At 44.4% G+C, this 57,671-nt stretch carries 54 protein-coding genes (2 of these 54 cut by a window edge); 34 read left to right on the top strand and 20 right to left on the bottom strand.

All coding sequences use genetic code 11. The annotated features are described in order from the left end of the window. The 4 genes in view from hisD to HF888_RS03860 are tightly spaced (at most 31 nt apart) and all read right to left on the bottom strand, a layout consistent with a single transcriptional unit that may run on beyond the window. Positions 1-1,235: the 5' portion of a histidinol dehydrogenase gene (gene hisD / locus HF888_RS03875; RefSeq protein WP_007018950.1), read on the bottom strand. Its footprint begins 70 nt before the window's first position; the window shows 1,235 of its 1,305 coding nt (coding positions 1-1,235); it begins with the start codon at positions 1,233-1,235; its stop codon lies off the left edge, out of view. Between the two features lie 31 nt (positions 1,236-1,266). Continuing rightward, a complete protein-coding gene (gene hisG / locus HF888_RS03870) occupies positions 1,267-1,920 on the bottom strand; it encodes an ATP phosphoribosyltransferase (protein WP_007018951.1) in 654 nt (217 codons plus the stop codon). An 8-nt stretch (positions 1,921-1,928) separates the two neighbouring features. Beyond that, entirely contained in the window at positions 1,929-3,191 is a 1,263-nt protein-coding gene (gene murA, locus HF888_RS03865; protein WP_040298199.1) for a UDP-N-acetylglucosamine 1-carboxyvinyltransferase, read from the bottom strand. 24 nt (positions 3,192-3,215) lie between these two features. Next, on the bottom strand, positions 3,216-3,458 hold the full coding sequence (locus HF888_RS03860; protein ID WP_007018953.1) for a BolA family protein: 243 nt from the start codon (positions 3,456-3,458) through the stop codon (positions 3,216-3,218). 212 nt (positions 3,459-3,670) lie between these two features. Here HF888_RS03860 and HF888_RS03855 point away from each other — a divergent pair, with 212 nt between their 5' ends. The 12 genes from HF888_RS03855 (at position 3,671) to yjgA (ending at position 13,422) form a co-directional block, all read left to right on the top strand. After that, entirely contained in the window at positions 3,671-4,627 is a 957-nt protein-coding gene (locus HF888_RS03855) for a calcium/sodium antiporter (RefSeq protein ID WP_007018954.1), read from the top strand. 15 nt (positions 4,628-4,642) lie between these two features. Next, the gene (locus HF888_RS03850; protein ID WP_007018955.1) at positions 4,643-5,611 is read left to right on the top strand and encodes a KpsF/GutQ family sugar-phosphate isomerase; all 969 of its coding nucleotides are present in this window, start codon (positions 4,643-4,645) and stop codon (positions 5,609-5,611) included. Beyond that, the gene (lptC, locus tag HF888_RS03845) at positions 5,611-6,180 is read left to right on the top strand and encodes an LPS export ABC transporter periplasmic protein LptC (RefSeq protein ID WP_007018956.1); all 570 of its coding nucleotides are present in this window, start codon (positions 5,611-5,613) and stop codon (positions 6,178-6,180) included. Before HF888_RS03850 ends, lptC begins: the two co-directional genes overlap by 1 nt. Further along, positions 6,161-6,682 carry a lipopolysaccharide transport periplasmic protein LptA gene (gene lptA, locus HF888_RS03840; protein WP_007018957.1) on the top strand — a complete coding sequence of 174 codons (522 nt, stop codon included), beginning with the start codon at positions 6,161-6,163 and terminating at the stop codon, positions 6,680-6,682. Before lptC ends, lptA begins: the two co-directional genes overlap by 20 nt. A 1-nt stretch (position 6,683) precedes the next feature. Continuing rightward, positions 6,684-7,409: an LPS export ABC transporter ATP-binding protein gene (gene lptB / locus HF888_RS03835; RefSeq protein WP_007018958.1), complete on the top strand. Its 726-nt coding sequence runs from the start codon at positions 6,684-6,686 to the stop codon at positions 7,407-7,409. 111 nt (positions 7,410-7,520) lie between these two features. Beyond that, complete coding sequence (locus tag HF888_RS03830; protein ID WP_007018959.1) at positions 7,521-9,023, top strand: RNA polymerase factor sigma-54; 1,503 nt, start codon at positions 7,521-7,523, stop codon at positions 9,021-9,023. Positions 9,024-9,131: 108 nt separating this feature from the next. Beyond that, positions 9,132-9,437, top strand: a complete 306-nt coding sequence (gene hpf / locus HF888_RS03825; RefSeq protein ID WP_007018960.1) for a ribosome hibernation-promoting factor, HPF/YfiA family — start codon at positions 9,132-9,134, stop codon at positions 9,435-9,437. A 10-nt stretch (positions 9,438-9,447) separates the two neighbouring features. Further along, on the top strand, positions 9,448-9,900 hold the full coding sequence (ptsN, locus tag HF888_RS03820; RefSeq protein ID WP_007018961.1) for a PTS IIA-like nitrogen regulatory protein PtsN: 453 nt from the start codon (positions 9,448-9,450) through the stop codon (positions 9,898-9,900). A 42-nt stretch (positions 9,901-9,942) separates the two neighbouring features. Continuing rightward, positions 9,943-10,797, top strand: a complete 855-nt coding sequence (gene rapZ / locus HF888_RS03815) for an RNase adapter RapZ (protein ID WP_007018962.1) — start codon at positions 9,943-9,945, stop codon at positions 10,795-10,797. A 96-nt stretch (positions 10,798-10,893) separates the two neighbouring features. Beyond that, the gene (locus tag HF888_RS03810; RefSeq protein ID WP_040298200.1) at positions 10,894-11,163 is read left to right on the top strand and encodes an HPr family phosphocarrier protein; all 270 of its coding nucleotides are present in this window, start codon (positions 10,894-10,896) and stop codon (positions 11,161-11,163) included. An 87-nt stretch (positions 11,164-11,250) separates the two neighbouring features. After that, the gene (gene mgtE / locus HF888_RS03805) at positions 11,251-12,606 is read left to right on the top strand and encodes a magnesium transporter (RefSeq protein ID WP_007018964.1); all 1,356 of its coding nucleotides are present in this window, start codon (positions 11,251-11,253) and stop codon (positions 12,604-12,606) included. A 276-nt stretch (positions 12,607-12,882) separates the two neighbouring features. Further along, entirely contained in the window at positions 12,883-13,422 is a 540-nt protein-coding gene (yjgA, locus tag HF888_RS03800) for a ribosome biogenesis factor YjgA (RefSeq protein WP_007018965.1), read from the top strand. A gap of 52 nt (positions 13,423-13,474) precedes the next feature. Here the strand turns inward: yjgA and HF888_RS03795 are convergent, their stop codons facing one another. From HF888_RS03795 to HF888_RS03765, 7 genes are all read right to left on the bottom strand, one after another. Continuing rightward, a complete protein-coding gene (locus HF888_RS03795) occupies positions 13,475-14,299 on the bottom strand; it encodes a carbon-nitrogen hydrolase family protein (protein WP_007018966.1) in 825 nt (274 codons plus the stop codon). Next, on the bottom strand, positions 14,299-18,132 hold the full coding sequence (locus tag HF888_RS03790; protein ID WP_007018967.1) for a YhdP family protein: 3,834 nt from the start codon (positions 18,130-18,132) through the stop codon (positions 14,299-14,301). Before HF888_RS03790 ends, HF888_RS03795 begins: the two co-directional genes overlap by 1 nt. A gap of 3 nt (positions 18,133-18,135) precedes the next feature. Then, entirely contained in the window at positions 18,136-19,611 is a 1,476-nt protein-coding gene (gene rng / locus HF888_RS03785; RefSeq protein WP_007018968.1) for a ribonuclease G, read from the bottom strand. A 35-nt stretch (positions 19,612-19,646) separates the two neighbouring features. Further along, positions 19,647-20,216 carry a Maf family protein gene (locus HF888_RS03780; protein ID WP_007018969.1) on the bottom strand — a complete coding sequence of 190 codons (570 nt, stop codon included), beginning with the start codon at positions 20,214-20,216 and terminating at the stop codon, positions 19,647-19,649. A 2-nt stretch (positions 20,217-20,218) separates the two neighbouring features. Further along, on the bottom strand, positions 20,219-20,686 hold the full coding sequence (mreD, locus tag HF888_RS03775) for a rod shape-determining protein MreD (protein WP_007018970.1): 468 nt from the start codon (positions 20,684-20,686) through the stop codon (positions 20,219-20,221). Then, positions 20,686-21,531 (bottom strand): rod shape-determining protein MreC, encoded by an 846-nt coding sequence (mreC, locus tag HF888_RS03770; RefSeq protein ID WP_040298185.1) that lies wholly within the window; start codon positions 21,529-21,531, stop codon positions 20,686-20,688. Before mreC ends, mreD begins: the two co-directional genes overlap by 1 nt. Before the next feature lie 97 nt (positions 21,532-21,628). Beyond that, a complete protein-coding gene (locus tag HF888_RS03765; RefSeq protein ID WP_007018972.1) occupies positions 21,629-22,669 on the bottom strand; it encodes a rod shape-determining protein in 1,041 nt (346 codons plus the stop codon). Between the two features lie 130 nt (positions 22,670-22,799). Here HF888_RS03765 and gatC point away from each other — a divergent pair, with 130 nt between their 5' ends. Genes gatC through gatB form a run of 3 tightly spaced genes read left to right on the top strand, consistent with a single transcriptional unit; the run spans position 22,800 to position 26,045 of the window. Then, positions 22,800-23,087, top strand: a complete 288-nt coding sequence (gatC, locus tag HF888_RS03760; protein WP_007018973.1) for an Asp-tRNA(Asn)/Glu-tRNA(Gln) amidotransferase subunit GatC — start codon at positions 22,800-22,802, stop codon at positions 23,085-23,087. A 13-nt stretch (positions 23,088-23,100) separates the two neighbouring features. Continuing rightward, entirely contained in the window at positions 23,101-24,561 is a 1,461-nt protein-coding gene (gatA, locus tag HF888_RS03755) for an Asp-tRNA(Asn)/Glu-tRNA(Gln) amidotransferase subunit GatA (protein ID WP_168367037.1), read from the top strand. Between the two features lie 29 nt (positions 24,562-24,590). Beyond that, positions 24,591-26,045, top strand: coding sequence for an Asp-tRNA(Asn)/Glu-tRNA(Gln) amidotransferase subunit GatB (gene gatB / locus HF888_RS03750; RefSeq protein ID WP_168367036.1), 1,455 nt, complete (start codon positions 24,591-24,593; stop codon positions 26,043-26,045). Positions 26,046-26,125: 80 nt separating this feature from the next. Here the strand turns inward: gatB and HF888_RS03745 are convergent, their stop codons facing one another. Then, positions 26,126-27,028 (bottom strand): AraC family transcriptional regulator, encoded by a 903-nt coding sequence (locus HF888_RS03745; protein ID WP_007018893.1) that lies wholly within the window; start codon positions 27,026-27,028, stop codon positions 26,126-26,128. A gap of 173 nt (positions 27,029-27,201) precedes the next feature. On the opposite strand from HF888_RS03745, the gene HF888_RS03740 reads away from it, so the two are divergent. Both HF888_RS03740 and HF888_RS03735 read left to right on the top strand, forming a co-directional pair. After that, positions 27,202-27,786, top strand: a complete 585-nt coding sequence (locus HF888_RS03740; RefSeq protein WP_007018894.1) for an NAD(P)H-dependent oxidoreductase — start codon at positions 27,202-27,204, stop codon at positions 27,784-27,786. Positions 27,787-27,807: 21 nt separating this feature from the next. Continuing rightward, positions 27,808-28,338: a peroxiredoxin-like family protein gene (locus HF888_RS03735; RefSeq protein ID WP_007018895.1), complete on the top strand. Its 531-nt coding sequence runs from the start codon at positions 27,808-27,810 to the stop codon at positions 28,336-28,338. Positions 28,339-28,377: 39 nt separating this feature from the next. On the opposite strand, the gene HF888_RS03730 is transcribed toward HF888_RS03735, so the two are convergent. Then, positions 28,378-30,765 (bottom strand): 7TM-DISM domain-containing protein, encoded by a 2,388-nt coding sequence (locus HF888_RS03730; protein WP_040298186.1) that lies wholly within the window; start codon positions 30,763-30,765, stop codon positions 28,378-28,380. Between the two features lie 196 nt (positions 30,766-30,961). Here HF888_RS03730 and HF888_RS03725 point away from each other — a divergent pair, with 196 nt between their 5' ends. The 10 genes from HF888_RS03725 (at position 30,962) to HF888_RS03680 (ending at position 42,289) form a co-directional block, all read left to right on the top strand. Continuing rightward, entirely contained in the window at positions 30,962-32,932 is a 1,971-nt protein-coding gene (locus HF888_RS03725; protein WP_007018897.1) for a TonB-dependent receptor plug domain-containing protein, read from the top strand. Positions 32,933-33,099: 167 nt separating this feature from the next. After that, complete coding sequence (upp, locus tag HF888_RS03720; protein ID WP_007018898.1) at positions 33,100-33,726, top strand: uracil phosphoribosyltransferase; 627 nt, start codon at positions 33,100-33,102, stop codon at positions 33,724-33,726. Between the two features lie 10 nt (positions 33,727-33,736). Then, a complete protein-coding gene (locus HF888_RS03715; protein WP_007018899.1) occupies positions 33,737-35,017 on the top strand; it encodes a uracil-xanthine permease family protein in 1,281 nt (426 codons plus the stop codon). A 214-nt stretch (positions 35,018-35,231) separates the two neighbouring features. Beyond that, entirely contained in the window at positions 35,232-36,275 is a 1,044-nt protein-coding gene (gene astE, locus HF888_RS03710) for a succinylglutamate desuccinylase (RefSeq protein WP_207798147.1), read from the top strand. Between the two features lie 213 nt (positions 36,276-36,488). Further along, positions 36,489-39,281 (top strand): monovalent cation/H+ antiporter subunit A, encoded by a 2,793-nt coding sequence (locus HF888_RS03705; protein WP_007018901.1) that lies wholly within the window; start codon positions 36,489-36,491, stop codon positions 39,279-39,281. Beyond that, on the top strand, positions 39,281-39,652 hold the full coding sequence (locus HF888_RS03700) for a Na+/H+ antiporter subunit C (protein WP_007018902.1): 372 nt from the start codon (positions 39,281-39,283) through the stop codon (positions 39,650-39,652). Before HF888_RS03705 ends, HF888_RS03700 begins: the two co-directional genes overlap by 1 nt. A gap of 2 nt (positions 39,653-39,654) precedes the next feature. Beyond that, complete coding sequence (locus HF888_RS03695) at positions 39,655-41,166, top strand: monovalent cation/H+ antiporter subunit D (RefSeq protein WP_007018903.1); 1,512 nt, start codon at positions 39,655-39,657, stop codon at positions 41,164-41,166. After that, entirely contained in the window at positions 41,163-41,651 is a 489-nt protein-coding gene (locus HF888_RS03690; RefSeq protein WP_007018904.1) for a Na+/H+ antiporter subunit E, read from the top strand. Before HF888_RS03695 ends, HF888_RS03690 begins: the two co-directional genes overlap by 4 nt. Then, the gene (locus HF888_RS03685; protein WP_007018905.1) at positions 41,645-41,914 is read left to right on the top strand and encodes a K+/H+ antiporter subunit F; all 270 of its coding nucleotides are present in this window, start codon (positions 41,645-41,647) and stop codon (positions 41,912-41,914) included. Before HF888_RS03690 ends, HF888_RS03685 begins: the two co-directional genes overlap by 7 nt. A gap of 9 nt (positions 41,915-41,923) precedes the next feature. Next, positions 41,924-42,289 (top strand): Na+/H+ antiporter subunit G, encoded by a 366-nt coding sequence (locus tag HF888_RS03680; RefSeq protein ID WP_007018906.1) that lies wholly within the window; start codon positions 41,924-41,926, stop codon positions 42,287-42,289. A 60-nt stretch (positions 42,290-42,349) separates the two neighbouring features. On the opposite strand, the gene HF888_RS03675 is transcribed toward HF888_RS03680, so the two are convergent. From HF888_RS03675 to HF888_RS03660, 4 genes are all read right to left on the bottom strand, one after another. After that, positions 42,350-42,628, bottom strand: a complete 279-nt coding sequence (locus HF888_RS03675; protein WP_007018907.1) for a hypothetical protein — start codon at positions 42,626-42,628, stop codon at positions 42,350-42,352. A 131-nt stretch (positions 42,629-42,759) separates the two neighbouring features. Beyond that, complete coding sequence (locus HF888_RS03670; RefSeq protein WP_007018908.1) at positions 42,760-44,544, bottom strand: acyl-CoA dehydrogenase C-terminal domain-containing protein; 1,785 nt, start codon at positions 44,542-44,544, stop codon at positions 42,760-42,762. Between the two features lie 257 nt (positions 44,545-44,801). Beyond that, positions 44,802-46,607 carry an acyl-CoA dehydrogenase C-terminal domain-containing protein gene (locus HF888_RS03665; RefSeq protein WP_007018909.1) on the bottom strand — a complete coding sequence of 602 codons (1,806 nt, stop codon included), beginning with the start codon at positions 46,605-46,607 and terminating at the stop codon, positions 44,802-44,804. A gap of 327 nt (positions 46,608-46,934) precedes the next feature. Then, positions 46,935-47,777: a crotonase/enoyl-CoA hydratase family protein gene (locus HF888_RS03660; RefSeq protein ID WP_007018910.1), complete on the bottom strand. Its 843-nt coding sequence runs from the start codon at positions 47,775-47,777 to the stop codon at positions 46,935-46,937. A 153-nt stretch (positions 47,778-47,930) separates the two neighbouring features. Here HF888_RS03660 and HF888_RS03655 point away from each other — a divergent pair, with 153 nt between their 5' ends. Then, positions 47,931-50,294, top strand: coding sequence for a fatty acid cis/trans isomerase (locus HF888_RS03655; RefSeq protein ID WP_007018911.1), 2,364 nt, complete (start codon positions 47,931-47,933; stop codon positions 50,292-50,294). 93 nt (positions 50,295-50,387) lie between these two features. Here HF888_RS03655 and HF888_RS03650 read toward each other — a convergent pair whose 3' ends face one another. The 3 genes from HF888_RS03650 to HF888_RS03640 all read right to left on the bottom strand — a co-directional run bounded on the left by HF888_RS03650 (position 50,388) and on the right by HF888_RS03640 (position 51,743). Beyond that, positions 50,388-50,999 carry an HvfX family Cu-binding RiPP maturation protein gene (locus tag HF888_RS03650; protein ID WP_007018912.1) on the bottom strand — a complete coding sequence of 204 codons (612 nt, stop codon included), beginning with the start codon at positions 50,997-50,999 and terminating at the stop codon, positions 50,388-50,390. 86 nt (positions 51,000-51,085) lie between these two features. Further along, positions 51,086-51,451 carry an HvfA family oxazolone/thioamide-modified RiPP metallophore gene (locus HF888_RS03645; RefSeq protein ID WP_007018913.1) on the bottom strand — a complete coding sequence of 122 codons (366 nt, stop codon included), beginning with the start codon at positions 51,449-51,451 and terminating at the stop codon, positions 51,086-51,088. A 112-nt stretch (positions 51,452-51,563) separates the two neighbouring features. Beyond that, positions 51,564-51,743 carry a zf-HC2 domain-containing protein gene (locus HF888_RS03640; protein WP_007018914.1) on the bottom strand — a complete coding sequence of 60 codons (180 nt, stop codon included), beginning with the start codon at positions 51,741-51,743 and terminating at the stop codon, positions 51,564-51,566. 148 nt (positions 51,744-51,891) lie between these two features. Between HF888_RS03640 and HF888_RS03635 the strand changes: the two genes are divergently transcribed. The 6 genes from HF888_RS03635 to HF888_RS03610 form a co-directional block, all read left to right on the top strand. Then, entirely contained in the window at positions 51,892-52,479 is a 588-nt protein-coding gene (locus HF888_RS03635; RefSeq protein ID WP_007018915.1) for an RNA polymerase factor sigma-70, read from the top strand. 164 nt (positions 52,480-52,643) lie between these two features. Beyond that, positions 52,644-53,426, top strand: a complete 783-nt coding sequence (locus tag HF888_RS16765; RefSeq protein ID WP_007018916.1) for a metalloregulator ArsR/SmtB family transcription factor — start codon at positions 52,644-52,646, stop codon at positions 53,424-53,426. After that, the gene (gene arsB, locus HF888_RS03625; protein ID WP_007018917.1) at positions 53,426-54,448 is read left to right on the top strand and encodes an ACR3 family arsenite efflux transporter; all 1,023 of its coding nucleotides are present in this window, start codon (positions 53,426-53,428) and stop codon (positions 54,446-54,448) included. Before HF888_RS16765 ends, arsB begins: the two co-directional genes overlap by 1 nt. Positions 54,449-54,467: 19 nt before the next feature. After that, positions 54,468-55,481 carry an ArsJ-associated glyceraldehyde-3-phosphate dehydrogenase gene (locus HF888_RS03620; RefSeq protein WP_007018918.1) on the top strand — a complete coding sequence of 338 codons (1,014 nt, stop codon included), beginning with the start codon at positions 54,468-54,470 and terminating at the stop codon, positions 55,479-55,481. Between the two features lie 5 nt (positions 55,482-55,486). After that, positions 55,487-56,713, top strand: coding sequence for an organoarsenical effux MFS transporter ArsJ (gene arsJ, locus HF888_RS03615; protein WP_007018919.1), 1,227 nt, complete (start codon positions 55,487-55,489; stop codon positions 56,711-56,713). A gap of 66 nt (positions 56,714-56,779) precedes the next feature. Continuing rightward, on the top strand, positions 56,780-57,671 hold the 5' portion of the coding sequence (locus tag HF888_RS03610) for a hypothetical protein (RefSeq protein ID WP_243469394.1). The gene runs 722 nt beyond the window's last position; the window shows 892 of its 1,614 coding nt (coding positions 1-892); it begins with the start codon at positions 56,780-56,782; the stop codon falls past the right edge of the window.

Raw genomic sequence — 57,671 nt, 5'->3', positions numbered from 1 at the left:
GCTACTTTACCCAATTCGCTGGCACCGTCTGCGCTGCACATAATCAACGAGCTGCGCTTTTGAAAGTCATAAACACCCAACGGACTTGAGAAACGTGCTGTGCCTGATGTTGGCAATACGTGGTTAGGGCCAGCGCAATAATCGCCTAGCGCTTCTGCGGTATAGCGTCCCATAAAGATAGCGCCAGCATGACGAATCTCTTGGGCCATAGCTTCTGGATCTTCAACTGATAGTTCCAAATGCTCAGGGGCAATTCGGTTAGCAATTTTCACAGCGTCCGCTTGATCTTTTACTTTGATCAATGCGCCGCGTTCAGATAACGAAGCCCGAATAATATCGGCACGTTCCATAGTCGGTAATAGTTTTTCAATACTGGCTTTTACTGCATCAATGTAATCTTGATCCCAGCTTAAAAGTATCGACTGTGCATCTTCGTCGTGTTCCGCTTGGCTAAACAAATCCATAGCTATCCAGTCTGGATCGGTTTTACCATCACACACGACAAGAATTTCAGATGGGCCGGCGATCATATCGATACCTACTTCACCAAACACAAAGCGTTTGGCGGTGGCGACAAAAATGTTGCCTGGGCCTACTATCTTATCCACTTTAGGAATCGTTTCAGTACCATAAGCCAATGCGGCAACGGCTTGCGCACCACCAATGGTAAAGCAACGGGTGACACCCGCTACAGCAGCCGCGGCTAGAACCAATTGGTTTACTTCGCCATCCGGCGTGGGTACGACCATTATGATTTCATCAACACCTGCCACATGAGCCGGCAACGCATTCATTAGAACACTAGATGGATAAGCGGCTTTACCGCCTGGTACATAAATACCGACGCGATCCATTGGACGAACTTGTTGGCCTAACATGGTGCCGTCGTCCTCTGTATACTTCCAAGAATCTTGCTTTTGCTTTTCGTGATAGCGACGCACACGCGCAGCCGCTTCTTGCAAAGCCACACGTTGATCATCAGGTAGGCCATCAAGTGCGGCTTGCAGTTGCTCCTGACCGATTTCTAATTCGGTCATGGCTTTGGCCGTTAAGCGATCAAATTTATTGGTGTATTCAATCACCGCTGCATCGCCTTGAGTTTTGACATGATGCAAGATATCCAAAACCGTATGCTGAACTTGGTTGTCGCTCACTGCTTCCCAAGCCAAAAGGTTATCTAGCTCTGTTTCAAAGCCAGCATTTTGGGTATCTAAAATACGCATGTCTAATGTCATAATGACCTCAAGTGTTTACTTCACACAGTGTCTATCTTCTACGGTCAACCGCAGCAGATAGTTTTTCTATAATGGGCTGAATTTGCTGATGCTTCATTTTCATAGCTGCTTTTCCGACCACCAAACGAGAGCTAATGGGTGCAATTAAATCGCGCTCTTCTAAGCCATTAGCTTTCAAAGTATTACCGGTATCAACAATGTCCACAATCAAATCCGCCAGCCCCATGATCGGGGCTAGTTCCATGCCACCGTAAAGTTTGATGATATCCGCTTGACGACCCTGTTCTGCAAAATAGCGCTTGGTTAGACTCACAAATTTAGACGCGACTTTAATGCGGCCCTCAGGTTGCTTCGCCCCTTTCAATGCGGCTGTCATCAATCGACAAGTGGCTATGTTTAAGTCTAACGGTTCATAAAGGCTATTGGTTTGACCTGAAGCACTGGCTTCCATCAATACATCTTTACCAGCAACACCCATGTCTGCCGCTCCATATTCAACGTAAGTTGGTACATCGGTAGCACGGATGACAACCAACTTAATGTGATCATGATTGGTATCAAAAATCAGTTTACGGCTTTTTTTAATGTCTTCCGCTGGCACGATGCCCGCTTCTTCAAACAGCGGCAAGGTGTCATCTAAAATTCGGCCTTTTGATAACGCGATGGTTAAGGGCTGCTGACTCATTGCTTTTCCTATTTTGGTACTCGACGAATATTGGCGCCAAGCAATTGGAGCTTCTCTTCAATACATTCGTAACCGCGGTCAATATGATAGATACGGTCTACAACGGTTTCGCCTTCCGCTAAAATTGCCGCAATTACTAAGCTGGCAGAAGCACGTAGATCGGTAGCCATCACAGGTGCACCTTTTAACTTATCACCACCACGGGTGATACAAGTATTGCCTTGCAATTCGATATGCGCTCCCATTCGGGCCAGTTCTTGTACGTGCATAAAACGGTTTTCAAATATGGTTTCTGTAACACTGGCGGTGCCTTCGGCAACCACATTCATCACCAAGAATTGGGCTTGCATATCCGTTGGGAAAGCAGGATACGGCGCAGTTTTTAAACTCACAGCTTTTAGCTGGCGACCTGTCATATCCAAGCTGATCCAATCTTCACCAACCTCAACGGCAGCACCCGCTTCTTCTAGCTTATGAATGACGGATTCTAAAATATCAGCGCGGGTATCTTTTAATAGTACCTTGCCTCCTGTAGCGGCAGCAGCAACCAAGAACGTTCCGGTTTCAATTCGGTCTGGCATCACATCGTAACGCCCACCGTGTAGTGACTCGACACCTTCTACTTTAATTACATCCGTGCCGTGACCCGTGATTTTTGCGCCCATGCTAATCAAGCATTCAGCTAGATCTACCACTTCTGGCTCACGGGCAGCATTTTCAAGGTACGTCGTACCGTCAGCCAGTACCGCAGCCATTAACAGGTTTTCAGTACCGGTTACCGTGACGGTATCCATGAAGATGTGTGCACCTTTGAGGCGACCATCTACTGTGGCTTTTACGTAACCGTCTTCCACTTTGATGTTGGCGCCCATCGCTTCTAAACCAGATAAGTGGATGTCCACTGGACGGGAACCAATAGCACAACCACCTGGGAGCGACACTTCGGCTTCACCAAAGCGCGCCAATAGCGGGCCTAATACCAAAATGGAGGCACGCATGGTTTTTACAAGCTCATACGGCGCCACATAGGTTTCGATTTTATTGCTATCCACTTCGATAGAATATTCTTCACCCATGATCACATCCACACCCATGGTGCCAAGTAGATTGATCATGGTGGTGACATCGTGCAAATGAGGCAAATTACCAATGGTAATGGGGGTGTCCGCAAGCAACGTGGCGGCAATGATTGGCAGCGCGCTATTCTTAGCGCCGGAAATGCGAATCTCACCGTTTAGCGGATATCCGCCTTGAATAATTAGTTTGTCCATTGATGGCATAACACGACTTCTTTATTAGGATTCTTGTTCGGCCCATTGGGCTTTCGTGTACGTTTTTATGGTTACAGCGTGAACGCTTCCATCAGTGATCTTATCGTTCAACGCACCATACACATGCTGTTGACGCTTCACAGTGTTGAGTCCTTCAAACACATCACCGATCACGGTAATTTGATACTGGTAACCATCACCATCCACACTCACTTGGCAATCAGATAAACGCTCTGCTAGTAACTCTTGCAATGCTTCTGGGCTCATGATGACTCCGGGGTGAATAGTTTAAGGGGCGAGGATTATAGCGAAACAGCTAAGTGAAAACTATGATGAAGCATTTGCAAAAGGGAAATTTGTGCCTTTACACAGGATTTTGGCCATCATCTCGCCTTATCTTGGATCTTGTGAGCCGTCTAAAACGCTGTAGAATGCCCGGTTTGGACATATTTCACGATTGATCAATAGAGTTTTTTAATATGCTTTATCCTGCTTTGGCCATTTTAATCGGTCTTATTGTGCTTGTTTGGAGCGCAGACCGCTTCGTTTTAGGTGCTGCTGCCACGGCTCGTCACTTTGGTATGTCGCCGCTCTTAATAGGGATGACTATTGTATCTTTGGGTACCAGCGCTCCAGAAATATTTGTCAGTACTACCGCTGCTATTGATGGTGCTGGTGGTCTAGCAATCGGTAATGCTCTGGGTTCTAACATTGCCAATATTGGCTTAGTTTTGGGGATTACTGCATTGATCGCTCCTTTGCCTATTCAGGGTAAGATGCTGAAAAAAGAAATGCCTATCTTGCTATTGGTCAGCGTTATAGCCGGCTTAACCTTGCAAGACTTGGCCATTAGTTTCATGGACAGCGTCATTATGTTTATTTGCTTAATCATCACGCTATTCTGGCTATTTAACGAAAGCAATGATCAGGGTATCGGCGGACTAGAAGAGGAAGAAGCCGAAGCCATTGAGCAAATGAGCACTTCTCAAAGCGTTATGTGGTTAATCATTGGTATCGTAGCGTTGATTGCCAGTGCTAAGATTCTGGTTTGGGGGGCTGTTGAAGTGGCTACTGCCTTGGGCGTGAGCGAACTAGTGATTGGTCTTACTATTGTCGCCATCGGCACAAGCTTACCTGAGCTAGCCGCCAGCGTGGCTAGTGCCTTGAAGGGCCATCATGATATCGCCATTGGCAATGTTGTGGGCTCAAATATTTTTAATCTTTTAGCTGTCATGCCTATTCCCGGACTATTCGCTAAGACAGTAGTCGAGAGCGATGCGCTTTACCGAGATTACGGCGCTATGATGGGATTGACACTTTTCCTTATTGCATTTGTCTATATATTCCGTAAGCGAGGCCGAGTTGGCCGCAGTGCAGGTTCCATCATGCTGCTGGCTTACCTAAGCTATCTTGGCTTATTATTTGTTCAACATTAGTTTATTAAGTTGCCCATGAGTTTTAACTACATCGAATCAATCCAACGCACCATTGCCGATGAGCGCGACGCAGTAGATCAGCTATTAAAAAACCTGAATCACGAAGCACTCAACACTGCTTGCGACCTACTGCTTAATTGCCAAGGCCGCATTGTGGTAACCGGTATGGGTAAGTCTGGTCATATCGGTAATAAAATCGCCGCCACACTGGCCAGTACAGGTAGCCCTGCATTTTTTGTTCACCCTGGTGAAGCCGCCCACGGCGACATGGGAATGATTACCGAGCAAGACGTCGTCATTGCGCTTTCTAATTCAGGTGAATCCAGTGAAGTCACTACTCTGATTCCGCTGTTGAAGCGCTTGAACGTGCCTTTAATTTCTATGACGGGCAATGACACCTCCACGCTTGCAACAGGCGCTGATAGCCACATCAACGTGGGTGTAGAAAAAGAAGCTTGCCCGCTAGACTTGGCACCGACATCCAGCACTACCGTGGCCCTCGTCATGGGGGATGCGCTTGCTATCGCCTTGTTAGAAGCACGTGGTTTTACCGCAGAACAATTTGCCTTTTCCCACCCAGGTGGTTCTTTAGGCCGTAAATTGCTGCTGAAAGTCAAAACCATTATGCACTGTGGTAGTCAGATACCGCAGGTCAAACCGGATACCCTCGTAAAAGATGCCCTGATCGAAATGACGCAGAAAGGCCTTGGTATGACAACCGTTATTGACGAACACGGACAACTTAGCGGTATTTTTACCGACGGTGACTTACGTCGCACATTAGATAAAGACATTGATTTTCACACTACCCCTGTACAAGCTGTCATGACAACAGGCGTAACAACCATTGATCCAGAACGCTTGGCTGCCGAAGCTCTACAGGTTATGGAAGAGAAGAAAATCAATGCTTTAGTTGCCACTGAAAACGGTAAAGTTGCAGGCGTCATCAATATGCATGATTTACTGAGAGCTGGGGTTATTTAATGCGCAAGCGTTATATTGCCACTATTCTCATCGCCCTTACGGTCGTGGCCTATATGGCTCTTAATGACCGTCAGGGGGAAGAATATCACGATCAGGAACAAGCCAAGCTAGAACCTGATTTTATGGTTGAGAACCTAAACCTGCAAAATTATGGGGAAAATGGCGAGTTACGACAAACCGTGAAAGCAAAATCTGCCAAACACTTCCCTGCGACCGATGTTCAAGCCGAAATTGTAGCGTTTATTTCTCCGGACATTACACTCCATCAAGCAGATAAAAAACTTTGGCGATTGACAGCTGAAACTGGCAAATTAACAAATCAGCGCTACCTAAGCCTATCCGGTCGCGTTGCAATTAAACCTTTAGTTGACGCATCGACTCGCTTTAGTCTGAAAACCGCAACACTCAATATGGACTTAAATACACAAATCGCTAACACTGATTCTGACGTTATTATCGAAAACCCTAACACCCTGATCGAATCGACAGGACTGACACTAGATCTAAAAAAAGAAACCGTTCAGTTTATATCCAAGGTAAGAGGCTCACATGATCCATCCCATCAGTAATACCTTGATTTTAGTTTTAAGTTTTTGGGTGGCCGCTGTTCAAGCCTTACCCGAAGACACTCAACAAGAAATCCGTATCGCCAGCGACAAGGCCTTTCTCGACAAACCAAAAGGGGAATTAATCTACACTGGCAATGTGCGCTTAAACCAGGGTTCGTTGAAAATTGAAGCCGATAAGGTCACCATCATTCGTGATGAAACGGGTCTAAAGCAAGTAGTAGCGGAAGGCAAACCCGCGCGCTATGAGCAAGTGTTAAATCAAGATCAAGAAAAAACCAAAGCCTATGGTGAGACCATTATTTATCTAACAAAAAGCAAACAATTAACGTTGTTAAAAAATGCTGGCTTACAAAAACAAGGTAATGAATTCAGTGGTGAACGTATTGTTTATCTGATTGATCAGCAAAAAGTTAAGGCGGAAAGCCCACAAGAAGATCAGCGTATTCGCATGGTGATTCAGCCAGAACAACAAAAGAATTCCAGCGAAAGTACTAAGGAATAAAATGGCGATTTTAAAAGCACAAAATCTAGCCAAAAGTTACGGCCCACGCCAAGTGGTGGAAGATGTATCCATGTCCATTGAAAGTGGACAAATTGTTGGATTACTGGGCCCAAATGGCGCCGGTAAAACGACCTGTTTTTATATGATTGTAAATCTGGTTAACGCTGACAAAGGACGCATTGTCATCGATGACCAAGATATTACTGATCTACCTATGCATGGGCGCGCACAACGCGGAATCGGATATCTGCCGCAAGAAGCCTCTATCTTTCGCAAGCTAACCGTTGCCAATAATATTTTAGCAATTCTAGAAACCCGCAAAGATTTAAATAATAAGCAGCGCCAAGAAAAACTAGAAAGCCTTTTGGATGAATTTCATATTCAGCATATCCGTGATAGCTTAGGTATGGCTCTATCCGGCGGTGAGCGACGTCGTGTAGAGATCGCGCGCGCCCTAGCTGCGGAACCCTCTTTTATATTGTTAGATGAGCCTTTCGCCGGGGTAGATCCCATCAGTGTCGGCGATATAAAGAGCATCGTAAAACAGTTAAAAGAGCGAGGGTTAGGGGTACTGATCACTGACCACAATGTCAGAGAAACTCTTGATATCTGTGAAAAAGCTTATATCGTAGGTAATGGGCATATCATCGCCGAAGGTAATGCTGAGCAAGTACTCGCAAACCAGCAAGTAAAAGACATTTATTTGGGCGATGATTTTAAGCTCTGAGTATTTTACGGAGTTTAAACCTCGTCCTAATAAGTCTAGACTTGGTTCAAACTTCATGTATATTCAATAGTAGATGAATTGGTTTTTGCCACGGAATAATAAGCAGTATTTATGAAAGCGTCCTTGCAATTAAAAATGGGTCAACATCTTACGATGACCCCCCAGCTGCAACAGGCCATTAGACTACTTCAGCTTTCAACCATCGACCTCCAGCAGGAAATCCAAAACGCGTTGGATTCCAATCCATTACTGGACGTTGAGGAGGAATACGAAGGCGAAACACCCCAAGACCAATCAACACAATCGCAATCAGAGAATAAAGACACCGAAGCCAGCGAAAACCAAACACAGGAAAACGTTGGCGACGATGCAACTGCCGATAGTGACTGGAACGAAAATATTCCCGACGACTTGCCCACAGATAGCGATTGGGATGACACATGGCAAGCTTCAGCATCGCCAGCCAGCAGCAGCGAATCCTACAGCGGTGGCGATGACTTCGATTTTGACAGCCGCAACGGCAGCACAGATGATTTACAAGACCACTTACTGTGGCAATTAAACCTAACCCCGATGTCCGACAACGATCACATGATAGCCGTTAACATTATTGAAGGGGTTGACGATGACGGTTACTTAAAAGTAAGCCTAGAAGACATCCTCGCCAGTTTTGATCCGGAACTTGAGATCGAACTGGATGAACTTGAAGCAGTTCTGCACCTATTGCAACAATTTGAGCCCAGTGGTGTTTGCGCACGAGATTTACAAGAATGCCTCTCTTTGCAACTGAAGCAATTACCAAAAGACACCCCATGGTTAGATCTTGCACAGAAACTTATCGATAATCACATCGACCTGTTGGGCAGTAAAGATTACAGCGCATTGATGCGTAAACTCAAAGTCAAAGAAGACGAACTCAAAATTGTGATTCGAGGTATTCAAGAACTCAACCCTCGACCAGGCTCACAAATTGCCCCGCAAACCAGTGAATATGTCATCCCGGACGTCATTGTTCGACAGGTAAAAGGCCATTGGCGCGTGGAGTTAAATCCCGAAATTGCGCCAAAACTGCGTATCAATGACCACTATGCATCCATGGTCAAGCGCGCCGATAATAGTAGCGACAACAACTTTATCAAAGATCACTTGCAGGAGGCTCGTTGGTTCTTAAAGAGTCTTCAAAGCCGCAATGAGACGCTACTCAAAGTTGCTAGCAAAATCGTAGAATATCAACAGGCCTTCTTAGAAGAAGGGGATGAAGCTATGAAACCTCTTGTATTGCACGATATTGCAGAAGCGGTTGAAATGCATGAATCCACAATATCTCGTGTCACCACACAAAAATATATGCACACACCACGAGGTATCTATGAGTTAAAGTACTTCTTCTCAAGCCATGTGAGCACTACTAGTGGTGGCGAATGCTCATCTACCGCTATCCGCGCAATGATTAAAAAACTTATCGCCAGCGAAGCCGCTAAAAAGCCATTAAGCGATAGTAAAATCGCTGCGGTTCTCGAAGAAGAAGGCATCAAAGTCGCAAGACGTACTGTGGCCAAATATAGAGAAGCCATGCATATACCCCCCTCTAATGAACGCAAGAGGTTGGTATAACGAAAAATTGACTTGAATCGTCTCCGGTTTTAGCCGGTAGCCTATACTAAGATTAGGTTACCAGCACATTAACGCACCCTTTGGGTGCCGACAGTAGGAGCTACATATATGCAAATCAATATCAGCGGACACCATGTAGAAGTGACTGACGCCCTTCGCGACTATGTTCATTCAAAAGTCGAGAAGCTGGAAAGACACTTTGATAATATCACCAATGTTCAAGTAACATTGACCGTTGAGAAGCTCGTACAAAAAGCCGAAGCGACCGTCCATGCGGCTGGCGCCGAATTACACGCCAATGCCGATAATGAAAACATGTATGCCGCCATTGATGGCCTAACCGATAAACTAGACCGTCAATTAATAAAACATAAAGAGAAGATGGTTAATCACCGTCACGGAAATAGCCACTAATTTAATCCATATGTCTTCGAGTATTGCTCAAATTCTAACGTCAGAGCGCACCCAATGGGGTGCCACTTGCACCAGTAAAAAACGATTGATGCAACATATTAGTCAATTCCTAGCGGACAGCATCCAAGATGCAGACCCTAGTGAAATTTATGAGCGTCTTATCGCACGAGAGAAGTTGGGCAGTACTGGCATTGGAGAAGGCATTGCCATTCCCCATTCACGTCTAGCAGAGTGCCATGAAACTATTGGCGCTTTGTTCGTGCTGGAAACACCTATCGATTTTGATTCCATTGACCGCCAACCTGTAGACATTGTATTTGTTTTATTGGTGCCAGAAGAAGCCAATGAACAGCATTTAAAAACGCTAAGCATGCTAGCAGAGCAGTTTAGCCAATCGTCATTTCGTAATCGGTTGCGAGATGCACGGTCTACCAGCGAACTCTACCAGATTGCGGTACACTGATAGATTCTTAATGTTCGCAAAACATACTGATTAAGGTTTGTCATGAAATTGGTCATCATTAGTGGACGCAGCGGTTCTGGCAAGAGCACTGCGTTGAATGTGCTAGAAGATCTCGGCTTCTACTGCATTGACAATCTACCAGTCATGCTATTGCCTACCTTAATGCAACAAGCGAATCAGCAGGGCACCGGTCTTGTGGGCATGGCCGTCAGTATTGATGCTCGCAACATACGCTCTGAATTAGGTAATTTTGCCGACATCGTTAGCCAGCTGCCAAACGATTGCATCTTGGAGATCATCTATCTAGATGCCCATGTGGACACTCTGCTCACTCGGTTTAGCGCAACACGACGCAAACACCCTCTAACGGATGCCGATGTACCTTTATTTGAGGCAATAAATAAAGAGGTAGAGCTACTGCATCATATTGCCGACATGGCAGACCTCACCATTGATACCACCCATTTATCCATGCACCAACTGCGCACAATGATTAAAAACCGCGTGGTGGACAAAGATAGCAACGAGATGTCGATTCTATTTGAATCTTTTGGGTTTAAGCATGGCATACCAAAAGACAGTGACTTGGTGTTTGATGTACGCTGCTTGCCCAATCCTTACTGGGACCCTCAGTTACGCCACTTTACTGGGCAAGATCAAGCCATCATTGACTTTCTGAGCGATGAATCTTCTGTGAATGAAATGTATAGCGATATTGATGATTATCTACAGAAATGGTTACCAGAGTTTCAAAATAATAACCGCACATATATGACCATCAGTATCGGCTGCACTGGGGGCCAACATCGCAGCGTATACATGACAGAGCGTCTTTACCAAGCCTATGAAAAGCGCTATCAAAATGTTCAATTACGTCATCGTGAATTAAACCCATAAATAGCCCCATTAAAACCAATTTCCACCATTGCTAGACAGACCGCTTGGGGCTGCGCTATGGTTATTAATTATTAAAAGAAAAACGTGCAGCAGCCCATGCTAGAGCAATCCATTACGATTATTAACAAGCTCGGTCTCCACGCCCGAGCCGCGGCGAAACTTGTTTCCACCAGTAGCACTTATACGAGCAAGATTAAGATCAGCTATAATGGAAAAGAGGTGGATGCAAAAAGCATCATGTCAGTCATGATGCTAGCCGCGAGTAAAGGCAGTGAAGTTACGTTGCATGTTTCTGGAGACGACGAAAAAGCCGCAATGCAGGCCATAACGGATCTTATCAACAACCGTTTTGACGAGGATGAATAGTCTCGTAACGTCGGGCTTCATACACTAGCCATAGCTAGATTGTCACATTAACGGTACAATTCCCGCCTCTCGAAAGGATAGAGTTCTATGGCCAGAGGCGAATATCAGAACAGCAAATTACAACATCTTGAGTCTGCACTTGAAAGCGGTGCTTTGGCTCAAGTTCGCCGTATCCTCAACAGTGATTTGCAAGCCGCCGATGTTGCTCACCTTCTTGAATCCTCCCCCCCAAAAGAGCGTAAACTGCTGTGGGGATTGATCGACGAAGAGAACGAAGGTGACGTACTTCAACACCTAGGTGACGAAATACAAAGCTGGTTGTTAAACCAGATGTCCGTACAAGAAATGGCCAATGCTATTTCTGATCTAGATACGGATGACGTTGCTGACGTTCTACAAAATCTTCCTGATAAAGTGACTCAGGAAGTACTCACCACCATGGATGAGCAAGACCGCGACCGAATAGAAGCGGTCTTATCTTATCCAGAAGATACTGCCGGTGGTTTGATGAATACGGACACCATTACGGTGCGTCCTGACATTACTATCGAAGTAGTCTTACGTTATCTACGCCGCCACCGCAGTCTGCCTGATATGACTGATAGCTTGTTGGTAGTTAATCGCCGTGATGAATTCATAGGTAGTCTTCCCATCAATAAGATTCTTGTTAGTGATGGCGATACCACCGTGCGCGAGGTGATGAGTACAGATGTGGTCAGTATCGATCCTGAAACTACCGATACACAAGTGGCACAACTGTTTGAGCGTCACGATTTAATTTCTGCTCCAGTGGTTGAAAGTCACACGCATAAACTTTTGGGCCGAATCACCATCGATGACGTGGTTGATGTAATACGTGAAGAAGCCGACCACAGCCTCTTAAGCATGGCCGGTTTAGATGAAGATGAAGATACGTTTGCCCCGGCATTAAAAACCAGCCGACGCAGGGCCGTTTGGTTGGGCATTAATTTAATTACTGCATTTGTTGCCAGCGGCGTGATTGGTATGTTCCAAGATACATTGGATAAAGTCGTCGCATTAGCCGTGCTCATGCCCATTGTTGCTAGTATGGGTGGTATTGCAGGCAGTCAGACATTGACGCTCGTCATTCGCGGCCAGGCAATTGGTCACCTAGACTCCGGTAACATGGGCTGGTTAGTAAATCGCGAATTCATTGTCGGCTTAAGTAACGGTTTATTATGGTCCGTTATTATCGCTCTAGCGACTTATATATGGTTTCAGGATATACAAATCTCGCTCATCATTGCCATTGCAATCGTCATTAACTTAATTATCGCGGTGTTAGCAGGTGCCTTACTCCCGTTATTGCTCAAAAAACTAGGTATTGACCCTGCCTTGGCTGGTAGCGTGATATTAACCACAGTAACCGATGTGGTTGGCTTTATGGCATTTTTAGGCTTAGCAACTGTATTTTATTTATAGGGCACCTCTAACAAGTCACTTTAAGCTCTGGCCTTGATCGTGTTTCAATATCAAGGCGTGGTATTGAAGGTCTAACGGGTTAAATCGAAATGCCACAACACAGAGATTGGAACACGAAAAAGGCCCCAAAGGGCAAGGCCTGTAGCACTTTCCTTCGGTGTCAGGCTTCTGGGAAAGGACTCGTCATTACGCGGCGAAGCCTTCCTTGAATGAAACCACTACAGGCGTCTTGCAGAGTCAAATTGACTTATTAGAGGTGCCCTAGAGTATTGAATTATGACTGAAGATTACGAAAACGAAGAAGAATATCTAGGACCCAGTAAATCCCAAGTAAAGCGTGAGATGCATGCGTTGCAAGATTTGGGAAAGCAAATTTGTGAAATGCCAAAGCAACAGCAAAGCAAACTACCTTTGAGTCCAACCATGATCGAAGCTATTGCAGAATGGGGACGCATCAAAAAGAACGAAGCGAAGCGACGCCACTTACAGTACGTAGGAAAAGTTATGCGTTCGGAAGATGTAGAGGCCATTCAAAACGCATTAGAATTACTGGATCCTAGTAGTGAAGCCTTCAATCGCGTTTTACATCAGCAAGAAAAATGGCGCGATCGTTTAATCAATGACGGCCAAAGTGCATTAAATGCCTTTTGCGAAGAATTTGAAGTAGATGATATGCAGCAACTACGTCAGTTGATACGCAATGCCGTGAAAGAACAAAAACTGATACAAGAAGGCTCAGAAAAAGCGTCTGAGAAAAAGGCCAAGGCATCAGCTCGCAAGCTGTTTTTACATATTAAAACTTACTATCCTTCGTAGTAAGTGTCCGTGCCTCAAACCGTCTTGGTTATTATAGAGGCACTCCTTTCACTCATAATCGTTTATGCTTCAACAATGGCATAGACTGACGAATCTTTTGACAGAGTTCAAGATCAAGTTCAACAACCAACTCACCTGCTTTTTCGCTGTCTAACTCGCCCACTATTTCTCCGTCTGGATTGATGACAATAGATTGCCCCCAGGTGATGCGTCCATCCTCGTGGGTGCCCACCTGATTCGCGGCCATAACAAAACTTTGAGTTTCAATAGCTCTTGCCTTTAATAAGGTCAACCAATGCTTTTGACCTGTGGTATAGGTAAACGCAGAGGGTACGGTCACGACCTGACATGACTGCTTTTGATACTGTTGATACAATTCGGGAAAACGCAAATCATAGCAAACACTTAAACCATACAGAGTACCGTCAAGGCTAACCGTCTTACTTTGAGTCCCAGCTATGAAAGTATCAGATTCACGATAACGACCCTTATTATCGCTTACGTCTACATCAAACAAATGGACTTTATCGTACTGGCAAACCTCGCTTCCATCTGCAGCAAAAACTAAACAGGCAGCCAACACCTTATCTTCAACGCTGGACATCAACGGCATAGAACCTGCGATAATATTTACCTTAAAATCCTTTGCAAGAGCAGATAATTGAGAGCGGACAGGCCCCCCTTTCTGACATTGAGTTTGTGCGATCTCCACTTGATTCTTTACTCCCAAGCAAACAAACATTTCAGGAAGTAAAACGGTAGTGGCGCCTTGTTCTACACAGCGCTTTATCGCAGCCTCTGCTGCTCGTAAATTAGGTTGGACTGCTTTGCCACTGGTCATCTGTACCAAGCCGACGGTAATCACAGTTTGCGTCATCACTCATCACCTAATCCGAAGAAACGTTTCATGCGGAACCAAAAGCCTTTATCTTGTTTGCCTTCTATTTCGTTATCAAAGCGCTTACGTAAAGATAACTTTGGTTTGTCCCATGTACCTTTTACGTCATAGGTGGCACTGGTAAATTTTTCAATTTCGTCACCTACGATTTTTTCGCCGAAAAATAACGACGCTGCTACAGGTGGAGCAAATCCCGCTAAAATGGCAACGAAAGGCAGGCTACTTGTAACTGGGAACGTCACCGATAATTGCTGATTCAATTCCTTGGTATTAAGGTTAACGGTACCACTTGCAGAGAAATCTGCAGCCGGGCCATTAATATCCAAAGTATCCACAATTCGAATCAAACCGTTATCAATATTCGCTTTCACATCCACCGAATCAAAATGTATACCTGATTGGTATAGATCAGAAAAATCCAAACGCAAACGACGTCCGATAGCAGCAAAATTTAAAATTCCAAATGCATTCAATGCCCCCGTATCGCCTGTTTCCATAAATAGTCCGTCTCGAAGGCGTATAGTGGTAGAGCCATTTAATGTTTCATTATTAAATTGTAGGGGAGAGCCCTGCCAGTTAACGATTAATTGCGCATCAGCAGAATCTGCATCCATAACCGGTTTAGTACGCCAAGCGGCTTGTATACCAGCAACATCATTGGAGGCCAGCCTTAAGTCAACAGAGGTCAATGGCGGTTGATTTGCCCTTGCTTTTTGCCACTGAGCAGACCCTTTCACTGATAACTTTTTAATAAAGCCATCAATATTATTAATAAAAATTTGCTGCCCATCACTATCTAAATCGAGAGACCAACTTCCGTAATTAGTGGGCCCCACAAAAATTTCATCTACGGACAACCGCAGGGCCGGCACTTGTTTGGGATCAATATTGGTAAACAAATCTTCCTGTGGCTCAAGGTCAATTTTTTCACTATTAACGGTGGCAGGCCAGTGAATATAGTCAAGATCTAGATTCAACGGTTGGTCGGACTCGTAATCAATACGGCCCGTGATAATTGGAGAAGTCACATCCAGGCGCCAACCTTTCGCTTGCGGTCGGATAGAAGCCTGAACGTCTTTTACATGATCATCTTTGTATGACAAACGATCCGTGCTGACTTTGATTTCTTTGATAAACGATGCGTTAGCTTGAACCTGAGTATCATTTGACGACGCGCTATCAATTGACCTCCATGTTTGCTGCCATTGATCCAAAGGTATATGACTTAAATGTCCCTCTACCAATAAACCCTGACTGGTTGGGATATAGGCTTCGGTCGCACCTAGATAAACTTGACCACTAAAAATGCTTTGATCTTTGAGCAACATGGCCAAACTTAATTTATCCGCATAGCTTAAACGAAACTCTTGGCGGTCATTTAAGCGGTAACTCAGTTTTAACGGCTTTTCATCATTTTCGACCTTACCGTAAGGCTTAGGTGCGTCCACTTTGAGGCCTTTAAGTTGGGAAGATAATTCGATTCCTGTAAAGCCATCTTGCAACCGATTAATATAAAAACTACCAGAAACATTCGTGCGACCTTCGATAGGAGTGAGCAACGACAAACTAAGCCATTGTTTTAGACCTTTCATATTGGCAGTCCCATCAAACCGAATTTCTGGTGAGAAACCAGATTCACTCACATCACTGACAATATTCAATCGAACATCTTCCTGCCATAGTCGAGTATCAATTGAATTACTGCTTAGTCCTTGCGAACTGCTGTAGTAAATACTTCCAGCGGTTTGTTCAAATATCAAACCCTGCAACGATAAATCAGATTGTTTTATTTGTGTTGCTACATCGACAATGGGTTCGCCTTCATCTAGCGGAATAAATAACCCTAATTGGGTCTCGTGTTGCCCAGTTATTGACCAATCTTGCAACTGCTCGTTGACTACTTTTTTCAGAGGGGTGTCCTGAAAGTAAGCTAGTAATTCCTCGCTGTCACCCTTGACCCCAGAGGAGATAGCTAGCCAATTTTCTTCGGCGTCATAGCTCAACGAGACGTTTGACAATTCGCCACCAAGTGATTGACCCTGTTCAAAACGACCCAACACTTTACTGTTTTGCACCCATACGGAACCATGGATATCTTGCACTGAGGGCCACTCGTCCATATAGCGTAAACGCCCTTCTCTGGCGTTTAGCAGTAGTTCGAGCTGAAGCTGCGAATCACTCTCTTGCAGTTCGCTCAACAATAGCAATTGTCCATTTTGAATTGTGCCGCCCAGTAATGCTCCATCCAACCAATTCGTAAGATTTTCACCTGCTATTTTAGGAACCAAACGCTTGTGAGCTGCAACCGGAACGTTAGAGAGAGCTAAATTAAGTAATAACTGATCATTGGCAGGCGACGCTTTATTCAGTAGCAAATCAAAACCGCCACTTACTCTTCCAAGATCAGCTAGCTGAATATTGAGATCTTGTGATGTGACTCGAATGGACTTCTGATCAATACGCCAATCTACTTGCCCTTTGCTTGTTGTACTCGCCAAAGCTTGTTCATAGATATTAGCAAAATTAAACTGAGCACCATCACTCTCAAACTGTACACGCCCCCCATCCTTGTTGGCTGCAACAACACCGGACACATGTTTGATACCGGGTGCGCCCTTGTAAGGATTAAGTTGAATATCGTTTAAACGTGCAACGAAATTGTATTGCGTCTCCTTACTAGGAGACTGATTAACAATTAAATTCGCATCTCGTAAGTTACCCTGCGGTCGTAAACTATCTAAGGTCTCATCCAATGTTTCGGGCATCAACTCCAAATCATAAAGCAGATTTTCGAGGTAACTCAATTCGATATCTTGAATATAATATTGCCAGCGATTATCTTGTCCTTTTCGACTTAAATTAAGGCCAAAGTTTTCAAACTGCCAAGGTTCTTGCTTAAGATTAAATTTGGCTTTATCAAACCAAATCGACCAACTATTTAAACTCAGCTGTTTAACCCAGAATTGGGTATTCACCGCTTTTAAGTTTGCATAATCTTGCATCTCAACACGAGGGCTAGACACATTGAATTTAGCATAATTAAGTAGACCTTCTTTAAACTCAAAACCTAAGTTCATGGAAGGAGAAAACGATTCGAAAGTACTTAAATCAAATAGATTTTTTAACCAGTAAGCCACATCAGCGTTTGCAACATCTAGATTACCACGCGCATAAAATTGAGATAGATCCCATGGGTCGCCTTCACTATATAGCTGTAAACTTGCTCTAATAGATTTTTCTTCACCATAAACCACACTGCCTGTCATCAGACGATGGAATCCATCCCCCGTCATTACAACATGATCCAATTCAACTGTACGACCATCTCCAAAATCAACAGTGACATTATTTAGTTCAAGATACTGCTGTAACAATAAGTTTTGGATGAGTGACTTTAAGCCCACAGGGTTATTTTGCGAGTCTGTGGGCTCTCCATCACCAAGAGACAAGTACAGGCCGGATAAACGTACACGATCAAATACTGGTTTTAGATTGATTAAACTTAAACGAGGATTCAGTACGGCATCAATAGACGCTATAGATAGGTTTGCTTGACGTGCACTTTTCCCAGCGATCGTTATACCTTCCATTTGAATAGAAGGTACGAGAACATTCATATCGCCAGATAAGCTACGTATATCAACCTGAGAGTTTAATTGCTCGCTTAAAAACTGCTCCAAATTCTGACGATACTGACCAATGTATGGAAACACCTGTTGACCGATGGCACTGTATAATGCCATCAATAAAAAGGCAGCCACCAGAAACAGGTTCAGAGAATTTAAGCTTTGCTTGAGAACCGTTCGTTTCATAGTCTATTGTAGTATAACGTCGTACTGCTCTTGACTGTATAAAGGCTCCACTTGCAACTTGATAGTCTTGCCAATAAAGTTTTCAAGGTCCGCTAGACTTTGGCTTTCTTCATCAAGGAAGAGATCAATAACACCTTGTGACGCTAATACTAAATAACCGTTAGCATCATACGCACGGGCTTCTCTTAAAAGCTCTCGAAAGATCTCATAGCAAATGGTTTCCGCAGTTTTAATAGTGCCGCGACCGTCACAGTGATGACAGGGTTCACAAATCATTTGCCCCAAGCTTTCTCGGGTACGTTTGCGCGTCATTTCAACCAAACCCAACTCCGATACTTGGGAGATTTTGGTTTTCGCGTGATCTTTTTCTAATACTTTTTCTAGCATCCGAAGGACTTGACGCTGATGCTCCACATCCTCCATATCGATAAAATCTAGAATGATAATACCGCCAAGATTACGCAGTCTTAATTGACGACCAATGACGGTGGCTGCTTCAAGGTTAGTTTTGAAAATGGTTTCTTCTAAATTACGATGACCAACAAACCCACCCGTATTCACATCAATGGTGGTCATGGCTTCAGTTTGATCAATAATCAGGTAGCCCCCTGATTTTAATTGGACTTTGCGCTCAAGCGCCTTTTGAATTTCATCTTCAACCGCATACAAATCGAAAATGGGACGTTCGCCAGGATAATACTCCAATTTATTCTCGACTTCCGGCACGAACGATTGCGCAAATTCCTGCGCCTTTGAAAAGTTTTCACGACTATCAATTAATACTTTATCCACCTCAGGGCGAATAAAATCGCGGAATGTACGTAAATGCAGCGGTAACTCTTCGTAAATCACACTTGGAGCGTCCGCAGATTTCATACGCTCCTGAACTTTACCCCAAACGCGCTGCAAGTAGCGGGTATCCATAAGAATTTCATCTTCTCCGGCACCTTCAGCAGCAGTACGAAGAATAAAACCGCACTCATCACTTAAACCTTCCGCTTCCATACAGGACAACACTAATTTCCGTAGGCGATCACGCTCCCCCTCGTCTTCAATTCGTTGGCTGATTCCTACATGCTGAGAGTACGGCATAAATACGAGATAACGGGAGGGAATTGAAAGATGCGTCGTAAGTCGCGCCCCTTTGGTACCTATGGGATCTTTTGTCACTTGCACTACAAGGCTTTGGCCCTCATGCACCAAACTAGTGATAGCATCCGGCTGGCGCTTGGCTGCCTCACTATCTTTCGCCGGACCATGAATATCTGCTGCGTGTATAAAAGCGGCGCGCTCTAAACCTACGTCAACAAATGCAGCTTGCATACCGGGCAAGACACGCACGACTTTACCTTTGTAGATATTGCCAACGATACCGCGACGGTTACTGCGTTCGATACTAACTTCCTGCAATACCCCGTTTTCCACAAGACCCATTCGAGTCTCTGTGGGGGTTACATTTAATAAGATTTCCGTATTCATGGTCACTACTCTACCCAGCTAACTGGGTCATAAAATCAAGTTTGCCAATAAGGCACACTAAAACTGTCTAGCATGGCGGCTACCGTCTCAAGCGGCAATCCCACCACGTTACTAAAACTTCCGTGGATACGCTCGACCAATACGGCACCCATACCCTGAATACCATACGAACCTGCTTTGTCCATAGGCTCTTCAGTGGCCACGTAGGCCTCTATTTGTGCGGCTGTTAACGTCTTAAAGGTCACCCTAGTGGCAACATAACGTACATCGAGCCGCGTACCTTGACGAATCGCAACGCCACTAAATACCTCATGACTACGCCCGGATAGTCTTGTTAACATGGCGATAGCGGCTTCCTTGCTTTGCGGCTTACCCAAAATTTCATCGTCAACAACAACACATGTATCACTGCCCAACACAGGTCGCTCTTGCTCATGGCAAGCTTCAGCCTTCTCTCTAGCCAAACGCACGACATAGTCTTTAGCGCTTTCGTTTGCCAAAACGGTTTCATCAATGTCAACAGGCCTTATAGCAATATTGACCCCTATTTGCTGTAATAATTCTTTTCGACGGGGTGATGCGGACGCCAATATCAGATCTGCCATTGCTACGCCCTAAAGAACTGTCGTATAGCAAATAGCAAGTTGTACCAAAGCGGCCAAATAAGAGCACTCCCCACACTGGGCCATAACAAAGCTGTCTTACGATCAACCCCCATCAGGGATTCGATCCAGAAACTCATTAAAAGATATAAGCCAACCATGACGAATACCATAAAGCTTTGCTGTAACGGGTTATAAATACGCATTCTTGATTGCATTAAAGCGCATAAATACCCCAGCACGCTTAGCGCTAGAGCACTTTGCCCCAATAGCTGGCCATGAAGCACATCAAAAAGTAACCCCATAAAAAAGCCAAGGAAGATGCCAGCGCGACCAGGGCTTAGTACACACCAAAAAATAAGAGTCATGGCGACCCATTCGGGGCGAATGAAGTCAATCAAACGCGGAAAGGGTAAAACCGACAGGACGAACGCTAAAAAGAAGGTAGGCAAAATGACAGCATAGGCGTTCATTACAGACCCTCCGATTCGATAGTGGGCAAACGACTTTCAGCAGAGAACACCATCAGCAGATAGCGCGAACGATCCAAGAATGCGGTAGGTTTGGCTCGTACGATAGCAAATGGCTCTCCAGGGTCGTGTTCAACTTTGGTGATTTCGGCCACAGGGTAGCCCTTGGGGTATCGACTGCCTAAGCCTGAACTGACTAACAAATCGCCTTTTCGAATATCTGCCGTATCTGGCACATAAACCAAAGCCAATTCGTCTAATTTTCCGGTCCCGACAACAATACTGCGCAGACCATTACGATTAACTTGAACCGGAATGGCATGATTGCTATCGGCCAGTAACAGAACACGACTGGTATAAGGCAATACTTCAATCACCTGCCCCATCAGACCTTGCGCATCTAAGATTGGCTGCCCCACAAAAACCCCTTGTTCTGAGCCTTTGTTTAAAATCACCTCATGAGTATAAGGATCTGGGTCAACACCTATGAGCTCAGCAACGAGTACATCATCGTCCAATTGCTCGGACGCATTAAGCAGTTCGCGCAATCGATTATTTTCTGCTCGCAACGAGACCATTTGTTGCACTTTCTGCTTTAAAACCAAGGCTTCATTTTTTAAGCGTCGATTTTCATCTAAAAGCTCGGTGCGAGATACCGTAGATTCCTCCGCCCACAACCCCAATTGCATTGGTAAACCGGCAACCCAGTGAACGGGAGTGACAAAAAAGCCGAGGGCGTTACGCAAGTGAACGGTAGGCGCAAGATGCCTATCCGCGAGCAATAAAACCAAGCAGATGAATGCCGACAAAATAAGACGATAGCCTAACGTCGGACCAGACGAGAAAATACCTTTAATGGGGAACTCCTTTCAAAAACAGCGATGCAGTTAGTGAAAGCCAAACGGAATCGCTCAGCCAATAGCTGAGCGAAAAATGACCCATGGCTTAATATTCAGAAGCCAAAAGTTCCAGTTGTTGATCGGTCATAGTCTCAAGCGCACGACCGCCACCGCGAGCAACACAGGTCAAAGGATCATCGGCCAAGATAACCGGTAAACCGGTTTCTTCACTCAACAATCTATCCAAATGATGCAGTAATGCGCCACCACCAGTCAGCACTAAGCCTCGCTCAGCGATATCCGAAGCCAATTCGGGAGGGCACTGCTCAAGAGCGCTTTTCACGGCTTGAACAATAGCGGCTAGTGATTCTTGCAGAGCTTCAAGAATTTCGTTGGAATTCAAAGTGAATGAACGAGGAATACCTTCTGCTAAATTACGACCACGGACATCAATTTCACGAACTTCTGTACCCGGATAGGCGGTACCAATCTCTTGCTTGATACGCTCAGCCGTGGCTTCACCGATCAAGGAACCATAATTACGACGCACATAGGTAACGATGGATTCATCGAACTTGTCACCACCTACTTTTACCGACTCGCTGTAGACCACACCATTTAAAGAGATAATCGCGATTTCTGTCGTACCACCACCGATGTCAACCACCATTGAACCACTAGCATCTTCAACTGGCAGACCTGCGCCAATGGCCGCAGCCATAGGTTCTTCAATCAAATATACTTTGCGCGCACCCGCACCAATACAAGATTCGCGAATGGCTTTACGCTCAACTTGCGTAGACATACATGGAACACATACCAAAACACGAGGGCTTGGAGTCCAAAATGAAGATTCATGCACTTTTTTAATAAAATGCTGAAGCATTTTTTCAGTTACTTGGAAATCTGCTATAACACCATCGCGTAACGGACGGATAGCTTGAATATTACCTGGGGTACGGCCAAGCATACGCTTTGCGTCATGACCAACAGCCGCCACGGACTTCTGATTACCTTGTGTCCGAACCGCTACAACGGATGGTTCGTTCAGAGTAATGCCTTTTTCGCGTTCATAAATCAGGGTGTTAGCGGTTCCCAAGTCAATAGAAAGGTCACTTGAGAACATCCCTCTTAGTTTTTTAAACATCCGTCAAATCCAAAGATGATATAAATATTATTTTGGGCCTTAGACTATCAACCACGGGGTTTTTGAGCAAGGCACAAATATGTTAAGTTACGTCTTTTTCCAAGCTTACATTAAAGCAGAGAGACATTTCATGGCGCTCGATAGCAAAGATGTGAAAAACATCGCAAATCTGGCTCGTTTGGCACTGGACGATCAACAGATCGAACAATATCGCACGGACCTTAGTAACATTCTTGATCTAGTCGAACAAATGAATGCCGTCGATACCGGCGATGTTCAACCTTTGGCTCACCCAACTGATGCAGTACAACGACTGCGTGCAGACGTTGTTACCGAGTCTAACCAACGAGAGAAATACATGGCCAATGCACCTGCGCAAGAGCAAGGCCTATTTCTCGTTCCCAAAGTTGTTGAATAAGTGATCATTTGTCATGCATAACCTAACCCTAGCTGAAATTTCAAAAGGCTTAGAAACCGGTGAATTCACCAGCGTCGAAGTCACACAACATTTTCTTGATCGCATAAAACAACTGGATCAAGGAGAAAATGGCCTAAATAGTTTTATTACCGTATGCGAAGAGCAAGCGCTAGCCGATGCAAAAGCCGCTGATGAACGTCGAGCGGCAGGTAATGCCACTCCATGGACTGGCGTCCCTTTCGCACACAAGGACATTTTTTGTACAGATGGTGTTCTCACCACCTGCGCAAGCAAAATGCTCAGCAACTTTGTTCCTCCCTATGACGCCACCATTGTCGAAAAGTTTAAACAGCAAGGTGCCGTTTGTTTAGGTAAGACCAATATGGACGAATTTGCCATGGGCTCCTCTAACGAAAGCTCGTTCTTTGGTGAAGTTAAAAACCCATGGAACCAAAAAGCCATTCCAGGCGGTTCTTCCGGTGGTAGCGCTGCGGCCGTGGCGGCCCGTTTAGCACCTGCCGCAACCGGTACGGATACAGGTGGTTCTATTCGTCAACCATCAGCATTGACCAACCTAACCGGCTTGAAACCCACCTATGGTCGCTGCTCCCGTTGGGGCATGATCGCGTTTGCCTCTTCGCTAGACCAAGCGGGTCCGATGGCGCAAACCGCTGAAGACGCAGCAATGATGCTCAATGTAATGGCTGGCTTTGATGAAAAAGACAGCACCAGTGTTGAGCAACCAGACACTGACTTCACCGCTAACCTTAATGACGATATTAAAGGCAAGGTCATTGGTTTACCCAAAGAGTTTTTCCCTGAAAGCCTTGATGGGGAAATGGCCAGCAAAATGCGCGAAGCCATTGCGGAATTTGAAAAACTGGGCTGTACCGTTAAAGAAATCGACCTGCCAAGTACCGATCTTGCTATTCCTGCTTATTATGTTGTGGCGCCTGCCGAGTGCAGTGCCAACCTGTCACGTATGGATGGTGTTCGCTTTGGCTATCGCTGCAATGATCCAAAAGACGTTGAAGATTTATATAAGCGCAGTCGTGGAGAAGGTTTTGGCGACGAAGTTAAACGCCGCATCATGGTAGGTACTTTCGCACTTTCAACGGGTTTTTATGATGCCTATTATGTTAAAGCACAAAAAATTCGCCGCTTAATAAAAAACGATTTTGTTAAAGCGTTTGAAGACGTGGATTACATCATGGGACCAACGACACCGAGCCCTGCGTTTAACATTGGCGAGAAAAACGACGACCCTGTTTCCATGTATATGGAAGACAAATTTACCCTTTCTTGTAACCTTGCCGGCTTACCTGGCATGTCGATTCCGGCAGGTCAAATTAATGGTCTACCGGTTGGTTTACAAATCATGGGTAACTATTGGGATGAGGCTGGCATGTTAAACATGGCGCATCAATTCCAACAGGTAACAGAGCATCACAAGCAAAGCCCAGACGGCTTTTAATTCAGGGTCAAAAAGAGGAATTCACCATTATGGAATGGGAAGTAGTGATTGGCCTTGAGATTCATGCTCAATTGGCCACGAAATCAAAAATCTTTTCAGGTTCGAGCACCGAGTTTGGTGCCGAGCCAAATACACAGGCATCACTCGTAGACTTAGGTTTACCGGGTGTTTTACCTGTATTCAATGAAGAAGCACTGCGCATGGCAGTGAAATTCGGCTTAGCGATCGATGCAGAAATCGGCAAGGTGTCTGTGTTCGACCGTAAAAACTATTTTTACCCAGATTCACCCAAGGGCTATCAAACCACTCAGCTGCATCACCCTATTGTTGGTATGGGTCATATTGATATCGACCTTGAAGATGGCACGACGAAACGCATCAATGTGACTCGCGCCCACCTTGAAGAAGACGCAGGTAAGTCATTGCACGAAGACTTTCATGGCATGTCCGGCATCGACTTAAACCGCGCTGGCACACCATTGATTGAAATCGTATCTGAACCAGAAATTCGCAGCGCTAAAGAAGCGGCAGCGTATTTCAAAAAGATGCACAGCATCGTAACGTATCTTGGTATTTGCGACGGCGATCTTTCACAAGGTTCTATGCGTTGTGACTGTAACGTATCTTTACGTCCAAAAGGCCAAGAAGAATTTGGTACTCGTACCGAAATCAAAAACGTCAATAGCTTCCGTTTTGTAGAGCAAGCCATTAACGTTGAAATTGAACGTCAAATGGACATCCTTGAAGACGGTGGCGAAATCGTTCAAGAGACCCGTCTTTTTGATCCAGTGAAAATGGAAACGCGCTCCATGCGCTCAAAAGAAGTAGAAAATGATTACCGCTACTTCCCATGTCCTGATCTATTGCCTGTGGTGATTGACGATGATTATATTCAGGCGATCAATGATTCTTTACCCGAACTACCGGATCAAAAAAAGCAACGCTTCATGGATGAGCACGGCTTAAGTGAATACGATGCCGGTGTGCTCAGTGCTACTCGCGCCATCGCCGATTACTTTGAAGCCGTGGCGGCAAAATGTGGCGACTTCAAGTTGGCCGCCAACTGGGTCATGGGTGAATTATCCGCTGCGTTAAATAAAAACGAAGTGGAAATTCAAGATAGCCCAATTAGCGCAAAGCAACTTGGTCAAATGCTGGTACGTATTAAAGACGATACGATTTCAGGTAAAGGCGGCAAGACGCTATTCCAAGCGCTTTGGGAACAGCAAGGCGATGACGTGGATGCCTTGATCGATAGCTTGGGTCTAAAACAAGTGACGGATACAGGTGCTATTGAAGCCATTGTTGAAGACGTCATTGCTAACAACCAAGCGCAAGTAGATCAGTATGTGAATGCTGAGCCAGATAAGCGCGGTAAAATGATTGGCTTCTTTGTCGGTCAAGTTATGAAAGCGTCCAAGGGTACAGCAAACCCTGGCATGGCCAACAAAATGCTGAAAGAGAAGCTAGACGCAAAATGCTAAGCGCATTTTAATAGCGAAATACAAAGCCGTTTTCGAGCAATCGAAAACGGCTTTTTTATTTCTAGAGTTTTTCGTAGCGATTAGGTTCCTGAATAGGGTAACGTTGCAGCTTTACTGGGCGGCACTCCAAAATAACGTTTAAACTCTCGACTGAATTGATTGGGACTTTCATAGCCCACATCAAACGCTGTTTGACTTGCACTTAATTTTTGCTGGACCAATAAATCTTTCGCTCGCACCAGTCGCAACTGCTTCAAATGCTGCAAAGGCGATACGCCCGTTACCTGCTTAAAGTAATGATGATAGGCGGAAACACTCATACCAGCGATGCTTGCCAAATCGTCAACGCTAATACGCTTCGTTAAGTTCGATTGCATATATTCAATTGAACGCGTCACCGCGGAGAATTTACTGTCAGCGGATACCCATTGCTTTAACGTATGATAGCCAGGTCCCGTTAATACTTGATAATAAAGTTGATTAACAAAACTTGGTCCAAGAATTTCCAACTGACAAGGATCCAGCATGGCTTCGGCAAGCTGAGATACCAAAACTGCGAGACGATCAGGCGTCGACATAGAATTAATCACATTAAGCTGCTCTGCCGCATCACTCTCTTGTTCGCCTCGGATCTTATGAGACTCCATGATATGAACTTGTCGAGATATTTCATCACGATTAAAGGCCACGTAAATGCCTACAACTGGCTCATCTGGCTGCGCGAGAGTCTCACACTCAACAGGCATAGTATTACTGAGCAATAAGTATGTTTGTGGCGATGTTGAAAACTCCTGCCCTGCGGCTTTACCGCGCTTACTACCCTGCAACACGAAAAATAGACCCGAGTCATACATGAGTGGACACGCTGACTGATATTGATCTAGCACATACAGCTTTACATGCGGCAACAAGGTGTCCACATAGCCCATCTTTTCCCCGCCAGCCGCTTCCAAAAGCTGCTCAATCAGCGTCTTATCGTACATTGTCTCTCACCTTCAAGCCTTGTGCATTATAGTAGTAAAAGGCAAGCTTTATGCAATAAAAATATCATAAATCCTAATATATAGCAGAATTAGGCAAGACTACTGGAGAATATGACCAGCGAATAGCCATTGACCTGCCCTACCATAGAGCTATCTGATCACGGGAGGTCATTATGAAAAACATCTTTATTATTAACGCACACACCTATTACCCATTTGCCGAGGGTAAGCTGAATAGTAGCCTGATTGAACGCATGTCAGAGCAACTCAAAAGCAAAGGCTATGACATTCGTCTACAACACGTGGAAGATGAATATTCGGTAGATGAACAGGTAGAACTGCACAAATGGGCCGATGTGGTCATTGTTCAAGCCCCAGTTAACTGGATGGGCATGCCATGGAAAATGAAAAAATACATGGATGAGGTTTATACCCAAGGCATGATGGGTGAATTAAGTGCAGGCGATGGTCGCTCAGAGCAAGCGCCAAAAGAAGGTTATGGCTCTGGCGGCTTGCTAACAGGTAAAAAATACATGCTTTCACTCACATTTAATGCACCAGCAGAGGCATTCGATGACAAGGCGCAATACTTATTTGAAGGCAAAAGCGTAGATGACTTGTTCTTCCCATCTCATATGAACTTCAAGTTCTTTGCCATGGAACCGCTACCGACGTTTGCATGCTATGACGTGATGAAGAACCCTGAAATCGAAAAAGATTTTGAACGCCTAACATCGCATATTAATGACATCTTTTAATCTTAGGCCGAGGTATCGATCATGAAATTAAAAGCTGGTGAAACATTTCCATCCATTACCGTGAAAGATTTAGCGGGTAACAATGTGAATCTTAATGGGATAGAAGCGGATCATTGCGACTGGAAGTTGGTCGTGGTGTATCGCGGACAACATTGCCCCATGTGTACACGCTATCTCAATATCCTAGCTCAATACCGAGATGCCTTATTGAATAACGGTGTTGATATGATTGCCGTGAGCGCGGATTCTAAAGAGCAATTGGAATCGCACCTAGCGCAACTGGATATCAATTTTCCGATAGCGTATGGGTTGACCTTAGAACAGATGCAGTCTTTAGGTCTGTATATTTCAGAACCGAGATCGGAAAAAGAAACCGATCATAACTTTGCAGAACCCGGGCTATTCGTTATCAATGAAAAAGGCACCATTCAGGTAATTGATATATCCAACAACCCCTTTGTACGTCCAGAGGTTGATAAGTTGGTTTCAGGTTTGCAATGGATTCGCAACCCGGAAAATGACTACCCTATTCGCGGTATGTATCGCTACTAACAAGATATCAGGAGCATGGAAGCTCTCTCATTCTAAATATTAGGTTTCCGCCAACTGCTGATTCAGCTGCTGCACTAAGCAATTCAATGTCTGCTTGTCTTGTTCTTTTAAATCGCAATGTTCAAGTACATGACCTGCTGTACGTAACACAGTCTCCCACCGTGGTTTCTTAGGTAAAGTTTGCAAAGACAAATATTTATCTAGGGTGCGTGTCTTTGCAGTACTGCCATCCATATAGACACGCCAAAGCTTACTGCTCTCAGCCAAGTGCGCTTTACTTTTACCTGTATAGATTTGCCATAAATTCAGACTTTCCCTGATTACATTCACCGCGAGTTCTCTGACATCCGCTACCGCTTGAGAAGTAGTTGGCTGTTCGATATTGAGAGCTTTTTGAACACCAATGATGACTTCTTCTTCAAGAATGGGTGTAAGCCAATAATCCACATTAGCAACTCGCATAAACTTAAGCAGCAGTGATTTTTGGAAAGCAGGCACCATTAAGATAACAGGTAAATCAGGAAACTCTTGGCGAATACGATTGTAGCGGTCAAATTGATCAAGGGTAAAGTCATGTAAATCGAGTATCCACAACTCTGGGCGGTGCCGCATATATTGTTCCGCATTCAATTGACCGTAAGACAATCGATAATCGTCTTTCAAAGTTTTTGCCACTAGTATGCCAGATCGACTCTCTAGCCAGATATTTGGGCCTAAGTTATTCCCTGTCATGTGCTCAATAGGGAGCTCTTCCCTACCCGCTTTAGGAATAGAGACACTCAATAAAAAGCGCTTTGCTTTTTGCTTGCTATCGAGGCTTAGACCTTGCATCGATAATGATGCCTTTAAGAAGTCCATATCTTCGCTGGTTTGCAGGTCTCCAGGCACCCTAAGAAAGCGATATTCAAATACAACGGCAGCATCCGATTCTTTAACCACTAGCTTACAAGGGCTGCCAAATCGTTCGATCATGCGGGCAAAGTAAAGCAAGCTATGGATAAATTCTTCGGCGGCTACTTTTACGTTCGAAGACTGAGCCTTTACCTCAATATTGATTCCACTTAGGTAATAATAATGCCGTACCTTTGCCAGTAGTTCGTCTAAAGGATATTGATCATCTAACTCACTCATTAGCATCGTACGTTCAGGTTGCTGGATATTCGATATCAACTCCGAAGATATGGCCTCGTAACCATTATTATCCAATGCGTGCTTCACTTGTGATAGGCATGACTCATACACATGACTAATGTCTTGAATACGATTTTTTATTTGAATACTGCGTTCATCTAATATGGTTTTCACATAGTGCATCAAACGATTTTCTTGTCGTCTCTGAAGCCATAATAGATAGCTTTGCATTATTATAAATGCCATTAAACCAAAGTGTGCGAGAGGCTGACTGTTAATCCAAAGGTGTGTATAGATATAATCATGAATGACAACCACAGCCAAAACAATAAAGCTGGATAAGAAAAGAATACTATAAGGTGTTTTATTACGAATCAGTAATACACAGGTTACAACAATATAGATAACTGAACATAGACCCATTGCTTGAGCCACAGGACCAAAGTACGTAAAAACATGCGCAGGAGCGAATAGCGTAATCAAAGAAATGACTAGGCTCATGATTGAAACAACATGGGCGAACCAGTGATTCCTTAATCGAAAAAAGGTTTGGAAATAATACAAAAACAAGGGTAACGCCATAAACAATAAAATATGTTCAATGCGTTGCAATATCACCCAATCAAGATCTGAAAGCCACGTATATGCAACACGATCACCAACCAAAACGCTACGAAAGGCGATGCACCAAATAAACGTTGAAAAAAACCAATGAACCTTATTCCAACTTCTCTGCAATCCAGATATGAGCAAAAAAATAGATAACGTCATTAACAGTGTAAACGTCATTATCGTGACAAACTTACGACTCTCTAACAGTTCATGGTGATGCGCATCCGTGGCTATTTGAATACTATGAAAAACACCCCCATCTTTATGATGAAAATTGCTGACATGTAAAATGATCTCGTATTCTTTAGCCGGCGGCAGTTTGATAACCTCTGGGCCAAACTTCGGGGATTCATTATCTTGCGTGCGCGCGACTTGACCGCGCTGAAACAGGTTTTGACCATTCACCCAAACAGAAATCGCGCTAGGGGCATCGGGAACAAGTAGATGATATGACTGCAATTTAGGTAGCACTGCGCGATGACGCAGAGTTGCAAACCCAAAGCGATCATAAGGACCCTGCTTATGCCATAAACCAGGCAAAACAATGCCATCATGAATGGTTTGTTGAAAATCGGTATGCAGTACGCGCCAATCCAATGCCCAAAACCCGTCTAATTCGACTGGGCCTTGCTCGAGTGCCTGAGCATCTATTACCGTCTCTGGTTTGGCCTGTAGGGAATTCATCAGAAAAAGGCAGCACACGAAAATCAATAGGTATTTCAATGGTTTCATGGGCCTTTTTTGTTTTTCATGATACCGATAGTTTTGCAACAACCAATACGTCTGAACCCGCCATTATTTTGCACCCAGCGCAACGGCTCTTTTTCACTGGTCTATACTAAGAACAATAAAATAAACACTTCGTTATAGCATTGAGGCTATGTTGCAAAAGCTAACCACTCACGCTGCCATTGGGTTTGTGCTCTTGGCAGCGTTTCAATATGTGTCAGCTCAACCTAATCCAGATAATGTCATGGACAGCGGTCTGTTTGATTTATCGCTCAATCAATTGGCAGACATACGAGTGAGTGTCGCATCAATGGACGATGAACGAATCGTTCTAACGCCCGCCATCACGACGTCATATTCCATACAAGACATGCGCTCATTAGGGTTCAGCAATCTCGAAGAAGTATTAAGTTTTGTGCCTGGGATCATGGTTCAAGACAGTGCCATAGGAACCAAAGCCATTATGATACGCGGCGTTGTAGAGGCATTTAATCAAAAAGTTCTGTTTCTTTTAGATGGCGTCCCCTATTGGCAGGCCAGCCATGGTGGTATTCCTTTACTCGGCTTACCACTCGAATACTTGGACCGCATTGAAATCATACGCGGCCCAGGTGCCGTATTTTATGGCAGTAATGCCTCTTCTGGAGTGGTAAATATCATTACAAATGACCACGCCCAGTCGAGCATGACAGCCTCTATCGGCGCCGACAACGGCATTGCAGGATATCATCACGCAAAATTAGGCAACGCCTCTATTTCCTTTGGATTTCATGAAGAAAAACAACAGGCTTTCTCTGCTGAGTTCAATAACCGTCCAGTTCCAAGCTTTTATCCATCAGACACACCGTCAGATACAGAGTTTGACAAGCAAACCCACAGTCGGTCCATTTGGTTGGAGTTGAACAACCAACATTGGCATTCCAGCATCCACTATTTTTCCAGTGAAAATGACGGTTTAGCAGCGTCCGCTTCCACAATTAACCAAAGCGAAATGCAATACACTGGAACGTTATTTCATATGGAATATCACCACGAGTATGCATTAGGAAAAGGAAACTCCTACTTCGACATTAACAATTACTATCTTGCAATCCCTACCGATAACTTAATCAGTTTTGGAGAGTCAGGTACTCAGGGGTTTGCTCATGGGGGGCATGATAATAATCGCTTCCGACTTGGACACCAGGTGAGTTCTGCTTTGAGCGACAGCTTCAACCTACTAAATGGTTTTGAAGTGGAACATCGAAGTACTGGGCAATATCGCAATACCGATGAAGCAGGCAACATCGCTTCCGTCTCAATGGCATCTCAATCAGTCAATGAGTATTCACTCTATTCACAAGTGGATAAACAGTGGAACAAAACACGTTTACTAGGTGGTTTCCGGTTTGTAAGCAATGAAACGTCTGGAGAAATATTCTTACCGCGGGTGTCATTAGTACAGAGTATCAGTAGCGAACAAAGTCTGAAACTGCTGTATTCGAGCGCGTTCAATAGCCCTACGTTTATCCAGCAGTACATCAACATCCCTCCAAACGTGGTCCAAGGTGACTCGACTTTAAAGCCAGAAGAAATTCGCACACTTGAAGCCGCTTATAGCATTCAAAACCAGCAGCATTTATTTGAAGTGAGCGTATATACACTTGAAACCGACAATTTCATATACCGCACAGTCAATCAAGGTGGTGCTGCGATATATGCCAATACAAGCAGTTTCACGCGCCAGGGCTTGGATATCAGTTATCGCTATGCACAAAAACAATACCAATGGTTTGCTAACAGTGCTTGGATCAAACAAGGGAACCAAACTCACGACGAAGATCCAACTGCGCTATTCGCACCCCGATGGACACTAAACATGGGGCTTCAATACATACACCGCCATTGGGATTATGGAATATCCTTGCGCCACATTAGCGAACGCGACACCGCAAAGTCTTTAAACATCGTCAATCTGCAAGCACAATATCAAATTGGATCGATCAGCTATCGCTTCATTGCTAAGAACCTGTTGTCAGCAGAAATGAAACATCCAGATATACAAAACTTTCAATCTGATCAACTGATCCAAAATGGCCCAGATTCAGCGCACTTTAACTTTCAAATTCGCTATCAATTCTGAAGTATGGTTTAGCCAAGCACTAAGTTAATGCTCCCATGCCTAAGCTTACGCACAAAGAAATGGCATTTCCTGACTAATTAGACAAGCCCCTTAAACATATGGGAAAATGCGCGGTTAACTGAATCCCCCTTTCAACTTTGATTCATCAACCGTATTTGGAAGCTCCCATGGCCGTATTCGAAATCACACATCCCCTTGTTCGCCACAAACTTAGCCTTATGCGCTCAATCAGCCGAAGCACTCGTAGTTTTCGTCAGTTATCCGCAGAAGTGGGCTGCCTTTTAACGTATGAGGCAACCAAGGATCTAGAGATAGAGGACTATCAGCTTGAGGGTTGGAATGGCGAAATAACTGGTCAACGCATCAAGGGTAAAAAAGCGACCGTCGTCCCCATCCTACGTGCTGGTATCGGTATGCTAGATGGTGTTTTAGAGCTAATGCCAAGTGCCAAAATCAGCGTAGTGGGTTTATATCGCGACGAAGAAACTCTAGAACCTGTCACCTATTTTGAAAAGTTGGCAGGGGATATCAACAAGCGTATGGCATTAATCATAGATCCGATGTTAGCGACAGGCGGGTCTATGAACGCTACGATTGACCTACTTAAACAAGCAGGTTGTACTGATATTCGAGCGCTCGTGCTCGTCGCCGCCCCTGAAGGCATCAAGAAAGTTGAAAGTGAACATCCAGATGTCGACATCTATACGGCTTCAGTTGATAGTCATTTAAATGAAAACGGCTATATCATTCCAGGTTTGGGTGATGCCGGTGATAAGATCTTTGGCACCAAATAAGGAGAACACTATGTCAGGTTTTAACTGGAAAGAATGTCTTGCTGGTCTGCAAATGCTGTTTGTGGCCTTTGGTGCTTTAGTTCTAATGCCTCTTATCACAGGCTTAGACCCGAGTGTCGCCCTGTTTACTGCAGGTGTCGGTACCCTTGTATTTCAATTTATTACCAAACGCCAGGTGCCGATTTTCTTGGCCTCATCCTTTGTGTTTATTGCACCCATTACCTATGCAGTGCAAACCTGGGGGATTGGCGCTGCTATGGGCGCGCTTTTCTGTGCTGGTCTCGTCTATGTTGCCATTGCCATTGCCGTTGCGATCAAGGGTGCGGGCTTTTTACATAAACTCATGCCACCTGTAGTAACTGGCCCGATTATCATGGTGATTGGTTTGAGCTTGGCGCCAATTGCAGTGAATATGGCTATGGGTAAAACCGGTGATGGATCAGCCGAACTATTCCCATATGTAGATGCATTAATAGTCTCTATGATTGCCTTGGTCACTACACTTACTGTTGCAACATTGGGTCAGGGTATTTTCCGTTTAATCCCAATTATGTTTGGTGTTGTGGTGGGCTATATTGCCGCCGCGTTCATGGGCATGCTGGACACCCAACAAGTAAGCGATGCTGCTTGGCTTGCTGTGCCTAACTTTGTCACACCAGAATTTAATATTGCTGCTATTTTATTTATGCTGCCTGTCGCCATTGCGCCAGCAGTTGAACACGTAGGTGATGTGTTAGCGATCAGTAATGTGACAGGAAAAGACTATACGAAAAAGCCTGGTCTTCACCGTACTCTGATGGGTGATGGCGTGGCAACGTCAGTGGCGTCTCTTTTCGGTGGTCCACCAAATACGACTTACAGTGAAGTCACTGGTGCGGTCATGCTAACGAAAATGTTCAATCCTCTCATTATGACCTATGCGGCAATCTTCGCTATTGCATTGGCATTCATAGCCAAATTTGGTATAGCCTTACAAACCATCCCAACCCCTGTTATGGGCGGTATCTTGGTTCTCTTATTTGGTTCAATCGCGGGTGTAGGAATGAATATTCTGGTCCGTGCCCAAGTAGATCTCAGTGCCCAACGTAACTTGGTAATTGTTGCCACTACTCTTGTGTTCGGTATTGGTGGTATGGCCATTGGCAACAATGATTTCAGTATCCAAGGCATTAGCCTATGTGGCCTAGTGGCGATTCTTCTCAACGCAGTTCTTCCTCGAACTAAGGAAGACGACAACGATCTTCACGAAGAAGAGCGCATTGTTGATGAAATGATCCATCACAATAAATAAGTTTCTTTTCTCTAAGCGAACTAGCCAAAGTTGCTAGTTCGCTTCAATCCTGTCTTTGCAGCCCCACCTACAATTAAAATCTCCCCATACATAATATTCATTATCCTGCCTTAGGATTTTGTACATAGACTAGACTTAAATTAAGGACATTATCATGGCGAGCTATACACTCATTGTCATGTACACTGTGTAGAGTATTTTCTAATACAAATATTTGAGCCAAGCAATGAACAACATCCCGAATTCCGATTTTTTGAAACTTACGCGTGACAATCCAACATCATTGAAGCCCATGCTAATTGATCATGATGTTTATGATATTTGTGTACTGGATACGGGAGTTATTCGCTTTATTCCCCACACCCTTGATAACAATAAATCGGCAGCGAAAAAAGCAATCATTATTTCAAGTGCAGTGCACGGTAATGAGACTGCGCCGATAGAAATTTGCAACGCCTTAATCAAACAGCTTTTGCAAAAAGATTTAGCTGGACCCAACCCGATTCTGTTCATCTTCGGCAATCCACCAGCTATTAATATTGGTGAACGATTTGTTGAAGAAAATATGAACCGTTTGTTTGATCCAAGCAAAGAGCTATCAATTGATAACCAAGAGCGTGAAAGAGCACAAACGCTACGCAATTTAGTTGATGATTTCTTTGAAGCATTTAATCATGCTGAAAAGATACACTATGATTTGCATACTGCGATACGTGATAGTGCCCATGAAAAGTTTGCGGTTTATCCATTTTTACATGGAAAAGCATGGAAAAAAGAACAACTACTATGGTTAAAAGCCATGGGCGTGCGTACCATTTTATTAATGCAAAAACCCGCCACCACCTTCAGCTATTACTCATCAAGAAAACACACCGCATATTCTTTCACGATTGAGTTAGGTAAAGTCCGTCCTTTTGGCGAAAATGATCCAGAAAAATTCAAAGCATGTAAATCAGCACTGGAAAGTCTGATAAAAGGCGAGAATATTGAATCTCTTTTCGATATTCGCGATTTTCACCTATTCGTTGTAGATAAAGAAATAACTAAACAATATGAAGATTTTCAACTTACCTTTGACGATCAAACAGCAAACTTCACGCAATTTGAAAAAGGCCATGTATTAGCGATCGATGGCGGTAAAGAAATCAAAACATCTCATGACGGCGAAGCAATTATATTCCCTAATGCAAAGGTCACTATTGGTCAACGTGCACTGTTAACGGTCATTCCTGCCAAAGTTGACGATCAACTCGTGTAAACTCAACCTATATACCCAAGGAGGTTATGGGTAATGTGATTGTTTTTTCCACAACCTCCAACTCATCAAAATTTTAGGCTTCATTTTAGGCAATTTTTGCCACATCCGATGGTCATAATCGTTACCCCGTTAGTTATTCTTTGCTAATATTAAAAATCATTACCGATAAAGAAGTGGGTTATTAAACCTACATAGGAGCTTTGGGTTGCTTATATGAATATTATATGGATCGTGCTCATTCCAATATTGGGGGTATTTGTAGCCCTTTATTCGGGCCGCTTTTCTCGGAACTTGTGTACCAGTTTAACCGCCCTCGCGCCTGCCGCTGCTCTCCTCATACTTCTTAGCCATGCTCCCACTGTCTTTCAAGGTCAAGCGTTAACCTACTCATTGGAATGGGTACCACTTTTAGGCTTAGACTTCGCGTTTCATTTAGACGGGCTTGGCTTTTTATTCAGTCTTCTCATTCTTGGCATCGGTTTACTCATTATTCTGTATGCACGCTACTATTTATCTGATCGAGATAACATGGGCCGCTTTTACGGTTACCTGATTCTGTTCATGGTCGCCATGTTGGGCGTAGTACTTTCCAATAATATTCTTCAGTTATGGTTATTCTGGGAATTAACCAGTATTAGCTCGTTTCTATTAATCGGTTTCTGGTCACATAAAACTGAGGCCCGAAAAGGCGCGCGCATGGCGCTGACAGTCACAGGTGCAGGCGGCTTAGCATTGCTGGGTGCTTTGCTTATGATGGCAGACATCACTGGCACTTATCAGCTAGATGAAATTTTGCAGCAAGGGGACCAGCTAAGAGCTAGCCCTTGGTATAACACCATGCTGGTCTTGTTCTTGTTGGGAGCCTTTACTAAATCTGCTCAATTCCCATTCCACTTCTGGTTACCCCACGCGATGGCTGCTCCCACTCCGGTAAGCGCCTACTTGCACTCTGCCACCATGGTGAAGGCAGGCGTATTCTTAATGGCACGCTTCTACCCTGCACTTTCTGGTACCGAACAGTGGTTTGTCGTGGTTTCACTGGTAGGTATGGTCACTATGCTGGCCGGCGCTTATATGGCGCTATTCAAACATGATCTAAAAGGGTTGTTAGCTTACTCGACCATAAGTCATTTAGGTTTAATCACTCTACTATTAGGCCTAGGTACTGATTTAGCAGCCATTGCTGCAGTATTCCACATCATTAACCATGCGGTATTTAAAGCATCTCTCTTCATGGCGGCAGGTATTATCGATCATGAATCAGGCACCCGAGACATGCGTAAACTCAACGGCTTGTGGAAATACATGCCATTTACCGCCACCTTAGCCATGGTGGCAGCGGCTTCTATGGCAGGCGTACCACTATTAAACGGTTTCCTTTCTAAAGAGATGCTATTTGCAGAAACCTTAAATCAAGAAACCCTTGGCGCATTGTCTTGGTGGATACCTCTTTTATCCACCGTAGCTGGCGCACTTGCAGTCGCTTATTCATTGCGTTTCATGCACGACGTTTTCTTTAACGGTGAGCCAATTGATTTGCCCAAGACGCCTCATGAGCCACCTCGTTATATGCGTGTACCTGTTGAAGTGCTAGTGGTGCTTTGTGTATTAGTGGGCATCTTCCCACAGTTTATTGTTGGAGATTTGCTGGCAATCGCTTCTCAATCGGTCTTACAAGACGCATTGCCAAACTACAGCTTGGCGATTTGGCACGGCTTTAACTTACCATTACTCATGAGCGCACTGGCTATATTGGGCGGTGGCACACTCTATTATAACCGCAAGCACTTATTTAATTTCCAAGGTCAGTTCCAAGATCAAGACGCGAAACATGTATTCGAAGGCGCTATTCAATGGCTGATAAATAAAGCTACAAGTCTTAACGAGCGCTTAGAAAACGGATCTCTTCAGCGCTATATGTTCCTCTTTATACTGTTTGCGTTGTTACTCATTGCACGGCCTATGATGAGTTTGCATGATACTGTGGGTAGTGCTGAAACACTGCCTGTAAACTGGGTTGTTGGTTTTTGTGCGGCACTTCTTGTTGCAGCAACGATACTCACAGTTTGGCTAATTCATAAGCGCCTGCTAGCACTTATTGCCCTTTCTGTAGTGGGCTTGATTGTGTCTATAACATTTACTTATTTCTCGGCACCGGACTTGGCTCTGACACAGCTCTCAGTTGAAGTAGTGACCATTATTCTATTCTTGCTGGCTCTCTTTTTCTTACCTCAACAAAGTCCAGTGATCGACAGTCCGCTACGTATCATCGTTCGCGACCTAAGTTTGGCTGCTCTTTTTGGTAGTGTGATCGGCACCATTTGCTACGCAATGATCACGCGTCCACACGATACAATTTCAAATTACTTCTTAGAGAACAGTATTCCTGGCGGCGGCGGTAGCAACGTTGTTAACGTGATTCTAGTAGATTTTCGTGGCTTCGATACCCTCGGCGAGATTACCGTGCTCGGTATTGCTGCTTTAGGTATATATAAGTTACTTGCTCGTATTCCATTATTTATGCCAGGTACCGATAGTAGTGGCAGACCTTGGGCAACAGATAAGCACCCAATGCTACTAGCACTTGTTTCCCAAAGCCTTATGCCTCTGGCATTGCTTGTATCGGCTTACATTTTCTTGCGCGGACACAATATGCCTGGTGGTGGTTTCATCGCTGGTCTAATAACGGCGGTGGCGCTCGTCCAACAATATGTCGCCCACGGTGTGATATGGATGAAAGAGCGTTTAACCCTTAATTATGAACGCTTCATATCAAGCGGTTTGTTCATTGCCACCGTGTCCGGCCTAGGCGGTTGGGCGTTTGGTCATCCATTCCTAAAAACCTGGTTTGATTATTTCCACCTGCCGCTCATTGGCAAGTTTGAATTAGCCAGCGCCATGATTTTTGATTTAGGGGTTTACCTAACGGTAATCGGTGCAACCTTATTGATTTTGGCCAACCTCGGTAAGCTCACTACCACCGAGCGTTTGATGGGAGAAGAATAATGGAATTACTTTACGCAATTTGTGTTGGTACCTTAACAACCGCAGCGGTTTTTTTGATGCTACGTGGACAAACATTCCCCTTGATCGTTGGTTTAACCATGCTTTCATATGCGGTTAATCTATTTCTATTTGCAAGTGGCCGCCTTACCATCAACAGTGCGGCCATTATTGGTGTAAGTGAAAATTACGGCGATCCACTACCGCAGGCTTTAGTCCTAACTGCAATTGTTATCGGCTTCGCCATGACCGCATTTGTTCTTATACTCGCTATGCGTGCTCGAGCGGATCTAGGTAACGATCAAGTGGATGGAGGAGATCTGTACCAACATAAACAAAAGAATGTGAAAACATCGAGTAAGGAGCGCAATTAAAAATGCTACAGCACTTACCGATTTTACCTATTGTTATTCCGCTGTTGAGCGGCATTATTATGCTGTTTGGGTTCTTAAACGACTACTATAAACGTTTACGAATCTTCGGCACTGTGATGAGTGCGATCATGGTCGTCATCGCTGCAGCCCTACTCTATCATGTTCATTATCATGGTCCTCAAGTCTATGCATTAGGTGGCTGGGAGCCACCCTTTGGTATTGCCCTTGTAGCGGATCGTTTGTCCGTTTTAATGGTGTTACTCACCGCTATTCTTACACTTGCAACGCAACTTTACGGTAGCAGCGGTGAAGACAAACAAGGTCGTTTCTATCACCCATTAATCATGTTTCAAGTGATGGGTATCAGCGGCGCCTTTTTAACAGGTGACCTTTTCAACTTATTCGTGTTTTTTGAAGTCTTATTAATCGCCTCATACGCATTGGTGATTCACGGTGGCGGCAAACAAAAAACGCAAGCTAACGTACATTATGTGAGCTTAAACCTCGCAGGTTCAGCTCTGTTCCTTTTCGCTTTAGGTATTTTGTACGGCACTTTCGGCACGCTTAACATGGCGGACATGCAGCAAAAAGCGGCTTTCATTCGACCAGAAGATATTATCTTAGCCAAAACCGGCGGCCTTCTTTTACTCGCTGTGTTTGGTCTCAAATCCGCCATGCTGCCTTTGCATTTCTGGTTACCGAAAGCCTATGCTTCAGCGCCAATGTCTGTAGCGGCCTTATTTGCAATCATGACAAAGGTTGGTCTTTATAGTTTATGGCGCGTACACAATGGTGTGTTTGGTGTAGATGCGGGTGAACTCGCTTATCTGATTCAACCATGGCTATGGCCTTTAGCTCTGCTCACTCTAGCCATCGGTATCGTGGCAGTGCTGTCTAGCCAGACACTTCGGACTCTGTCTGCCAATCTGGTGATTGTATCCGTAGGTAGCCTATTACTAATGGTTGCTTTAAAAACCAATTTATCCACTGCCGCTGGTTTGTATTACCTCGTCCATAGCACCATCGCAGGGGCAGCGATGTTCTTAGTCGCTGGAATGATTATTAACCAACGCGGCAAAGCAGAAGATCGCTTTGTTCCTGCCCGGCCTGTGGGTCAACCCGTGTTATTGAGTGGTTTGTTCTTTGTTTGCGCGATTGCACTCATTGGTATGCCACCCCTATCAGGGTTCATAGGTAAAGCATTTATGATGAAAGCTGCGCTGGAAGCAGGAGAAGCCGCCTGGGTATGGCCTCCTATTCTATTGGCAAGCCTTGCGTCCATTATTGTCTTAGGTCGTGCTGGCAGCACTATTTTTTGGCGCAGCAAAGGTGACAAGCCAGGGCCAACACTTGCAACCAAACGTGAGATCAGCTCTGTTTCTTTATTGTTAATTGTGTTGGGTTTGATGGTGGTATTTGGTGGTTGGCTCAGTGATTATGCAGCTATGGCAACCCTTGATCTTTACGCCTCTATTGATATTGAAGCGAGCTTAGAAACAGGAGCAGAGCAATGATAAAAAAATTGTTCCCCATGCCCGTTCATTCTGCCATGTTGTTGGGTGTTTGGGTTTTTCTAAATGAGTTTTCGTTTGCTCACTTTGTGTTGGGTAGTTTTCTCGCCATAACGATACCTTGGATTTGCGCACCGATGAGCGATGAACACCCGGGGGTTAAAAAACCGATCAAGGCGTTCAAATACTTGTTGCTCGTAGTATGGGACATTATCGTCTCCAATTTCGAAGTTGCCGCTCGAATCCTGCGTTCTAATAAGCATTTGCGTCCAGGGTTTATTGCGTTACCTTTAGATATTCACGAGCCATTTCCGCTAGCCGTATTAGCCAGCACGATATCACTTACTCCTGGTACCGTGAGTGTGGATTTTTCAGATGATCGTCAATGGCTTTATATTCATGCTCTTCATATTGATAACGAAGATGACATCATCAATACCATTAAGTCTCGCTACGAAACACCATTAAAGGAGATCTTCCAATGCTAGACCAAGTATTACTTGCCTGTTCTGTATTGGTGGGAATCGCACTGCTACTAAACGGTTGGCGCCTAATGGTTGGCCCCAGTACCACTGATCGAATATTGGCATTGGATACCATGTATATTAACTGTATCTCGCTCATTATCTTGCTCGGTTTGTACTTTCGTACGTCCCTATATTTTGAAGCTGCGCTATTGATCGCCATGTTAGGTTTTGTGAGCACTGCGGCTTTAGCCAAGTATTTGCTACGCGGCGATATCATCGAATAAGGAATCCATATGACATTTATTATCGAAATTATCGCCAGTATATTGCTCATTGTAGGGGGTCTGTTTGTGCTCATAGGAGCATTGGGCATGGTTAAGCTACCTGACTTTTATACCCGCCTACACGCGCCAACAAAAGCCACGACCCTAGGTATTGGCTGCATGCTCATTGGCTCGTTAATTCTTCATGCGTTGCGCGGTGATGGCATAGGTATTCAAGAACTGGTTATCAGCCTGTTTCTATTTTTAACAGCGCCTGTATCAGCGTATATGATTGCTAAAGCAGCGATTCATAGGGATGTTCGCTTGACCCGTAACAGTCGTAATACTCACTTAACTGAAACCATCAAGATGCATGGTGAGGATTATCAAGAGTAAATTCATGACATTTAAACCAACTCCATGCGTCAACATGTGGCGCTTGGAGTGTTGCTTCAATTATTGGGTATAGCGCTCGAACAACAAGTTATCTATTTTCGTCTCGCCATTGAGCTCAACCATTTCCTCATCAATAATCGTTACTGCCAACGCTAGCATGTCTTCTTCCGCATAATAGAATTTGCTGAGCGCGTCAGTGTTATCACCCTTTAATTTATTTTGAATCAGCACAGAACCGATTTTGAAAAAGTACTGTCCTCCTAACTCATTCGCAACTTCAAAATGCACTTCCGTATCTGCATTTTCATACCATGCGCTAATAAGAAAATAGTCGCTCATTGATACAACCTAATTCAATGTTCATATACTTTATAATAAAAAAGCCGAATCATCTCTGATTCGGCTTTTTTATAGGGTTACAAGAAAGTAACCCAGACTTTGCTAGCCATATTCTGGCTAACCGCCATCAATTAAAATTGATCAGCTGCCATTTCGTATAGACAATCTGCTCCGCCTTTCACTGCTTCAGTTAGTGAAATATATTTTGGAAGCAAACGCTTAACAAAGAAACGAGCAGTGGCTAGCTTGTTAGCATAGAAAGGTTCAGAACCTTCTTTCTCTAATGCTTTTTCTGCTTTCATTGCATACATATAAGCGAAAGATGTGTAACCGAACACTTTCAAGTATTCAACAGAAGACGCACCAATCTCATTTGGATTGTTTTGCGCTTTATCCATCACCCACTCAGTCAATTCAGTTAGGTTTGCAATCGCTGCTTTCAATGGATTGATAAATTCAGCCATTTTGTCATTGCCTTCTTGAGACGCAATGTACTGCTGAATTTCTTCAGCGAAGATACGGTAGGACGCACCACCATTGGCAGCGATCTTACGGCCGATCAAGTCAAGAGACTGGATACCGTTTGTACCTTCGTAAATCTGAGTGATACGGATGTCACGTACGTGCTGCTCTTGACCCCACTCGCGAATGAAACCGTGACCACCAAATACTTGCTGACCTTCGATAGCACTTTCAAGTGCTAAGTCGGTTAGGAAAGACTTAACCACTGGCGTTAGCAAGGCCACCATGGCTTCTGCGTTTTTACGCACGTCTTCGTCTTCAGAGAACTTGGCAAGGTCTAACCAGCGAGACGCATAAGTAGAGAACGCACGAGAACCTTCGGTGTTAGCACGCATGGTCATTAGCATACGACGCACGTCTGGGTGAACAATGATTGGGTCTGCCGCTTTCTCTGGGAATTGCTTGCCTGTTGGTGCACGGCTTTGTAGACGATCATTGGCGTATAATACGGCGTTCTGATAAGAGTTCTCAGCCACACCCAAACCTTGGATACCTACCGCAACACGCTCGTAGTTCATCATGGTGAACATGGCCGCTAGACCTTTGTTTACTTCACCTACTAACCAGCCTTTCGCGCCGTCATAGTTCATAACACAAGTGGCTGAACCCTTGATACCCATTTTGTGTTCAATCGAACCACAACCCATGGTGTTCTTCTCGCCAAGTGAACCGTCTTCGTTTACAAGGTACTTAGGCACTAGGAATAGAGAGATACCTTTAGGACCAGCAGGCGCATCTGGTAGCTTGGCTAGCACTAGGTGGATGATGTTCTCCGCCATGTCGTGCTCACCCCAAGTGATGAAGATCTTAGTACCAGAAATGGCATAAGAACCGTCTGCTTGTGGTTCCGCTTTTGTACGGATAATACCTAGGTCTGTACCACAGTGTGGCTCAGTTAAGTCCATGGCACCTGACCATTGGCCAGAGTACATGTTAGGTAGGTATTTTTCTTTTAGCTCTTGGCTGCCGTGTGCATTCAAAGAAAGACAGGCACCGGCTGTTAGCATTGGCGCTAGACCGAATGAGATGTTTGAACCCTGAACCATTTCTTCCACCTGGCCCACAAGCATCTTAGGCATACCCATACCGCCAAATTCTGGGTTACCGCCTAGACCGCCCCAGCCGCCTTCGCAGTAGGTTTGGTATGCTTCTTTAAAGCCTGGAGGTGCGGTTACTTCACCATCGTTCCACTTAGAGCTGTGCTCATCACCTTCACGGTTAAGAGGTGCTAATACTTGAGAGGCGATTTTGCCTGCTTCTTCTAGAATGGCGTCCGCTGTATCTGGATCTACCGCTTCGGCTAGACGTGGGTTTTCTGCCCACATGCTTGGTGCATCAAATACTTCGTTTAACAAGAAGCGCATGTCGCGCAAGGGAGCTTTATATTCAGGCATATCAGATCCTCTTTATTCCGTTGGTGTGGCGTTTGGCGTATACGTTGTGCGCTAACGTCACCCAGCCCTGTTTTTAAGCGTGGCGTATTCTACACCATTCCTCGAAAAATTCCCGTTTTTAGCGGTTTTTATCCCTTTTCGATACTTAAAATGGACAATTCAATAAATAATTTGGTTGTTTTTCCAACAATATCCGTCGCAAGACATAAAAAAACCGCAGCTAAAAAGCTGCGGTTTTTTCGCCTAACGGTCTTTCATTAGAACGCGAAGTGTTCTTCTGGAAGATCCATTAGCGTATCAGCGCCTGCAACCATAGACTCAGCGTGAGCCTTAGCACGTGGCAAGATACGAGTGAAGTAGAAGCGTGCAGTAGTTAGCTTCGCTTTGTAGAAGTCTTCTTCGCTAGTGCCATTAGCTAGAGCGTCTTGAGCAACTTTTGCCATTTTCGCCCATAGGTAAGCCAATGTTACGTAACCAGAGTACATTAGGTAATCAACAGATGCAGAACCTACTTCATCACGGTTCTTCATAGCAGACATACCGATCTTCATGGTCACATCGCCCCACTCTTTGTTGTACTCGTTCAACTTAGTGATGAACGGTGCAAGCTCTTCGTTACCTTCTTCTGCTTGGCAGAACTTGTGAACGATCTTAGTGAAGTTCTTCAGAGACTGACCCTGAGACATCAATACTTTACGGCCTAGTAGGTCAAGTGCTTGGATACCTGTAGTACCTTCGTAGATAGTCGAGATTTTAGCATCACGTACTAGCTGTTCCATGCCCCACTCAGCGATGAAACCGTGACCACCGAATACCTGAACACCTAGGTTAGTCGCTTCACAACCTACTTCAGTTAGGAATGCTTTAGCAATTGGCGTTAGGAAGCCAAGTAGTTCGTCAGCTGCTTTACGCTCTTCTTCGCTTTCACCTTTGTGCACGATGTCGTTTTGCTGTGCCGCTAGGTATACAAGCGCACGACCACCTTCGGCGAAGGCTTTCTGAGTTAGAAGCATGCGACGTACGTCTGGGTGAACGATGATTGGGTCAGCTGCTTTTTCAGGAGCCTTAGGACCGGTCAAAGAACGCATCGCTAAACGATCTTTAGCGTAGGCTAGTGCACCTTGGTAAGAACCTTCAGCTGCAGTAGCACCCTGTAGTGCAGTACCGATACGTGCAGTGTTCATAAAGGTGAACATGCAGTTTAGACCTTTGTTCTCAGGTCCGATCAAGTAACCTTTGGCACCGTCGAAGTTCATTACACAAGTGGCGTTACCGTGGATACCCATTTTGTGCTCGATTGAACCACAAACGACTGCGTTGCGATCAGCAACAGAACCGTCTTCAGCAACGTTGAACTTAGGAACGATAAATAGAGAAATACCTTTGGTACCTTCTGGTGCACCAGGTAGACGAGCTAGAACGATGTGAACAATGTTCTCAGCCATGTCGTGTTCACCAGCAGAGATAAAGATCTTAGTACCGCTGATAGAGTAAGAACCGTCTGCATTTGGCTCAGCTTTAGTTTTAAGGATACCTAGGTCAGAACCACAATGAGGCTCAGTTAGACACATGGTACCCGTCCACTCACCACTTACTAGTTTAGTCAGGTAAGTTTCTTTTTGTTCGTCAGTACCCCAGCTCGCTAGAGTATTCATAGCGCCGTGAGATAGACCTGGGTACATGCCCCACGACCAGTTAGAAGTACCAACCATTTCAGACATAACCGTACCTAGAGACTCAGGTAGGCCTTGACCGCCGTATTGCTCTTCGTGAGCAAGTGAAGGCCAGCCGCCCTCTACGAACTGTTGGTATGCTTCTTTAAAGCCAGTTGGCGTTGTTACAGAACCATCTTCGTGACGAGTACAACCTTCTTCGTCACCAACACGGTTTAGAGGAGCCAATACATTTTCGCAGAACTTGGCGCCTTCGTTAATGATGGCTTCAACCATATCTGGAGTAGCAACATCAGCGAATGCAGGGATCTTGGCGTAGTGACTTGGCATATCCAAGACTTCGTCCATTACGAATTTGATTTCGCGTAAGGGGGCTTTATATTCTGGCATGGTAACCTCTTAGCCTACTTTGGGGTCTCTCATCAGAGCCGGTTAATATTTACACTGCCACTCCCAAATGGGAGCCTCAAGCAGGTTGTCTTCAAACAAGTGTTTGAAACATACGTTTGCAACCAAAACTTGTCAAGCATTCGCGCGCGCATATTTGCGCAAATAATCCACAAGTATAGCTACAAAGACTGAGAATCAAGGTGGGAATTCCCTCATTATTCTTTGTGCTAAAGCCCAGAATATAAGGGATTGAGGGGATATTTGGCGCGATATAACGAAAAAGCTGCCCGAAAGCAGCTTTTAGAATAATTTCGCCATGCGGCTCGGTTATTTAAAGGACGTTCGATCCAAGAAAGGCTTAGGTTCTTTGTCTTTCGCCAAGCCATTGGCCATAGCAATGCGTTGATTTTTGCGCCCCAATAAACGTAATTGGGTGAGTCGCTCCCATAAAAGCGCACCGCGCGTATCTTTTTTCCACGTTTTCTTGAACAAGTATTTGGTTGCCGCGACTGCATCTGGGCTCTTTGTCGCAATGGTTTGCGCTAGTTCAGTGGCTTCTGCCACCGGATCTTGGCTCACTCGGCTAATAATACCGTACTCTGCACCCTCTTCACCGCTAAAGAAGCGCCCTGTCATGGTGAGTTCTTGGGCAATATCGATACGCGTTAAACGGGAAAGCGTGACCATGCCACTCATATCTGGAATAAGCCCCCATTTCATCTCCAAGATAGATAAATTGGCATCCGGCGTTGAAATGCGATAATCGCACGCTAGGACAATCTGCATGCCACCGCCAAAGCAATTGCCATGTATCGCTGCAATGACGGGAACGGGTAGGTCGCGCCATATGTGAGCAACCCGTTGGAACATGTTGTCCTTGCTCCATGGCAGCTTGGCGAAGAACTTAGGAATCATGCTAGGGTTCTTGCTGACCGCAGCGAAATCTAAGCCGGCACAAAACGATGGGCCTTCTCCTTTCATCACCACAGCGCGAATACGACGATCTTTACGAATTTGTTTTGCCGTGGCCACCATCTCAATAAACATCTGCTTATCTAAGCCATTGTGCTTCTCTGGGCGGTTTAGGGTGACATAAGCAATCGCGTCTTTGACTTCAAGCACGACTCGCTTTGCGCTTTGTTCTTGTTTTATCAGGGTAGTAGCCGTCATAACTCATCGTCTTTTCTTTTTTGTTCGTATAGGGGATGATTTCACAAACTTTACGCGGATGAAAGTGAAAAACGGCACACTCTAATTGATCGAGGATTGCAGTGATCAATGTTGCCGCTACACTGCTCCGCTTTTTATGGCGGCCCTAATATCATGCTAAGACCTACTCTGTTAATTTTATTCCTAGCCGGTTGTGCCAGTGTTGGCATTTTGCAACCCAACCTAAGTGAGCTGTATGGAGAGGTTGTAGTCTCTGATCGCCGCGTCGACAACGACTCCATTGTCGCAAGCAATTACCACGAACAAGTCGAGCCTATCATCGAGCAACGCTGCGTTGTTTGCCACGGTTGCTACGATGCCCCCTGTCAGCTAAAGCTTTCTTCTAGCGAAGGCATTATGCGTGGTGCCACCAAGCAAAGAGTTTATGATGGTACCCGGATTCTTGCCGTGGACCCGACACGTATTGGTATCGATGCCACATCAACCGAACAATGGCGTAATAAAGGGTTTTTTAGCGTACTAAACGATCGCACACAAAACGCGGAGGTGAATTTAGAAAATAGTTTGTTCTATCAAATGCTGGAACAAAAACAAGAACATCCTTTGCCCAAAGATAAACTGTTAGATGAACGTTTCCCTTTGGGATTAGATCGCCCTGAAGTGTGTCCGACCCCACAAGAATATGCTAATTACCGCAGCAATCAGCCATTGTGGGGCATGCCTTACGCATTACCTGAGTTGAAGCAGCAAGAGCATGAAATATTGAAAGAATGGATTAGAAAAGGCGCGCCTTTACCGAAGCTACCTGAGTTGCCTGATGATATTAAGCAACAGATCACCACTTGGGAGACCTTTTTAAATAAGCCTGACAATAAACATCAATTAACCGCGCGCTATGTATTTGAGCATACATACCTAGCAAACCTGTATTTTTCAGACCTGCCTTTATTCAAAAATATTGAACCTGAACAGCAACCAAAGTTCTTTTTCAAAATGGTACGATCCGCTACACCACCAGGTTTTCCTATTAAACCGGTTAACGCTCGACGTCCCTATGACAAGCCAAATGTACAACAAATTTATTATCGCTTAATGCAAATAGATCGCTCGATTGTGCACAAGACCCACATGCCGTATCGATTAAATCAAGAACGTTTAGATTGGATTAACGAATTATTTATCGAGCCTGAATACACAGTAGATAAATTACCAAGTTATGAACCTGAAGTGGCTGCTAACCCATTTATTGCATTCGAACAATTACCAGTTGAAGCACGCTATCGTTTTATGTTGCAAGAAAGCGAGTTTATTGTTCAAGGTTTTATAAAAGGACCGGTATGCCGTGGGCAAATTGCTCTCAATGTTATTGATGATCATTTCTGGGTTGCCTTTGTTGATCCAGATTATCAAGACGATCCGGCCTTGGCTGAGTTTTTAAGTGAACAAAGCAATAATTTGCGATTACCGGGTGAAGCGCAAAGTAACTCGGGAATTGCCACTAACTGGTTGCGCTATAGCTCGCTGCATGCTGATTACTTAAAAGCAAAAAACAAAGCTATCGAAGAAAACCTTTTAGATCAAAAGCGTATGACAACGGATATTGTTTGGGACGGTGACGGTCATAATCCCAATGCCGCTTTAACCATCATGCGTCATTTTGATAGTTCGACTGTGGTGAAAGGTTGGGTTGGTCAAGAACCAAAAACCGCGTGGCTTATTTCTTATCCATTATTAGAGCGTATTCACTATCTACTGGTGGCTGAGTTTGATGTTTATGGGAACATTGGCCATCAGTTAATGACACGTTTATATATGGACTTTTTGCGTATGGAAGGCGAAGCCAACTTCTTAGCTTTATTACCACAACATGAACGTAAACGACTATCGGAATATTGGTATCGCGACGCTGGCGATAAAGTTAAAGAGTATTTGGAAATTAATGAAAAACACATGCTTTCCGAACCAAATATCCAATACAAAAGTGAGCAACCTAAATCCGAGCTATTAGCTCGCTTACATAAAAAACTGAGCCCTGCAATGAGCGATAAGTTTAAACTTGAGAGCCAGCTACCTAGTGATATTAGTGACTTAAATTCGATTAATGCAGTAAGAGGAAAAACGGCCTCTATTATGCCCGAAGCAAGTATCCTATATATTGAAGATACACAAAAACTCTACACAATACTTCGTGCCAGTGGACATAGTAATTTGACAGGATTGTTGTATGAAGAGTTAAATCGTCTACCAGAAGAGGATTACTTAACAATATTACCTAACATCGCTACCGCTTATCCCAATGCCTTCTATCGCATTCAGAGTCAGCAAGCAGAACGCTTTGCTAAAACAGTTGCTAGCATTCAAACCGAGCAAGACTACGAAGCACTGATCGACCAGTTCGGTGTGCGTCGAACCGATCCGAAGTTCTGGCAATATAGCGACGCGATTCATAAATCATTTTCTAAACTTGACCCTTTGAATTATGGTCTTTTAGATTATAACCGTTTAGAAAATCGCTAATAGATTGGAAAAGAAAGCATGCGGTGCGAGACTACCGCACGTTTTCTTTCAACATGAACTATAAAAAGATGTACTGACCGTTAGTTGATCTTTTTAGATAGTCTTTTTTAGTTGTTGATCAACAAAATAGTCGACACTGGTATAGCGACCACCGCCAGTAAACAATAAACTGAACAACATAACGAAATACGTAACTGCAAACTCAACTCCGTTATTCAAAATAACAAAAGATCCTTTCTCAGTTAGCCAACCATAATGTCCATGGTCTTGGAGTATCGAGCGTCCAGCCTGTAAACGATCTTGCGCTTCCATTATGCGCTCATTGGCTAGCCAACTACTGGCATCCGATATTGCAAGCCATCCGTTTTCCCAATGAACAGTCAATGCGGCCACCAGCATGGTAACCATCAGCGGAATGGCGACCAGTCTAGTCGCCAAACCTAGCAATAATAAAATCCCACCAATAAACTCCGTACCTGCTGCCAAGGCGGTTAATAATTCAGGAAAAGGAAGTCCCAAGCCCCACTCACTATTACCAAACCAGGCTGCTGTATCTTCGAAGCCGACAATTTTGTTCCAACCTGCTTGTATCATTACGGGAGCGAGATATAACCGAAGTAATAGCGGTGCCAAACCGTCAAGCAGTTGGAGACGTCGTAGCGTAGATTGGTAACTTTGGTATTGGTTTTTTATCCAAAGCATCATCAATAGAACCTTCTTACTTAAATATCAGGCAAAAAAAAGCTGGCCGAAGCCAGCTCTTTCGCTATAAGGCTTAAACGAATGCTGACTTAAGCGTTACCGCCACACTTGCCTTCACCGCATTTGCCTTCTTTGGCTTTATCACCACCACATTTTCCTTCGCCACACTTGCCTTCTTTGGCTTTATCACCACCACATTTGCCTTCGCCGCACTTACCTTCTTTCGCTTTATCACCGCCGCATTTGCCTTCGCCGCACTTGCCTTCTTTGTGTTTTTCGCCACCACATTTGCCTTCGCCACACTTGCCTTCAGCGTGGCCATCTGCAACTTGGTAACCGGAGGTAAGCGGTTGAGATGAAAATGGATTTTCAGCAGCTTGGACAGACGCTGAGGCAGCACCTAGCGCGACAGCAGCGCCAATGGACATAGCTAACGAAGTCTTACGATTTTTCATGGGATCACCCTCTCTTTGTTGTTAGTGCAAATCTTATTTGCTTATTTGACGTTGACGTTAAAGTTTTCTTACACACAAAAAAGTGCAAAAGTATAAAACCGCGACCCTTGCATTACTTTTGTTTGTTCCGATATTCCTTTGCCAGTTCCCGCAAAGCTTGCGTTTGACGACCAAAATTGCGACAGCCTCGACACATCGCCAGATGAAACTTCAGTTGCAGGCGCTGACTAACCGTTAACTTCTGCTCCATGGATAGCGACATTAAGCGCGTCGCTTCTCGACAATTTAACATTAGCATGACCTCATCGACGCATTATGTGATATTGGTCGCCACAGCCTGAATTTTATTACACAGTTTTTCCATCTCATGGAACTAAACAGAAGCACTCACTCTCCTAATATGGCAAATTGATATTACTCATCTATAAGCGAGTCAATCCATGGCGAATCCATCATATGAACAGAACTTGCTATCTGACCCAAGCTACCTAGAAGACTTGCGCCAATTTATGCTGAAATTTGCCATGACTCAGCTGCAAGATTCTTCATTAGCTGAAGATGCTGTGCAAGAAGCTCTTACCTCTGCTTTCAAAAACGCCCAATCCTTTGAACGACGTTCTGCACTGAAAACTTGGGTCTTCGCCATTCTCAAAAACAAGATCATTGATATTTTACGACAGCGACAAAAACTAGTTGAAGCCAGCCGATTGGATATGGACGAGGACGACATGCATGATTTATTCAATGAACACGGCCATTGGCACCGTCATGAACGCCCCGTTGATTGGAATCAGCCACTAGACAGTGTCCATGATGAGCAATTTTGGAAAATCATGGAAATATGCATGGAGAAGCTACCTGCCACGCAGGGCAAAATCTTTATGATGCGCGAAGTTTTGGGGCTGGATAGCTCAGAGATATGCGAACAGGAATCCCTCACCACCAGCAATTTACACGTGCAACTATACCGCGCTCGAATTCGCCTGCGGGAATGTTTAGAAAATCATTGGTTTGCCCATAACCAATAGCCTGTCGTATCCCGCGTCATTCACAGCTATTCCACTTTCCTCTCCCCTGCTTCTTCCACCTGACACTATGCGCCTCTGGCAAAGCGCTCTATTAGCGCCCTCACTTCGATATTCACATATATGATTTTTCATATATAATGATTTTCATATATATGGAGAGCATTATGAAATCTCGTATTCTTTTTCTATGCACACACAATTCTGCTCGCTCACAAATGGCAGAGGCCCTTATCAAGCATCAATTTGATGATCAATTTGAAGCCATCAGCGCGGGCACAGAACCGGCCCAACAAGTTGACCCTAGAGCGCTACAAGCCTTAGAAAATATGGGGATTTCCGGAGCCCACTTGCACCCAAAATCAATCGATGAGCTTGCCAACGAACATTTTGATTACGTTATAACTTTGTGCCATAAAGCACATCAGCAATGCCGCGGATTTGAAAATGCCAGCGAACAATTGGTTTGGGACTTTCCTGATCCTTCCCACAGAGGGGGAGTAAAACCTTTTGAAACAACCCTTAAAGAGATTTTTGAGCGCATAAAAATCTTTGCGTTAATTAAGTCCAAAGCGAAGAGTAAAACAGAGTTTGATCCTGTGATGTTTTACAAATCATTGGCAGATGAAACTCGATTAAGCTGCTTATTGTTAATCACTCAACAAAATGAAATGTGTGTTTGCGAGCTCACTGAAGCACTGCAGCAAAGTCAACCAAAGATTTCTCGCCATTTGGCACAACTAAAAAAATCAGGTCTGTTGTCTGATCGCCGACAGGGCCAATGGATTTATTACAGCATACATGCAGATATGCCTCAGTGGGCAAAAACCGTATTACAACTCACCGCGGACGAAGTCACTCACTTTTTGGAGCCTCTAAACGATAAATTACTCACTATGGGAGATCGTCCAGAACGCCAACTCGTATGCTGCCAAGAGGAACATGCTTAATGGGTATATTCGAACGCTATCTCACTCTATGGGTTGCTATCAGTATCCTCGGCGGTGTTTTACTTGGCATCGCTGCGCCAAACATTTTTACCATCATTGCTGAATATGAATGGGCTCATGTCAACCTAGTAGTCGCTGCACTTATCTGGATCATGATTTACCCGATGATGGTGCAGGTGGATTTTAAAGCCATAAAAGATGTTGGTAAAAAGCCCAAGGGTCTTTACCTCACGCTGGTTATAAACTGGTTGATTAAGCCCTTTACAATGGCCGCTCTTGGATGGCTATTTTTTAAAGTATTTTTTTCCAACTGGGTAGATGCTCAGTCTGCTGACGAATACATTGCCGGTATGATATTACTAGGGGTAGCGCCTTGCACCGCGATGGTTTTTATTTGGAGTCAGCTTACAAAGGGCGATCCTAATTACACACTGGTACAGGTATCGCTAAACGATATTATAATGATATTCGCATTCGCCCCAATAGCAGCATTTTTATTGGGCGTAAACGACATACATGTACCTTGGGAAACGCTACTACTGTCAGTTGTTTTATATGTTGTCTTGCCCTTGATTGCAGGCGCATTAACACGGCATTATTTGGACTCAGGCTCAGATCATGAGCGCATCAATCGATTCACGTCTTCACTTAAGCCATGGTCCATTATCGGTTTATTAGGCACTATTATCTTACTTTTTGGCTTTCAAGCGGAAACGATTGTGGCTAAGCCTCTGGTTATATTGTTGATTGCAATACCTCTGTTAATTCAAACATACGCAATTTTTGCACTCGCCTATGTTTCAGCAAAATACATAGGACTGCCCCATAACATAGCAGCACCTGCTTGTATGATCAGTACGTCGAACTTCTTTGAACTAGCAGTCGCCGTGGCCATATCATTGTTTGGCTTACATTCAGGTGCCGCATTGGCCACTGTCGTCGGAGTACTTGTAGAAGTACCAGTGATGTTGTCATTGGTAGCTTTTGCAAATCGCACACGAAAATGGTTTCCGCATACATAAATACTTTTAGGATGAGACAATGACGATAAAAATCGGAATCAATGGTTTTGGCCGTATGGGCCGCCTAACAATGCGCGCTGCTTTTGATTGGGACGATATTGAAATCATTCAAATCAATGACCCAGCAGGAGACGCGACGACGCTTGCACACCTACTCACTTTCGACAGTGTTCATGGCCGCTGGCACCATGATGCGACCGCTGATGACAATACAATGTTGATTGCTGATAAGCGCATTCCATGTACTCAAAATAAAACCATTGAGGAAACCGATTGGTCTCAGTGTGATATTGTCATCGAAGCGTCTGGCAAAATGAAATCAAAGGCTGTATTGCAAGATTACTTAGCACAAGGAGTCAAACGTGTCGTGGTGACAGCACCAGTGAAAGAAGATGGTGTGCTTAATGTAGTAATGGGCGTAAATGATCATTTGTACGACCCACAAAAACATTCGATAGTAACAGCCGCCTCTTGTACCACTAACTGTCTTGCACCTGTGGTAAAAGTCATTCATGAAAATCTCGGCATCGAGCATGGCTCCATGACCACAATTCATGACATTACCAACACACAATCAATCTTAGATCAGCCACATAAAGATTTACGTCGAGCTAGGGCTTGTGGTATGAGCTTGATTCCGACTACAACAGGTTCTGCCACAGCGATAACCCATATTTTTCCCGAGTTAAAAGGAAAGCTCAATGGCCACGCAGTTCGTATTCCATTAGCTAATGCTTCTTTAACTGACTGCGTATTTGAAGTTAAAAAACACACGACAGAAGAAGAAGTGAATCAACTGCTTAAAGCCGCAGCAGATAACGAGTTGAAAAATATTCTTGGCTACGAAGAACGTCCATTGGTTTCCATTGATTATAAAACGGATCCTCGTTCAAGCATTATTGATGCGCTTTCAACCATGGTCGTCAACGGGACTCAAGTGAAGCTATACGCTTGGTATGACAATGAATGGGGTTATGCAAATCGTACTGCCGAGCTAGCTCGCAAAGTTGGTGAAATTGATTCGCTTGGATAATCAGTATGATTGCGTTAGCTAACCTGTCTACAGAAATTCGACAATATCTAATTGTCACTGGCAACTACTGGGCGTTTACCCTTACGGATGGCGCCTTGCGCATGTTGGTTGTTCTGCATTTTCATAGTTTGGGATACAGCCCATTTAGTATCGCCATGCTGTTTTTGTTTTACGAAATCTTTGGCGTGATTACTAACTTAGTAGGAGGTTGGCTTGGTGCCCGATTAGGCCTGAACCGAACTATGAATACAGGGTTATTACTACAAATAGTCGCCCTTGCTATGCTACTGGTTCCTTTAGAGTGGCTCACCGTAGTATGGGTTATGGCAGCGCAAGCACTCTCCGGGATCGCCAAAGACTTAAACAAGATGAGTGCGAAAAGTGCCATTAAACTGCTGGTCCCCGAAAACGCTCAGGGTCAACTCTATAAATGGGTATCTATACTCACTGGCTCAAAGAACGCATTGAAAGGCGCAGGCTTTTTCATGGGCGGCGTATTGCTTACAGCCTTGGGATTTAAAGGTGCAGTACTTGCCATGGCAAGCATGCTGATACTGGTTTGGCTATTCAGTATAGCTAAGCTAAAAAAAGAGTTAGGTAAAGCGAAAAACAAGCCTAAATTCTCTCAACTTTTTTCAAAAAGTACTGCCATTAACTGGCTGTCCGCAGCTCGTATGTTTTTATTTGCCTCCCGCGATGTCTGGCTTGTGGTCGCCCTGCCGGTATACCTTGCCAGTCAATTTAATTGGGATCATTGGACCGTCGGTGGTTTTTTAGCACTTTGGATTATTGGCTACGGTTTCGTGCAAACACAAGCACCCAATATTACCGGAGCAAAACGCGGTAAACATCCAGATGGTAAAACTGCTGCTCTATGGGCTCTCGTTATGGCAGGCCTGCCTGCTTTGATTGCGATTGCGTTAAGTAATGACAGCTATACGCTGATCAGTATCGTGTTCGGTTTACTGATATTTGGCTTTGTATTTGCGATTAATTCATCGGTACACAGCTACTTAATTGTCAGCTACGCATCTAACGACGGCGTTTCGTTAGATGTGGGTTTCTACTATATGGCCAACGCGATGGGACGCTTAATAGGAACTTTGTTAAGCGGATGGCTATATCAAGCCTATGGTCTGGAAGCATGCTTGTGGGTATCCAGCGCATTCCTAATACTTACTTTTATTATTTCACTGGCCTTACCTAAAGAGGGCACTGCCAAACCCTCGTAATGTCATAAATGTGAAATAGCCTTTGGCTATAGTGACGCTCATAAAATAATGAGAATGGAAAGCATTATGAAGCGTCGCTCACTACTACTCAGTTCACTATTCATTGTTACCGGTGGCTTGCTTGCGTTTGTGGTTCAGTCCGCCACTAAAAACCCATTACCTGAGGTGGATTCACAAGATAGGATTGCAATAACTGATAAAAAAATATTTAACGCCGAAGCCAGTATCCCTTCTCAGTGCTATACACAGACCGAACAAAAACATAACCCTTGCTATACCTGCCATCAGATTCACAATAAAGAGTTGGGCGATCGTTTAAACCAATTAAATGATGGCGCCTTGCAAGGAGATTATGGATTTTCTGATGTGGGCATGAGCAACCACTGGACGAATCTTTTTGTTGATCGCACTGATTGGCTAGAGCAAGTCAGTGATGAATCCATATTGGAATACATCAATAGTGAAAATTACAGTCAGTTAGCTACTCGCCTAAAATCCCAAGGATTTGAAGGATTCATTCCTGATTTAAAAGACTTTCATCTAGGTGCTGAAGCTTTTGATCAGTTTGGCTTAGCAAAAGATGGTAGCCAATGGGTTGCCTTCAATTACAAGCCCTTTCCTGGCACATTCTGGCCCACTAATGGCTCTACTGACGATGTTATTGTTCGTTTAGATAAACCATTTCGTCAGTTGAATGGCGATTTCAATCGCGATATCTATTATCTCAACCTGACGTTAGCTGAGCTCAATATAAAAGACATCGAGCAAACCGAATTGTGGCCAATAAACGAAACATCTATTGGTGAGGATATTGACCAGAACGGTGTTCTTACAATTACAAGCATTGTGAAGAAGCGAGACCATTATTTTGGTGATGCTCGCACAATTAAAACTCAATTTCAGCAGTTCCCTACTGGCACAGAATTTATGCATAGTGTGCGCTATGTAGGTATTACTG

Source organism: Bermanella marisrubri, assembly GCF_012295615.1.
In the GTDB taxonomy this organism is placed as follows: domain Bacteria; phylum Pseudomonadota; class Gammaproteobacteria; order Pseudomonadales; family Oceanobacteraceae; genus Bermanella; species Bermanella marisrubri.
The sequence above is the reverse complement of the archived record's forward strand: the minus strand, read 5'-3'. Positions and strand labels throughout refer to the sequence as shown.

Excerpts from the sequence above, each read along its gene's own strand:
- HF888_RS16765 (WP_007018916.1), top strand. The coding sequence starts at position 52,644 with ATGAAATCTCGTATTCTTTTTCTATGCACACACAATTCTGCTCGCTCA.
- murA (WP_040298199.1), bottom strand. The coding sequence starts at position 3,191 with ATGGACAAACTAATTATTCAAGGCGGATATCCGCTAAACGGTGAGATT.
- HF888_RS03715 (WP_007018899.1), top strand. The coding sequence starts at position 33,737 with ATGTCAGGTTTTAACTGGAAAGAATGTCTTGCTGGTCTGCAAATGCTG.
- HF888_RS03735 (WP_007018895.1), top strand. The coding sequence starts at position 27,808 with ATGAAATTAAAAGCTGGTGAAACATTTCCATCCATTACCGTGAAAGAT.
- upp (WP_007018898.1), top strand. The coding sequence starts at position 33,100 with ATGGCCGTATTCGAAATCACACATCCCCTTGTTCGCCACAAACTTAGC.
- gatB (WP_168367036.1), top strand. The coding sequence starts at position 24,591 with ATGGAATGGGAAGTAGTGATTGGCCTTGAGATTCATGCTCAATTGGCC.
- gatC (WP_007018973.1), top strand. The coding sequence starts at position 22,800 with ATGGCGCTCGATAGCAAAGATGTGAAAAACATCGCAAATCTGGCTCGT.
- HF888_RS03675 (WP_007018907.1), bottom strand. The coding sequence starts at position 42,628 with ATGAGCGACTATTTTCTTATTAGCGCATGGTATGAAAATGCAGATACG.
- HF888_RS03655 (WP_007018911.1), top strand. The coding sequence starts at position 47,931 with ATGCTAAGACCTACTCTGTTAATTTTATTCCTAGCCGGTTGTGCCAGT.
- rng (WP_007018968.1), bottom strand. The coding sequence starts at position 19,611 with ATGAATACGGAAATCTTATTAAATGTAACCCCCACAGAGACTCGAATG.
- HF888_RS03645 (WP_007018913.1), bottom strand. The coding sequence starts at position 51,451 with ATGAAAAATCGTAAGACTTCGTTAGCTATGTCCATTGGCGCTGCTGTC.
- hpf (WP_007018960.1), top strand. The coding sequence starts at position 9,132 with ATGCAAATCAATATCAGCGGACACCATGTAGAAGTGACTGACGCCCTT.
- HF888_RS03620 (WP_007018918.1), top strand. The coding sequence starts at position 54,468 with ATGACGATAAAAATCGGAATCAATGGTTTTGGCCGTATGGGCCGCCTA.
- HF888_RS03635 (WP_007018915.1), top strand. The coding sequence starts at position 51,892 with ATGGCGAATCCATCATATGAACAGAACTTGCTATCTGACCCAAGCTAC.
- mreD (WP_007018970.1), bottom strand. The coding sequence starts at position 20,686 with ATGAACGCCTATGCTGTCATTTTGCCTACCTTCTTTTTAGCGTTCGTC.
- HF888_RS03790 (WP_007018967.1), bottom strand. The coding sequence starts at position 18,132 with ATGAAACGAACGGTTCTCAAGCAAAGCTTAAATTCTCTGAACCTGTTT.
- HF888_RS03740 (WP_007018894.1), top strand. The coding sequence starts at position 27,202 with ATGAAAAACATCTTTATTATTAACGCACACACCTATTACCCATTTGCC.
- HF888_RS03855 (WP_007018954.1), top strand. The coding sequence starts at position 3,671 with ATGCTTTATCCTGCTTTGGCCATTTTAATCGGTCTTATTGTGCTTGTT.
- lptB (WP_007018958.1), top strand. The coding sequence starts at position 6,684 with ATGGCGATTTTAAAAGCACAAAATCTAGCCAAAAGTTACGGCCCACGC.
- rapZ (WP_007018962.1), top strand. The coding sequence starts at position 9,943 with ATGAAATTGGTCATCATTAGTGGACGCAGCGGTTCTGGCAAGAGCACT.
- HF888_RS03730 (WP_040298186.1), bottom strand. The coding sequence starts at position 30,765 with ATGAATTCCCTACAGGCCAAACCAGAGACGGTAATAGATGCTCAGGCA.
- HF888_RS03810 (WP_040298200.1), top strand. The coding sequence starts at position 10,894 with ATGCTAGAGCAATCCATTACGATTATTAACAAGCTCGGTCTCCACGCC.
- mgtE (WP_007018964.1), top strand. The coding sequence starts at position 11,251 with ATGGCCAGAGGCGAATATCAGAACAGCAAATTACAACATCTTGAGTCT.
- HF888_RS03860 (WP_007018953.1), bottom strand. The coding sequence starts at position 3,458 with ATGAGCCCAGAAGCATTGCAAGAGTTACTAGCAGAGCGTTTATCTGAT.
- HF888_RS03685 (WP_007018905.1), top strand. The coding sequence starts at position 41,645 with ATGCTAGACCAAGTATTACTTGCCTGTTCTGTATTGGTGGGAATCGCA.
- HF888_RS03690 (WP_007018904.1), top strand. The coding sequence starts at position 41,163 with ATGATAAAAAAATTGTTCCCCATGCCCGTTCATTCTGCCATGTTGTTG.
- arsB (WP_007018917.1), top strand. The coding sequence starts at position 53,426 with ATGGGTATATTCGAACGCTATCTCACTCTATGGGTTGCTATCAGTATC.
- HF888_RS03765 (WP_007018972.1), bottom strand. The coding sequence starts at position 22,669 with ATGTTTAAAAAACTAAGAGGGATGTTCTCAAGTGACCTTTCTATTGAC.
- HF888_RS03830 (WP_007018959.1), top strand. The coding sequence starts at position 7,521 with ATGAAAGCGTCCTTGCAATTAAAAATGGGTCAACATCTTACGATGACC.
- HF888_RS03650 (WP_007018912.1), bottom strand. The coding sequence starts at position 50,999 with ATGATGCTTTGGATAAAAAACCAATACCAAAGTTACCAATCTACGCTA.
- ptsN (WP_007018961.1), top strand. The coding sequence starts at position 9,448 with ATGTCTTCGAGTATTGCTCAAATTCTAACGTCAGAGCGCACCCAATGG.
- hisG (WP_007018951.1), bottom strand. The coding sequence starts at position 1,920 with ATGAGTCAGCAGCCCTTAACCATCGCGTTATCAAAAGGCCGAATTTTA.
- gatA (WP_168367037.1), top strand. The coding sequence starts at position 23,101 with ATGCATAACCTAACCCTAGCTGAAATTTCAAAAGGCTTAGAAACCGGT.
- HF888_RS03725 (WP_007018897.1), top strand. The coding sequence starts at position 30,962 with ATGTTGCAAAAGCTAACCACTCACGCTGCCATTGGGTTTGTGCTCTTG.
- HF888_RS03705 (WP_007018901.1), top strand. The coding sequence starts at position 36,489 with ATGAATATTATATGGATCGTGCTCATTCCAATATTGGGGGTATTTGTA.
- HF888_RS03670 (WP_007018908.1), bottom strand. The coding sequence starts at position 44,544 with ATGCCTGAATATAAAGCTCCCTTGCGCGACATGCGCTTCTTGTTAAAC.
- yjgA (WP_007018965.1), top strand. The coding sequence starts at position 12,883 with ATGACTGAAGATTACGAAAACGAAGAAGAATATCTAGGACCCAGTAAA.
- HF888_RS03850 (WP_007018955.1), top strand. The coding sequence starts at position 4,643 with ATGAGTTTTAACTACATCGAATCAATCCAACGCACCATTGCCGATGAG.
- HF888_RS03745 (WP_007018893.1), bottom strand. The coding sequence starts at position 27,028 with ATGTACGATAAGACGCTGATTGAGCAGCTTTTGGAAGCGGCTGGCGGG.
- HF888_RS03660 (WP_007018910.1), bottom strand. The coding sequence starts at position 47,777 with ATGACGGCTACTACCCTGATAAAACAAGAACAAAGCGCAAAGCGAGTC.
- HF888_RS03640 (WP_007018914.1), bottom strand. The coding sequence starts at position 51,743 with ATGTTAAATTGTCGAGAAGCGACGCGCTTAATGTCGCTATCCATGGAG.
- lptC (WP_007018956.1), top strand. The coding sequence starts at position 5,611 with ATGCGCAAGCGTTATATTGCCACTATTCTCATCGCCCTTACGGTCGTG.
- HF888_RS03680 (WP_007018906.1), top strand. The coding sequence starts at position 41,924 with ATGACATTTATTATCGAAATTATCGCCAGTATATTGCTCATTGTAGGG.
- HF888_RS03780 (WP_007018969.1), bottom strand. The coding sequence starts at position 20,216 with ATGGCAGATCTGATATTGGCGTCCGCATCACCCCGTCGAAAAGAATTA.
- HF888_RS03795 (WP_007018966.1), bottom strand. The coding sequence starts at position 14,299 with ATGACGCAAACTGTGATTACCGTCGGCTTGGTACAGATGACCAGTGGC.
- lptA (WP_007018957.1), top strand. The coding sequence starts at position 6,161 with ATGATCCATCCCATCAGTAATACCTTGATTTTAGTTTTAAGTTTTTGG.
- HF888_RS03695 (WP_007018903.1), top strand. The coding sequence starts at position 39,655 with ATGCTACAGCACTTACCGATTTTACCTATTGTTATTCCGCTGTTGAGC.
- HF888_RS03700 (WP_007018902.1), top strand. The coding sequence starts at position 39,281 with ATGGAATTACTTTACGCAATTTGTGTTGGTACCTTAACAACCGCAGCG.
- arsJ (WP_007018919.1), top strand. The coding sequence starts at position 55,487 with ATGATTGCGTTAGCTAACCTGTCTACAGAAATTCGACAATATCTAATT.
- HF888_RS03665 (WP_007018909.1), bottom strand. The coding sequence starts at position 46,607 with ATGCCAGAATATAAAGCCCCCTTACGCGAAATCAAATTCGTAATGGAC.